Source organism: Prevotella pectinovora (assembly GCF_000834015.1).
GTDB classification, from domain to species: Bacteria; Bacteroidota; Bacteroidia; order Bacteroidales; family Bacteroidaceae; genus Prevotella; species Prevotella pectinovora.
In genome coordinates this window covers 1-50,419 of sequence record NZ_JXQI01000051.1, presented here as the reverse complement: position 1 = coordinate 50,419, position 50,419 = coordinate 1, and the positions used below count along the sequence as shown (strand labels likewise).

Here is a 50,419-nt window from a genome sequence, read left to right as displayed (position 1 = left end):
GTTCTTGTTTTCTTTTTGCAACACTAAGATAAGTGAAAATTCTGACATGGCAAAATCCTGGGCAACTTTTTGTTGCTCAGGAACTTATAAATAAAGTTAAATTATAGTGTTGCGGAATTAAGGTTTTTGAGTGATACTCCCAGATATGGATATTGGGATCATCCTTGAACTTGCCCACCTTACTCTGCATACCAATTAGTGGCACATAGATGCGCTGATGTTCACGTTGTGCCTCTTCGGGCGATTGGATTAGGCGTATTGTCTTCAACAAAGAGTCGAATTCCGCATAATGCGTATTGTCATAGAATCTTGTAATTTCAGAAAACGGGGCTATGACAAAGTCATTTGCCGGTAGGCTCTTGATATAACTTTTGAACAAATCTGCAAGTTGCGAATATGTTATCAACAAATCATCCTGTCCGTCCTTCATCCATTTTTCTATGCTTTGTACATATACGTCATGATCTTGGCATACTTGAACGAATTCACCAAAGTCACCGAAATTTTCGAACAACACAAAGCGTATTGGATAGCGGTTACGGAGAGAACTCTCCGCACCCGTCCAATTTTTGTCAATCTCTATCTCCTGATAAAGGTCTTCCAATGATTCGTACTCCTTATACATAGACTATTCGTTTATCTTGTCCAACAACCATTCATTTCCTTCATCACATAGTTTGTATAGCAATGCCTTGGCATCTTCGATAGACACAATATCAGCAATGTGCATCTTGGCTTGCTTGCGCTTCTGGTCAATTACGTCTGGGTCTACAGGCGGTATCGGCGGATACACAGGTGGGACTGGAGGCAATGGCGGATCCACGGGAGGTTGTGGTGGAGTTGGTGTCTTTGACGATTTCCACTGCAAAGCCTTTTTCTCCACTTCCTCTTCCGTCCAATATCCCACTGTAGACTGTAAGTTCTGCTCTATGAAAAGCTTCACTTCGTCCACTTCGCTCTCCTGTATATTGATGAAGTCAAGTTGCATCAAGAAGTTTTTAAAACCATCAGAGAAGGCTGCATCCACATTGAGGATGTTTTTCATCTCATAACGCAAATCCGAAATAAGGTCTATCGTTTCTTTCACCAATGCAGGATTACGCAAGTCGCGCTCCATGCAAATGGTTACGATGTTATCTATCAGCTTTTTCTCATCTTTCGTAATTGTTATAATCACAGGAAGATTTGCAAAAGCTGCCTCAGAGGCATACTTTACCGTCCAAAGCGGATAACCCTTCTTGCCAAGAAACTCTGCTGTAATGGCATAACGAGCGTCTTTCAGACTTGTAACATCAGAATAATCATTATTCTTATTGTTTAGCTTGAAGAGAGATACGAGGTCCTTACACAGTTTTCCCTCTTCTGGAGTCTGAAACTTGAAATTAAGCTTACTGCTCGATTTCTTATCGTCCCACACCTTGAACAACCACACGATATCGTCAATCAGGGCGTTCTTATCGCGTGGCTTACCCTGCATATCGAAAATCTTGTTGGCCCATGGTCTCAAGGCAAACGCCATCATAGCCATGGCAGCAAAACTTCCGTAAAGACCGTAGGGCGATTTTTGCAGAACAGAGAACTTGTCGTCGAAATTAAACGGAAGACTCTTGTCTGCATACTTAATGATATTCTGCACTTTATCATAGACCACCTTGAACGGATGATTCTCAGGCACGTCAATCTTCCACGCCAGATTATCATCGAGACACTCCTGAATGAGATATTGCACAGGGCGCATTTGTGCGGTAATGGTAGCGAGCTCTCCCTTTGAATTTGCGAAAAGGAACGTACGCACTATCTCCTTTGAGTTTTGCTGGCGCCAGAAAGTGGATGGCGTTTTTTGCCTCAACAACTCGCAAGCATCGGGGCCATACGGGAAGATGATCGGCGCAATCACACTATTGACAATGCTTGACAGGTGCTTCACCGACACTGGTTGTTTTTCCTCCCCATTGATATAAACAATAGCATTACTACGCAGAATGCTGTCCATCCATTCTTTAACCATAGATACAGCATGGTCGCGATGCACTTTTTGCTGGTCCATAAAGCCATGGCTACTAGCGCAGGCATAGTTTGCCTGATACTCAATAAACTGCTCATACTTAGCATCAGTGAGCACTTCGTCGAACACAAGGAAAACTATATTCTTCAAGTCCTTATCGCTCTCATCCTCTGCGCATTTTTCCGCAAAACTACGAAGCACCCCTAGCTCGGTGTTATTTCGCGCCATCAGCAGTGCAAAGAACAAGGCACTCGTTTTGGTTTCCTTACGGGCGTTTTTTATCTGACTTCGTAACACAGCTTCGTTCTGATGGTCTGAGAAAAACTTAAAGTCATAAGGCCGTATGACTCTTTGCATAAATTTTCCTCTAAAGCTATTCTCCGCTGCGTCCGAAAAAGCAAGAATTTGTTCCGTAAACTTAAATTGCACATTACGCATTTCGTTCTTCTTTTCTTCAATCTCTCCTGATGGCAAGGCGGAGAACTGAACGGAATACAAGCCACCAGGAGCACGCTGAATAATACCCTGCTCATTAAACCATTGCAGAACCACATCAAACTGATCGTCGTAACGCGTTCCTGCAAAAAGAGCATGAATATTATCCTCCGAGGGAGTAACCAAACCATTGTTGTTCTCTCCAGAAACATTATTGAAAGCGTTGAGCAACAATATTCCCTTAAATACAGCGAAGTAGGCAGCGCCCTCATTGCTAACCTGCAGCTTATAGGAGTTGTAACGCTCTGTTACGGCTCCATAGTTTGTGACATCGTCTTGGAACACCTTCAACACATAGTCCCACAAATAGTCTGCGGTGATAGTATCACGGTTCAGGAAATATTCCTCACTGTCAAGGAATTCTCGTATAGAGTCGTTCTGGCCTAAAAACTCGAAAACACTTCTGCTTGATGATCCAACCACCGTAGCATAATGGGTGGCAAGATTAGCGGTTCCTGGATGTAAGGGGAACAGGTTGAACAGATCCTCACGAGTAGATTGTTGATCATTGCTTGTTGCCGTGAAGATGTCAAGCAATTGCGGATTCATCGTGTAGAAATGCTGGCACAATTGCGTATGGCGCTCCTTGTCAAGGATATCAAACTTACGCGACATAATCTTAAACGCCGACACCGACTCCATATTGTATTTCATTCGGTGATAGCGACCATCTGTCTGCTTCAGCTGTTCAGAGTCTACTCCATTAAAGGCAGACGGATGTGAGATGAGGAAAATGTAAGAATTACTGTCCTCATTCATAAATTTCTGCGCCACTTCCTGCAACTGCTTAAGCACAGGAACTCCAATGGCATCGGTCATTACATCGGTAAACTCATCCCAAACGATGAGCAGACCATTGTAAGTCCCAAGTTCTGCAAGACGGTCTTGTATCTCAGTAAGCCATTGCTTTATATTGTCGTTATTAAGACGGATATCGAGCTGAGCCTCGCGCAGCGTGTCGCTTACGCGATGGAAAATGCCAAGATCTCCTGTCGACAAGCTTTCTACCAACTGATTGCTGTCGGCTACTACAGACGAAAGGGCAGTATGCGTTTCTATCAAATGATTCCATATCTCAGGATTCTGACGGATTTGCTCAATATAATTTTCATAATCCGTCGGCACGGCTATATTTATCTTGTGCTTGTGGAGCGTTTCCGTTACTGCTTTTTGAAGCACAAGAGCCAAGTCGCCAGGATGGGTCATTGCGCCCAAGCCATACACATTAACCGTTAATAAGCGCTTTGTTTCACGAAGCGAATATATGGCCTGGCGGATAGCAGCAAACTTAGCATCCTTGTACTCATAGTCAACCCAGTTGCGGATCTTGTCCACCTCGTCACCAAGCAAGTGGCTGATTACTGCTACGGCATGGCTCTTTCCTGTACCGTATGTGCCATTAATCCAAAAACTCTTGTGGTTATCGATGTCGTTTCCACGCACACTCTTTATAACAGTGCGCAACACATTGTTAAACTGCTCATTAGGGATAAATGAGATCCATTCACCCTCTTTCTCTTCAGCTATATCGTATGCAGCCTTGCCGCCACGAAGCTTTATGATGTCGTCATACTTAGTAGCCATAAGCGTATGATTGTCGTTTTATAGTTTTTCAGTTAGGTATCGTTCAATGATACTTCTTTTTAGGTATTCTCTATTTTCAGCATCTTGTAATAAATCCCACAGCTCATCATCCAACTTCGCATAAAGCAAATTCTCTCGGAGATATTTGGCTGAAGGGGTCACTGCTTTAACTGGAGGTTCTAATCCTTGTTTCCAAATCAGATGATAAAACATGGCACTGTCAAGATGAAAGAACGGTCAAACAAAAAAAGAAATCTCATATCCTTTTTTATTTCCGTTGACTTGTTCATATAATTGACCAAATCTCTTACGAACAAACACATTGAACAAGTCAATTTTGTTTTCATTCAACTCTTGAAATTCTATAGCCTCCATTATAGCTATCAAATAAAGAGGTTTTGACACTGCTATTTTCCCATTTACACATCCTGTGTGAACAGAAAGCACCATGTCATCATATGTTGACAGAAGCACATTTCTCATCTTATTTTGTTAGCTCTTTTAACACCTTCATAGGAGTCAAATCATTACGAAGAGTAATGTGGTCTAAACCCATAGTTAGTTCTGCAACCAAAACACGGTTACTTTCCGCACTAATTGTTCTGAGTTTTCTAAGAAGATCTTGCTTTGATGTTCCAAATTCCTTGAAAATGCCATGTTCCGCCTCATTATTATACATATCAGAAACCCTTAGCATTGAAAGCTCACGTTCTTTTGCAAATTTATATATAGAATAAGCTACAGCTTCAATACTCACATCATCATACTCGCTCCGTCTAAGTCCTTCTCTTCCCAAATCCATGCCTTGCAAGCATTCGTCGCCAACTGGAGTTTTCTTCATCATATCACATAATGCAATGGCTGCATTACCCACAGTTGTAATAGAACCTGAAAAACCTTCGTTGGAAATCTCCTCCTTAATCATTTTTCCATTGTAAACCTGATTAGGCTTTATATTATTACAAAACCATTTTACGATGTATGAATTGTAGGAAAGATTTATAAAAACTATCTCCCAAAACAAAGAAGGATTTTCCGCATAAATGGTTCGCATCAATGCGCCCAGCTCAGTTAAATTATTCTTCTGATCTGTAATTTCTGCATCTCTCATCCATGCTTTAAAAGAGTCCACCTGGGCTGTTCCCAAGGTATTATCTTTCCAAAACTCAACGGGATCAATAAAGTATTCATCTACCCATTCATCGCGAAGTCCAAATTTTTTATATCCTTGAATCTTCGTGTTTATTTTTCTTTCTGAATCTGTTATCATACGTATACAATCCGCAGCTACACATCCACGGTCATGTGTATTAAAACATTTATGACAGTGAATGCATTTTGTTTTGTCTATAGTTATTTGTGGCACAATTGAGAGAGCACCTGTTGGACAATCAACCTCGCACACCTCACACTGTACGCAATATGCCGTTTTATATGTTAAACGTCTTAAAAGATACACCAGTTCGTTAGGCAAGCTCCCTTTAACTTCAAGGGTTGACTTTCCGCCAGATTCTGCTATTACAAATGGGAAAACATTCTTCTTAAAATGTAATTCCCCCTCAAAACCTTTGCTTGTATTCTTAATAGAATAAGAGCAAAGAGCTGGCAACCACTTTAGAAAAGAATGCTTTGCATCTGTTATTTCAACCATGAAATTTAATGGTGAAACTCCCGTTTGGAATTGAACCTTAGAAATTTTTTGTTTTCTATCCCCTAACGGTTTTAATTTCCATTTTCTTTCCGAAAGGAAGTGACCGAAGTCTAAGATTTTCACTTGCGAAGCATATTTTTTAAGTCTTTCCACAAATGGCTGCAAATCATCGGGATATTTTTCTTGTATTATCATATCATCCCAAGATGTTGAGAATGGACATATCAAACACCCGACTCTAGCTTTACCACTACGATATGCAGGATTTACTGGCAAGCCTCGCTCAAAAAGGTATAAAAATATCTCTACCGAATTCCAACTTATAATCGGATGAGCATTATAGATATAGGTATGTTTACCTTTCCCTAATCGTTGATAATTTTCCCTTCTTACAGACTCCTCCGCTCTTACCCCATCGAAAGTGAGAACTCGCGCCTGCTTATTTCCTTCCACTTTCAGCATTCGATACAGCGGAGCCGTTTTCATCACCGAGCAGCACCATCTATGATTGTCACTTGGTGTGCCAATCTTGTCCCAATAGTTAAGTACCGACTCGTGGTTGCGAGCCGTAAGGAAACGTAGTGAAGGAAACTTCTGTTTATAGTGCGCCTCTACATCTTTGTAAAGGGCCAGAGAAGGAGGAAGCTCATAGCCTGTATCGCTATAGATGACCTCGAAATCGGTTGGCGGAATAGCGCGAGTACAAAGATCAAGTACCACCTGTGAATCCTTACCACCAGAAAAGCTTGCTATGAAACGGTCTATCTTGGTAGAGAGCAACACGCGTTTTCCCTCTTTCTCGGCCGTAGCAAGTGGCATAATATCAAACGAGTCACAGTCTTGCTTCACAACGGCCATCCGCTGCTTGCTTTTCTTTTCCACTCGCTCAGCCATAGCCTCAAAATCAAGCTTGTTGGCCTCAGCCTTATCATAGGTTTTATTGGCTTTAGCATAAGCCAAATAGGTGTCTCGAATGAACTCAATCGCTTCATTCTCCAATACAAACATCAAATCGGACGTGCGTCGAAGCATAGCCTTGACATCAACAGGTTCAAGATCCATAGGTTCTATTCCGGGTTGCATTTCCAGCGTAGGCTTTGCATAGATATTAGCACCCTTGGCATCAAAGAGTCGAACACCACGATACCAATACTGTTTATTGACGGCCCACATTATAGGCTCCTCTGCCTGAGGGTAGGTCCATCCCAACTTGTCAAGTCCCAACAAGTCAAGCTCCTCAAAGAACACAGGACGAGGAGAGATACCTAAGGTACCTTCCACAATTCGAGAGTGAAGCTGTACTCCTCCTGTTTCCTTATCCCATGTTATTTTGTACACTTGATTCTATCTCCTTATTTTCCCGATAGAATCTCCCAAATCTCGGAACGAAAAAAATCAGATATACCTATAAAAAAAGAAAAACGTGGGGATTCAGTCCTTGCCCATCCCACGTGTCCAGGCCTTCGCATTGCCCTATTCGCAGAGAAGGACAATGCAGAAAGCCCACGTATGGATATATTATTCCCATACGCGACCAATCGTACACATACAATGACTGTATATATACAACAAATCACGATAGGATAAAATACACCTACCGTGAACATCTATCATTGTCTCATCCTTTTGCGAATAAGTCTTAAGTTGCGAAGTTAGGACACGCAAAGAATAAGCGTCAGATAAACGCTCTTTTCAATAAGTAGCACCCACCCGCTTCTCCCCTTTCGGGCTTTCTGCGGATGTAATGCTTTGCAAAAGTAATAATAAATTCTTTATCAGGTAAATTTGTCCACTTGTTTTTTATTGCTGTATATAAAATAAAGTATGACGGAAGGAATTGATTAATGATAATTGTGTAAATTTGCGGTTGAATTATATAAAGTTACATATCTGCACTAAATATGACGACCTATGAATAATAAAATCATTCGTTTTTTCAATTATGAATCTGCTTTTGACTTCTATACAAAGAAAATAAAAGACATGAAGCAAGGCAGTATCAAACGAAGCGGCATAAAGAAAATCGCCAAACCAGTCCTCATCCTATCAATAATACGGGGCATTGAAAACGGGACTTTCCGATATAACAGATTTATTTTCGAGGACTTGGAAATAATTTACAACAACATATTCGAGCAATATACGATAATTGCCCAACAAAGTGAGAAAACAGATCTCACTTATCCGTTATATTATTTGCAAACAGACGAGTTTTGGCATCTCAATTTTTACAACGACTCCGAAACACGAACCACCTCTCCATCTACAGCTTGGGTAAGAAAGAATGTAGAATATGCATACATCGATGAAGAGTTATGGCTTCTGCTACACAATTCCGATTACAGGCTCCGCATAAAGAACTTCATAATTGAAACAAAAATCAGGAGCATAAAAGAGAATCACTCGCCGCTCATCAAACAATTTATCGGATGGCTATTAGCAATATAATATCTACGACCATACATCATAAATAAATTTCTGGCAAATCAAAACTCAGCAGCGTCTTTCGGAAACTCTCGGTAGGTTGTTGATTCCACCACAAAGTTGACGATTTTGCAGGGTGTATGGTAAATATATGACACTCTTGGTATGTCAGGAATTGCAGGAAGTAAAACATTTCAAAAAGCAAAAATACAGGCATGACCGTTGGATAATTATCAAAAATGCCGTAAATTTGCTGATTGAATAATAAATGCAGCATTATGGCAGAGAAATACATCAATCCACATACTGATTTCGACCGCGACATCGTGAATGCCATACGGACTGCGGAAAAGAAGAAATATGCAGAAGGACGTGCAGAAGGACGTGCAGAAGGTGAGAAAAAGGCAAAAGAAAGAATAGCCTCCAATCTTCTGGCTCTTGGAGTGCCTATAGAAACTATCATGCAGGCATCGGGTTTGTCTGAAGAAGAAATAAAGAATATCCAATAAGACATCTTTTGCCTGTCTATAATGAACAATAGCCCGTTATGGCGAATTAAAAAGCAAAATCCACTCTTCCAAAAAACGAAATCCAAGCAAGCACTTATGACCGATTTGGGGGCAGAATTGGGCACGCTGCTTGCCCAACTGGGGCAACGTGCTTGCCCATCATGGGCAACGTGCTTGCCCCAGTTGGGCAGATTTGCTGTCAGACGTCTGCCCAATAAGTTAATGTTGCAACACCCATATTCCTGTTTTCAGGATTCCGCCAACGAGTTAAGCATTACTATATTTTTTTGAGACTTCCATGATACTTCTGTGACACTTCTATGACACTTTTCTGTAAAGAAGAAAGAAAAGTATCATTGAAGTATTATTCTGGCTTTCAAGAGATTAGGTATGGAAAAAGTCTCGAAAATGATACTATGACACTTTCCTCCGGAAAAAAGTATACGTGTTACGTATTACAAGATGTAATGACCGATTTGAGATTATTGGAAAACAATAATGTAAGGAACCACCCTTTGGCTGCAATATGGTTTTCCCCATTCTATTTTAGGGATATCCCCTCAGTGGAGTTGGAGGGAAAACTATACTTTTGCCAGCGGAAAGAAAAAATTATTGTAGAACGTATTAAGAAAGGACCACTATTATGAAGAAGTTTATATTGGCAGCTCTGGCGATAATGACTATTGGCTGCACGGCTCAGGCTCAGGCTTATAAGAACAGCAGATATTACAACCAGCGAACTGGACATCTGGACTACTCCCGCCGACCGGGCACGGGACTATATCAGAGCGGCGAGAACTACTACGGACTGCGCATCGGACCGTCGTTTTCTACCGTGAGCTCCGACGACAAGACTCTTGATGGCGGCAACGCGCAGACGGGCCTCAACGTGGGTGCCGTGGTGGGCATAGCGTTGTCTGACCGTGCTCCGGTGTTTTTCGAGACGGGACTATACTATACCGAGAAGGGCGGCAAGAAGAAGCTCGACGACGGCAAGAAGATGACCTACGACCTGAACTATCTGGAGGTGCCGCTGACTGTGAAATATGCCTACCCTATCGACGACCACTTCTCCATCCAGCCTTTTGCCGGCGGATACCTGGCATGTGGTGTAGGCGGAAAGATAAAGAACTATCGCGAGAGAGAAGCAGACCCGTCGTTCTCGAGCGACCGCTTCAAGCGCTTCGACGGTGGACTGCGTTTGGGCTGTGGCGTTGCCTACGACATGTTTTATGCCGACCTGACCTATGACGTGGGTCTGGCGAATATCTGTCACGATGAATTCGACACGTCGCACAACGGATGTCTGACGCTGAACTTCGGAGTGAACTTCTGAGTTCCAAAATCTCAATATATATTTCCGGGCATGGCTTCTCGAAAGCGAGGGGTCATGCCTTTTTCGTTTGCCTATGCCAACGCCTAATAGAGTGATCATCTCTCTAATGATATTGACAAGCAGGGCTATAGTACCGAGTTCAGCTCCGCGATATTCTGTGATTAAGATGCTCGACAGGGAATAATAGGCGAAGCCGCTGTTGATGACCATGCAGTCGGCAATGCCACGATGCAGATTATCCAAGAATCCGATTAAGCGAGGGAAATGGGAATGAAAAGCCCCCAAAGGCTACATTCCTGATACGGAACAGCACTTTGGGGGCATGCCTATAGTCTATGGATTGCAAATACGCTACACGGTCTGCTTCTTCACCACCAGCGAGGCTCCGATGCTCACCACCAGCACGCTGACAATGAACACGAGCGACGATATGGCATCAATCTCAAAGAACTCATGGATGAGCATCTTCACACCGATGAACACCAGGAGAACGCAGACACCGAGCTTAAGATAGCGGAATCTGTCGGCTATCGCTGCCAGGAGGAAGAACATGGCTCTCAGTCCCAATATGGCAAAGATGTTGGAAAAGAACACCACATAGGGGTCGAGCGACACGGAGAATACCGCCGGTATGCTGTCGAAGGCAAAGATAAGGTCGCTGAACTCTATCACGAGCACCGTGACAAAGAGCGGAGTGAACAGCAGGCGTCCGGCACGGCGGATGAAGAACTTATCGCCCTCAAACTGAGGGTGAATACGTCCCGTCTTTGACAGCAGTCTCACGAGCGGATGCTTCTCCACATCCATCTCCTCTTTCTTGTTGCGGTTGAGATACATCTTCACGCCGCTATATACAAGCACCGCACCGAAGACGAGCAATACCCAGTCGAAACGGCTTATTATGGCAGCGCCAAGGAATATGAACACGAAACGCAAGACGATGGCACCGAGTATTCCCCAGTTCAACACATGCTGATATTCATTCTTCCCCACTCCGAAGGATGTGAAAATCATCATCATCACGAAGAGGTTGTCTACAGAGAGCGTCTTCTCTATCAGATAACCTGAGATGTATGACACCGTCATGTAATGGCGGTATTGCTGCAGACTCGACTCGAAATCGTCGGGATTGAGTTTCAGATGCGAGGCATAGCGCGAAGCCACTGCCTGGAGATCGCTGAAATTCTCTATTCCATGTACCATATCACCATGAAACCACAAGAAGACGGAAAACAGGAGCGCCAAGGCTATCCATACGGCAGTCCAGGTGCCAGCCTCACGGATGGACACCTCGTGAGCCTTCTTGTCGATTACAAACATGTCAAGCAAAAGGATTGCGGCGATGAAAACCACAAAACCTCCTAAAAACAGCATTTCTGATAATTCCATATTTAAATATTTATAGTTGACGAGTTGACAAAGGCGGGAGGAATATCCTCAAGCCTGTCTTCTCAAGCGGATGCAAAAGTAATTATCATTTGTTACAAAGTTGTTACAAAAACACTGATATTTAGACTTTTTAAGCTTGTCTGAAGAGTTTTAAGCCCTAAACAACCTATTAGAGATGCCGGAATTAGGATTTTTACACTAACTTTGCAGTCAGAATTAGCTTCACAATAAATGTATTACGTAAAAAAGAAGATGGAAATAGCAGGCTGCCACAAACTCAGTCTGCCCTACGAGAGCAAATGCACCAACCTGCACGGTCACAACTGGATCGTTACCGTATACTGCAAGGCCAGAGAACTGAACGAGGTGGGGATGGTGATTGATTTCAAGCATATCAAGAACAAGATACACGACTATCTTGACCACGGCAACTTCAACGAGCTGCTGCCTTTCAACCCTACGGCGGAGAACATAGCCAAATGGGTGTGCGACCAGATTCCGGAATGCTACAAGGTGGACGTGGAGGAGAGTTCCAACAATATGGTGACATACGTTAAGGACGAGGAGGAATGATGCGGATAAACGAGATATTCTATAGTCTGCAGGGAGAAGGACGCCACACGGGAACGCCAGCCGTTTTCGTGCGCTTTGCCGGCTGCAACCTCAAGTGTTCGTTCTGCGACACCGACCACTCCAGATACGTGGAGATGACAGAGGAGGAGATTGTTGAGGAAGTGAGGCAATTTCCGGCACGCTTCGTTGTCATCACCGGCGGAGAGCCTTCGATGCAGGTCACGGCATCGCTGATAGAGAAGCTACATGCGGAGGGATGCTATGTGGCAATGGAGACCAACGGCACATACGAACTGCCAGAAGACTGCCAGATAGACTGGATAACATGTTCGCCGAAAGGGAAACCGCTGAAGCTGCACAGGATAGACGAGCTGAAGGTGGTGTATGAGGGCAACGACGAAGGAGTGGACAGATATGCCAATGTAGAAGCAAAGGAATACCGCCTGCAACCATGCGACGTGAAAGACGAGACGCAGAACAAGGCAAACCTGCGGGGAACGATAGACTATTGTCTGAAGCACCCCAAATGGAAACTGTCGTTGCAGACACACAAGATAATCAACGTGAGATAAGTTTCAATACGCATCAACAAATATATTTCTGTTTGTTTTTTGGAGTAAATAAAAAAAATGTATCTTTGCATTATCTTATATACAAGTTTGTAATTAACTTATTTTGAACAACAGACAGAAGAACATGACACTATATCCGCTATTATTCGAACCCAACCTGCACACCGTGGTATGGGGAGGCGACAGGCTCTGCCCATATAAGGGACTCAAGCCGCAAGATACCCCCATCGGTGAAAGCTGGGAGGTGAGCGCCGTACCGTCGAGCACAAGCATCGTGAGCAACGGCGAATGGGCAGGCAAAGAACTGACAACCGTTATCGACGCACATCCGAAGGAAATCCTGGGCGAATCGGTGAACAAGCTGTATGATGGCAAGATGCCACTGCTCGTGAAACTCATCGATGCCAAAGGAGACCTCAGCATTCAGGTGCATCCCAACGACGAGATGGCAAAGAGAGTACACGGCAAATCGGGAAAGACAGAGATGTGGTATGTCATCGACGCCAATCCCGGCAGTTATCTGTATGCCGGATTCAAATCGAAAATCTCTGAATACGAATACAAGAAGCGTATCGCCGACGGCACCATAACCGACGTGCTTGCCCGCCATGAGGTGAAGGCCGGAGACGTGTTCTATCTGCCGGCAGGCAGAGTACACGCCATCTGCAGCGGCATCCTGCTTGCCGAAGTGCAGCAGTCGTCAGACGTCACCTACCGCATCTTCGACTACAACAGACCCGGCCTGGACGGGAAACCGCGTGAGCTGCACACCGAACTGGCTGCCGAAGCTCTCGACTTCAATGTGGAGGACGAATATCGCACTATATATAAAGAGGATGACAACCGTGCCAACCTCATCATGGATTCACAGTTCTTCAGCGTAAGAGTGGCTGAACTGACGGAGCCGTTCCACCGCAACCTGCTGAAATACGACAGTTTCATCATAACGATGTGTATCAAGGGCGACTTCAAGATAAGGATAAGAGAGACAGGCGAAGAGACGACGGTGAGAGAGGGATACAGCTGTCTTATCCCTGCCGCCATCGCCGACTACGACGTGGTGCCGCTAAACGGGACCACAAGGATTCTCGACGCATTCATCGACAACAAGAAACGCGATCTGGGACACCGCATAACGCGTTTTCTCCACCTGTCGAGCAAATAAACCGACCACAACAAACCCTAATGACAGATTGGGCTTGAAACAATATCTTATGGTCATGATGACCGTTTGACCAAAACCGGTCATTAGGGCTTGAAGGAGCCGGCATACCGCTTGCGATATGCCGCAAGTGCAGTTCATGGAGTGAATTAATGCTAATTGTTATTAATACACTTCATGAATTCTTTTTTATATATAATATAAAATGTATCTTTGCATACATCTTTACCAAAGAAACAGACATACAAAAACATTTCAAAAATACAATTATGGTTAGCAACAACATTCCTCAGGTCAAGCTGGGCATCATCGCCGTCAGCCGTGACTGTTTCCCTATCGCGCTGTCAACACAGCGTCGCGAGAACATTGTAAAAGAATACACAGGTGAGATTTTCAACTGCCAGACCACCGTAGAGAATGAGCAGGACATGCTCAAGGCCGTTGCCGAAGTGAAGGCAGAAGGCTGCAACGCCCTCGTGGTGTTCCTCGGCAACTTCGGTCCGGAAACACCGGAGACACTTATTGCAAAGGAGTTTGACGGTCCGGTGATGTTTGTGGCAGCTGCCGAAGGCGACGGCGACATGATAAACGGCCGTGGAGACGCATACTGCGGTATGCTCAACTGCTCATACAATCTGGGCATGCGCCATCTGAAGGGATATATCCCTGAGTATCCGGTTGGAACGGCAGAAGAAGTGGCAAAGATGATCAAAGACTTCGTGCCGGTGGCACGCACCATCATAGGTCTGAAGGGTCTGAAAATCATCACCTTCGGTCCTCGTCCACAGGATTTCTTCGCTTGCAACGCTCCTATCAAGGGACTCTATGAACTGGGCGTGGAGATAGAAGAAAATTCAGAGCTCGACCTGCTCGTGGCTTACAAGGAGCACGAGAACGACCCTCGCATCGACGCCGTATGCAAGGAAATGGCAGAAGAGATGGGCGAAGGCAAATATTACCCGGACCTGAGCCGCCGCATGGCACAGTTTGAGCTTACTCTCCTTGACTGGGCAGAGCAACACAAGGGTTCCCGCCAGTATGTGGCATTCGCCGACAAATGCTGGCCTGCATTCCCAAGCCAGTTCGGATTTGAGCCATGCTACGTGAACAGCCGTCTGGCAAGCCGTGGCATCCCTGTGGCCTGCGAGGTGGACATCTACGGTGCTCTCTCAGAGTTCATCGGCATCTGTGCTTCTGACGACACGGTGACTCTGCTCGACATCAACAACTCCGTGCCTAAATATATCTACGACGAGGACATCACCGGCAAATACGACTACCAGCTCACAGACACCTTCATGGGCTTCCACTGCGGCAACACTCCTCAGTGCAAGATGTGTTCTGCCCGTGCCATCAAATATCAGCTCATCCAGAACCGTCTGCTCGAGAACGGCGGCACTCCCGACTTCACCCGTGGCACTCTGGAGGGAGACATCGCTGCCAGCCCAATCACATTCTATCGTCTGCAGTGTGACTCTGAGGGCAATCTGCGCTCTTATATCGCTGAGGGCGAGGTGCTCGACGTGCCTACACGCTCGTTCGGCGGCATCGGAATCTTCGCCATCCGCGAGATGGGTCGTTTCTATCGCCACGTGCTCATCCAGAAAGGATATCCTCATCATGGTGCCGTTGCCTTCTCACATGTCGGCAAGACGCTCTTCGAGGTATTCAAATATCTCGGCATCAAGGATATCGCTTACAACCAGCCTAAGTCTCTCCCCTACCCAACGGAGAATCCATGGGCATAAGCCCAAACGGCCATCAGGGCTTAAGAACAAGGCCCAGACTGCAAGACTACGTTATCCAGACTGCAAGACTACGTTATCGTGACTTGCAGTAAAACTGATACAGACTGCCTGTTATAACATTCTGATTTGCGAGATGACAGTTCATACTGCAAGTCAGCTGAAAGACACAGACAGAAAAGATAAACCCAAGATACGGAAAATCCCGTTTTCTGCAAAACTCAAGCTTAGCTTCGTTTGCCGGAAACGGGATTTTTAGTTTATCCCCATCGGTCATTAGGGATTGCCAGGTTATTGACTCCATAGGTCATTAGGGATTGCCAGAAGTTTGCCCCCAATCGTTCGTTAGGGCTTTCCGGGATATTAAAAAGCGGACAATGGAATCCGCTGAAACCATTGTCCGCCCTGACGATAACTAAATAAACATTTATTGATTTTTACAAATCAGAACATGAGAATTTTCATTTGATACATCATGTCAGTTCGCTTTCACGAACATGAACTGGTGTGTGATGTCGTTGAAGTAGATGTCGTATGTTCCGGCAGGAATAACGATATTGTCACCATTGGCCTCTGCTGTATATATCATACCGGCGAGAGAAGTAGTCTTTCCACCCCAGCTGATAGTCCATTCGTGGTTAGAACGGAACTTCAACTCTGTCTCTGAAGAGAAGGTGTGGTTGATATACCAGTTGTGTGGTGCAGTCTGCTCCATGTCTACATCACCCTTCCATTCGTTGAAGCCTCCGATAAGGCTGACGGTATTGAATGCTTCAGGAGACTGGTTGTCGAGCTTTGTCCATGAATAGGTCTTTGCCGCCATATCGATTGTCAGCGTGTAGTAAGCACCCTTTTCAGGACAAACGAAAGCATTGGCGCCACTGTTAATGAGAGCACCCTCCATGCTTTTATCTCCGTCGGAAACGCTACCCCATGCAACATCCCAGTTGCCGATGCCGGCACGGTTCCATATCTTCAGGTTGGCGTCGCCGGTCCACTGCGTTGTGATAGAAGCCTTAGAACCGCTCTCGTTGTAGAAAGCAACCTTAGAAGCAGACTCTGCGTTCCATCCATACACACCGCCTACCATATAATAAGAGTCTGCTCTTACCACACTGTAGCTGTAGTCAATCATGTTCAGCGTAATGACGTATGTGCCAGCCTCGGCAATCTTGCCGGCCTGTGGGTTATCAGTAACGAGAGTACCCTCGGCATCGGTAGAACCGTCCTTGACTGTACCGACCACACCCTGCTGCCAGATGTTGTTGGCATCAAGATTCTCCTGTGGGATAATCTTCCAGTACGTGTCGTTCTTTGTCGTTGTCACGGTGAATGTGAAGAAAGGATCCTCATAAACGTCCTTGTCAGAACGAGAGAACTTATACCCGGCAAGTTTGTTCACATCCGTAGTCCAGTCGTTGAAGTCGCCGATAAGATAATAAGCCTTAGAGATGAACGGAGCCTTTGGAGCCACGTTGATATTGATTTCTCCTGCATCCACGAGCAGAGCCTGTCCGTTTGCCATCACGTCAGAATATACGTGAACCTTGAAAGGACGAAATGCCGGACGCTTTCCGTAAGCCTTCACCACAGCGGTCTGCAATGCCGTGCTGTCCACTGTACCATCGTTGTTTGCCTCCAGAATCTGTGGCAGGTCGTATGTTGCAGCCTCATCAGTAGGAGTGATTATCATGCGGGTCTTGTTGAGCTCTGTTCCCTCTGGCAGAGCAGCCTCAGAGAGGTTGAAAACCTTCACGTTCTCACCAGGGTTGGCAAGGTTGACGTCGCCGGCAGCTGTCGCTGTGAAACCAGGAATGGTGATGGCGTTCTCCTGTCCAAATCCCTGAGGATTGGTCCAGTCGTCATAGTCGCCGTTGCAGCTTGCGAAGGAGAGTCCCACCAAAGCTGCCAAGCTATATAATAATGTCTTTTTCATTGTTGTTTGTTTTTTGTCGTTTGAAGGAGAGAGACAGGACTCAAGCGAAAGAGTCCCATCCACTCTCTTTCTGATTATAAGTTTATCAAACATGTCGGATATATAAGATTTTCAAGTCTTATAAAGATCCGGCAATTCCACCTTATTTCATCTCACCGGTGTTCTTGTCGAAGTTGACATAGAGTTTCTGACCAGCAGAGCATTTCACTGAATAATCATCGCCTACGTTTGTAGCCCAGTTGTCAACGATGTTGTCCTTGCGGAAGAACAGGCTGCCGTTGTAGAGAGTGAACTCTGTGCGCCACCACTCCAGTCCAGGGATGCGGATGTAAGCACGAAGCTCTCCGCTGGCTGTACAAGCAGGAGATACCCATTCGCCTGAATTGTCGGCAGGAGCCTGCATAGCGAGAGCATCGTTTGCCTCGTCCCAATTTCCGAAGGCTGCACCTATTACGTAAGCCTTGCCAGGATAGATGTGCAGAGTGTAGTTGATGCTCTTCTTGTCAGAAGACATAACACCATCGAAGTGCAGAACATACCATCCGCCCTTTGCAAGCACGATATTGTCGTCGTCGTTGCCTGAAACGCCTGCTTCAGCCTGGTCGTCGATGGTGATCTTTCCGAATCCGCGCCAGTCTTCCACGAAAGTGCCCCACTTGAATGAACCACCATCCGGTACGTAGACCATAGTGTAATACTGTCCTTCCAAACCATATACCGGAGCCACCTGTTTCCAGCTTTTCCAAGCGTCCTGGATAGAAGAGCCAACGACATAGAGACAAGCAGGATATTCAACGTCAGGTGCCTGATATTCGGCACGTACAGAAGAGAGAGTGATGACATTAGAATATGTCTCACCGAGATTCTCTATCATCGATCCGTCGATGATGGCACGCAGTCTGATATAAACAGGCATTGAAGAAGGAACGTCGGCATCAGGGTTAGCCTCCTGATAGAGGTCTACCAATGCGTTGTTCATCTCCACGGCGTTGGCTGCCATCTTTGCAGTTGTGAAAGAAGTGGACAGCTCCTTGAACTTGGCATCCTTGTTTCCTTCAGCGAATGTAGGGTCGATGGATACCTGTACGAAATAGCGCACTACGTATGGCACTCCGTCGCCATAGTTAGGCTGGGTGCATGTCAGCTCCACTCCGTCAGAATTGGCGAGGTCGTATGTGTTGCCAGCGTAAGCCGGTGTGTTGAGAACGAAGCCCTCTGCCACATGGCTCAAATCGAGCGTAGGGTTGCAGTCGTCGTCTTTGTCGCAGGATGCGAACAAGAACGGCAGGACGAGCAACGGAAGCATCATTATTTTATTTATATATTTCATGATACGTTTTCTTTTATGATTATAAAACATGTTTTCTATTCTCTCTCCCCCTGATTAATAACCAGGGTTCTGATGCAAGTTGGCGTTACCGGCTATCTCGTTGGCTGGTACTGGATAAACGTTGTAATGTGAATCAACACCTACTCCATTTTCCTGACCGCCCTTGAAGCTCCATACATACTGGCTGCTGGTGAAGAGACCGAAACGAACGAGGTCGCTGCGGCGGCGTCCTTCGAGATAGAACTCACGACACCACTCGTCGAGGATGTAGTTGAGGTCGACAGACTGTGCGATGTTTATTCTGTGGGCACGATCCTGCAGCTTCTGGATATCCTTCAGCGCACCTTGCTTGTCGCCGAGACGATAGAGAGCCTCAGCACGTGTGAGGTAGATTTCGCCAAGACGGAAGAGAGGAATGTCTGTATCACAGAAGTTCTCTCCATGAGCGGCAGCACCGTCGGTACGCACGTTAGACCATTTCACGATAGAGAGTCCGTCGAAGAAGTTCTTGATTGTCTTGTCTGGCGACAGGCGGCGCACACCACCTGCGAATCCTCCGTAGAGAAGTGCACGGTCGTCACCAGCCTTGCGGACCATCTCCTTAGTGCTTGCACCGAGTGCCTCGTCCATCTTCAGGATGTCTGCCTCTGTGAGTTTGGATGCGTCGAGGTTGTTGTCCTTCAGATATTTGTCGTATGACTTACTGCAAGCGTCGTTGTCGGCATTCACCACGTCGAGGCTTGGAATGAACTTGCCAACCATGTCTTTGCGTGCAAAGATACACTGCCATGGGTTTGACTGATAGTAGTAAGGCATTCCGCTGCAGCGTGTTCCGTTGATAAGCATTGTGGAACCACCATGACTACGTGCCTTTGCTCCATCCTGGCGGATAGGGAGGATAATCTCCTTCATAGCCTCCGGATTCTCGTCGTTGTCAGCCATGAAGAGCTGCTGATAACCGGTGTATCCGTTCTTTGGCTCCTTGGCGAGTTCGTAGACGTTTGCCGAGATGATCTTGTCGCAATAGTCCTTTGCCTTCTGGTAGTCGTTCACCTGTCCGTCGGTGTATACCATGGCGTTGAGTGCGAGACGGGCATGCAGAGCGTAGGCTGCACCGCGGTCGGCACGGCCGAAGTCTTTGCTGTTGCAGTATGCTCCCACTTCTTTCATCATTGGCTCTATGGCTGTCAGCTCCTGGTCAATCCAGTTGTAGAGGTCGATGCCTACCTTCTCGTCAGGCAGTTCTCCGTTGAACTCGAGTTTGAACGGTGCTCTACGGAAGAGGTCGAGGAACTCGAAGTAGTTGAGAGCACGCAGGAAACGAATCTCTGCAATCTCGTCGTCAGGAAGTTTGCCTGTCTGCTCAGAGATAAACTGGTTGTGAAGCGTGACATCATAGGCAAGGCGTTGGTAGCACCAGTTCACACGTGGAGAAGCTGATGTCCATGCCATGTTTGTAATCGGTGACATGTCTTCATTGTCCTGCCATGCCCATAGGATCTCGTCGGTGTTGAGTTCGTTGAGGTTGAACACCGTGCGGTAGAAACCGCTCTCACCCTCATCACCACTCATGTCACCGTTACCGTCAGGACCCTTCTGACCGGTGAGTCCCAATGAGGCATATTGCTTGGCAAGGAGCTGCTTTACATCATACGATGATGAAGTCTGTGGGTCTATTGGTGATATATTCAAGTCGTCGGCACATGACATTGTCCCTAATGTCAGGAAAGCCAAAGCCGCACTCTTTAAAATTATATGTTTCATAATTGTAGTTGTTTATTTTGTTAGTTGACGAGTTGACAAGGAGACGAGTTGACAAGGAGATTTGCCCTCCTCTGCCATATGATGCTTAGTAATTTCCAGTCCTTCCCTTTTGAGGGAGAATGTTGGTTTTCCAGCATCTTGTCTACTTGTATCTTGTCTACTTGTCTACTTAAAAATTAAAGTTAACACCGAGCTGGAAGCTGATTGGACGTGGATACGGATCGGTATCTACACCATTTGCAACCTCAGGATCGAGTCCCTTATACTTGGTGATGATAAATGGATTCTGCACAGTGAAGTATACACGGCCAGAGAAATAATCCTCTCCCGCATACTTGAGGAGTGCAGGGAATGAGTATCCAAGTGTGATGTTAGAACACTTCAGGAAGGAAGCATTGCGGATGAAGTAGTCGCTGATGCTGTTCATGGCAACTGTCTGTCCTGTGAATCCGAGTGATACGGCATCGCTGAGCACATTCTGGAAGGCTCCAGCCTGTCTCTTCAGACCCTGTTCACAAACTATAGCACAGTTAGCAAGATTGTGATAATATACATAGTTGCCGAGAGATGCTCTGAGCGAGAAGCTGAGGTCCCATCTCTTGTAAAGGAACTTGGATGTGAGACCCATTATCACGTCAGCTGCCGGACTCTTATAGTAGTAGCGGTCGCCATCGTCGATAGAACCGTTACCGTCGCGGTCTACGTAAACGCCCTCGATAGGTTTGCCGTTCTCGTCGTAAACCTGCTGATAAACGAAGAATGAGTTGATAGGATAACCCACCTTGTTGCGCTGCAACCTGTTGTTGTTACCACGGGCAGCCTTTGTGCTGTTGACCCAAACCCAGTCACTGTCTCCTGCTCTGAGGGATGTTATCTTGTTCTTGTTCCAACCCACATTGTAGGTAAGATCCCATGTGAAATCTTTTGTTACCACTGGTTTCACATCGAATGAGAGTTCAAGTCCGTAGTTGCGCAGCGAACCTACATTCTGCAAAAGTTCGTCACCGAGTGTCACTCCGGCATTTGTTGAAACATTAGCTAGAAGGTCTTTGGTGTTACGGATATATCCGTCGAGAGTGAATGTGAATCGGTTGTTGAGAGCCGCGAAGTCCAAACCTACGTTCCATGTCTCTGTCTTCTCCCAAGTAAGGTCTGAGTTATACTTGTTAGGACGCATGGTGTAATAGTAGTCGTTTCCGAAAGGATACTGTGCGAACTGGTCGCTCGTCACGTATACAGGAGCGTATACGAAGTCGTCGATACCGTTCTGCTGACCTGTCTTACCCCAGTCGAAACGTAGCTTCAAGTCGTTGAGCCATGTGGCATTCTTCATGAACGGCTCACTGCTGATCTTCCATGCTACGGCAGCTGATGGGAAGTATCCCCATTTCTTGCCCTTTGCGAAGCGTGAAGAACCATCGGCACGGAACGTTGCGGTAATGAGGTAGCGGTCGAGGAAGTTGTAGTTCAGACGTCCGAAGTAAGACACGAGCGAGTTGTGTGTTGCCCACTCCTTTTCACTTCTGAATGACTCATCGAAAGCCTCACCTGTCAATGGGTTGGTTCCCTTACCGTATTCGTTGAATCCTGAACGATGGTAGTGTGCCTGCTCTGCACCAGCCATGATGTCAACTCCATGGTTTCCGAATTCATGCATATACTGTGCGTATGCACTGCCTACTACATTATATTTATAGTATGCCATAAGGCCCTTGTAGCCATAGTAGTTGTTGCTGTATGAAGTGCGGCGTATGTCATTGGTCTGTTCTGTCTCTGTATACTGTGCACCGATACTTGCATGCAGACGGAGGTCTTCGAATCCGTGAATCTTGTAGTCCACCTCTGCATTGCCGCTGAAGTCGTTGGCATTTGCCAGACAATACTTGTTGTTAAGCATAGCCAATGGGTTCTGCGGAGTCTGAGAGTATGATGTCTTTGTCCAGTTAGGGTCGTTATACGAAGCGTTTACCAAAGTCTGGTAGTATCCTCCCACAACGCTGTATTCTGGGTCTGACATGCGCACCGGACGTGTCGGGTCCATAGCGATGGCTGCTCCTACGGCACCGGTGTCGGCATAGCGGTCTTTCTCATACATATACTTGGCTGTGATGTTGAAGTTCAAGTGGTTGTTGAGGAAGGTAGGTGCGATGTTAACGCTTGAATTGAAACGGCGCATCCAGCTTGTCTTCAGGATACCGTTGCCGATGTTGTATCCGGCGCTCACACGATATGGCATGTTCTTCAGACCGCCCTGCATGCTAATGCTGTGGTTTGTAGAAAGCGTGGTGCGCAGTATCTCGTCCTGCCAGTCGGTGTTGGCGGTGCCGAGGAGGTCACGGCTCATACCCAATGATTCGATGAGGTTTCTATACTCGTCTCCGCTGAGCACATCATATTTCTTAAGAGCCGTCGAAATGGTGAAGTCACCGTTGTAAGTGAATGTCGGCTTCTGTCCGCTGCGGCCCTTCTTTGTGGTGATGATTACGACACCGTTGCTGGCGCGCGAACCGTAGATTGCCGTTGCCGAAGCACTCTTGAGCACCGTGAAGTTCTCGATATCGTTAGGGTTGATATTGGCAAGGATGTTACTCATACCAGTCGCCGTGTTGTTGTCGATAACGAGTCCGTCGATAACATACAGAGGATCGTTGCTGGCTGAGAGAGAGGCACCACCACGGATACGGATCTGTGCTCCTGCACCTGGCATACCGCCTGTGGTCTGCACATCAACACCGGCCACCTTACCTACGAGCATGTCCGAGGCGTTGTTTGTGATACCCTTCGACAGCTCGTCTGGCTTCAAGGCTGAGATAGAACCGGTGAGGTCGGTCTTCTTCGCACGACCGTAACCGATCACCACCACGTCGTCGAGCTTCGTGGCGGCATCTTCCTTCAGGATGACGTTGATGTTCTGTCCTGCTGCCACGGATACCGTCTCGTATCCGATGTAGGAGATTTTCAATGTAGACTTGGCGTCTGCGTTGATAGAGAAATTACCGTCAATGTCGGTAATGGTACCGCCATCGGTACCGTCAACTCGGATGGTCGCTCCGATGATTGGCTCGCCGGTGGCATCCTTCACATGTCCCTTCACGACAACCTGTTGTCCGAAGGCACTTGCCGTCAAGAACAAGCCTCCCGTCAGGGCTGCAGCTCTCATGGCATTACTGAATCTTACCTGCTTCATTGTTAATAGTTTTTTTTATGTTACTAAATATATGTCCAATATATCCATACAAGCCCTAACGTTCTATAGGGCTTTGATGTTCATTTGTAGATTGCATTAAGGCATAATTTTCTCTCATGTTTGATAGTTGCTTGCAAATATAGGAGGTATTACAATACGTTAAAACTATTTTAACAAGGAAAAGGCATTTTTGTTAGTGCAAACGTTTGCACAATAGTATTGCATACAATTATTAAAACAGGCATCTGTAATGCTGCAAACAACTCTATCTAATTTATAAATATAAGAAGAAAATAATATAAGCCTATAAAAATGAGGATAACTTATATTGTCATATAAATTAAAACGATTATTTAAAATGGCATTTATGCGTAAACACTTGCATCTTCCTTCACCATAAAAGAATTACGAAATTTATGAAAATCTTCAATATGGTTTATCAGATTATCATAATCTTCAAGATTCTCTATTTCCTCACGTCTTGCCTTACTCAACTTACAAAATTCTTCCTCTTGTTCAAGTCCAGCAAATCGTCGCCCACATAGGTTAGCAGCTATACCTGTCGTGGAACTGCCACTGAATGGGTCAAGAATCCAATCGCCCTGATTGGTTGAGGCAAGAATCATACGTACGAGAAGACGCAATGGCTTTTGGGTCGGATGTTTGCCACACGTCTTTTCCCAACGGCCGATAGCAGGCATACGCCATACATCAGTCATTTGTTTGCCGTCATTCAGTTCTTTCATCAGTTCGTAGTTGAACTTGTGAGGTATTTTCTGCATTTTTCTTGCCCAAATTACAAACTCTGTAGAATATGTAAAGAAACGACAAGAGATATTAGCAGGAGGATTTGTCTTCTGCCAAGTGATTACATTCAATATCTTATAGCCAAGTTCCGTCAAGCACTTTCCATTTCTTTTGAAAGTATGGCAAACTTGCACTATATCACCATTTTCCTACACATAATCCACTTTTTGCAATCGTTTGCAAAAATGCATGGAAGAAAGAGTGCCGAGTGAGATGCGACATTGGAAAGTTTGACGTATATTTGCAGCAAAGATTATCTTTACAATATCTATGAACGACTGTCAAGCTACAACAATGAAAGATATCGCCGAGAAATTCGGCGTGTCGGTGTCTACCGTTTCCCGCGCCCTCAACGGAAGTACGAGGGTGAGGAAGGATAAGCGTGACGCCATCTGTGAATATGCCAAGCAGCACGACTTCTATCCAAACAACATCGCGAAATCACTGAGGAACTCAAAGCGCGAACCAATAAAGCTGATAGGCGTCATAGTGCCGGAATTCACCCACTATTATTTCTCGTCCGTGCTCACTGGTATAGAGGAGGCTGCGGCAGCACGCGGCTACCGGATAATAATAACGATGAGCAAAGAGAGCTACGAACGGGAAGTGCAGATATGCCAGATGTTCGAAGCTCATCAGGTGTGTGGCGTCATAGTGTCGCAGGCAAAGGAAACGATGCAGTACGACCACTTCAAGTCGCTTCAGAACAAGGGGATAGCGCTCGTTTTCTTCGACCGCATCTGCACGGGTATCAATGCAAGCCTCGTTGTGGTGGACGACTACATGGGGGCTTTCAAGGCCGTGACGCATCTCATTGAGACTGGATGCAAGCGTATAGCCTTCTACGGTATGAAGGGCCGGGCAGAGATAGGCAAGAACAGATACAACGGATACCGTGACGCCCTGCTGAAAGCCGGTATCACACCAGACGACAATCTCATCATTGCCTGCGACAACAGGGAGGACGCCGAGAAGCTGACACCGGAGATGCTGGAGCGCAATGACAGGCCCGACGGATTTTTCTGCGTGAACGACGACACGGCAATCGGAGTGATGTATACGGCGAAGAGGATGGGATTCAATATTCCCGACGACATATCGGTGTGCGGATTCACCAACGGCAACCGTGCCGTGGCGTGCGACCCGATGCTCACCACCGTGGAACAGCGCGGAGTGGAGGTGGGAAAAGAGGCTGCCACGATTCTCATGGACCAAGTGGAGCGGCTGACAGACCCTGACAAGATAGAGAAGCGGGTGGTGAGGACACGACTCGTGGTGAGGGGAAGCAGCAGATAAAAGAAACAGGAAACTGATAAGGAAACAAATAACATAATCATAATGAAACAGAAACAGGATTTAAGTTTTTGGAAGCTATGGAACTTAAGCTTCGGATTTTTCGGCGTACAGATAGCCTACGCCCTGCAAAGTGCCAACATATCAAGAATTTTCGCCACACTCGGCGCTGATCCACACTCTCTGAGCTATTTCTGGATTCTACCGCCTCTGATGGGTATATTGGTGCAGCCGATAGTGGGAACGCTGAGCGACCGCACATGGTGCAGGTTCGGCAGACGAATTCCTTATCTCTTCATCGGATCGGCAGTTGCCGTTGCCGTGATGTGTCTGCTGCCAAACGCCGGTTCTTTCGGTATGGCGGTGAGCACGGCGATGGTGTTCGGACTGATATCGCTGATGTTCCTCGACACGAGCATCAACATGGCGATGCAACCGTTCAAGATGCTCGTGGGCGACATGGTGAACGAGAAGCAGAAGTCGCTCGCCTACTCTATCCAGAGCTTTCTCTGCAACAGCGGTTCACTGATCGGCTACGTGTTCCCGTTCTTCTTCACCGCAATCGGTATTGCCAACGAGGCACCGAAGGGCGTAGTGCCCGACTCCGTGATTTATTCTTTCTATATCGGTGCGGCTATCCTCATACTCTGCGTGCTCTACACCACACTAACCGTGAAGGAGTGGAACCCGAAGGAATATGCTGAATACAACGAGCGCAAGCCTGAGGCGGAGGAGCAGAAAGCCGGTTGGCTGACACTGCTGAAGAACGCTCCGTCGATGTTCTGGAAGGTAGGACTGGTACAGTTCTTCTGTTGGGCGGCATTCATGTATATGTGGACATATACCAACGGCACCATCGCCGACACCGTATGGCACACCACCGACGTTTCGTCGAAGGCTTATCAGGAGGCCGGCAACTGGGTTGGAGTGCTCTTCTTCTGGCAGGCGCTGGGCAGTGTGGCATGGGCTATGGTATTGCCAAGGATAAAGAACGATAAATTCGCCTATGCCGTGAGTCTGCTCATCGGTGCAGCCGGATTTGCCATGCTGCCGTTCATCGACGACCAGAACATCCTCGTTATCCCATTCCTGCTCATCGGATGTGCATGGGCTGCAATGCTCGCCATGCCGTTTGCCTTCGTGACAAACGCCTTGGAGGGATATGGCCACAAGGGAGCTTACCTCGGACTGTTCAACGGCACCATCTGTCTGCCACAGATAGTAGCGGCTGCCGTGGGCGGAACGCTGCTGTCGCTCGTTGGCTCGCATCAATACAACATGATGATCATGGCTGCCGTACTGCTGGCGCTCGGAGCATTGAGCGTGGGCATCATCAACAAGAAAGAACAGCCTATACAATAAAAACATAACAGAAATAACTTTAAAATATCCTGCACAATGAAGATATTTTTCAATATACAATACGCCACGACGTTCGGTGAGATTCTCAGACTCAACGTCGTAGGCAAAGGGAAAGACATCGAGAAGGTGTATTCAATGAATACCTATGACGGAAAGTCATGGCACTGTGAGATTACTGCCGAAAACGGAATGTCACAGATGGAATATTACTACAGTGTGGAGAACGGCGACAGCGAAGTGCGCCACGAATGGACCACAGTGTCTCACAGATTGGAGCTGAACGCCAAGAGGGCCATGACATACTTCGTGAACGACAGATGGAATGACATCCCTTACGACTCCTATCTCTACAGTTCGGCATTCACCGACTGCGTGAACCGCCGCCACAGGGAACCGGCGAAAGGCTCTGACTACAACCAGACTCTGAGACTCATTGTGCGCGCTCCACAACTGAGGAGCGGCAGCCGTCTGGCTCTCGTAGGCGAAGACAAGGCACTGGGCAGATGGAACCCAGATGATGCCATCTCAATGGTGGAACACAACTACAACGAATGGGTGGCTGACATCAATGTGAAGGAAATGAAGAAGGAGAAAACGGAATTCAAGTTCATCGCCTTCAACGAGAAAGGCGGAGTGGACTGGGAGACTGGCATGAACCGCCAACTGCATGCACCAACGATAAACGACGGTGAGGTTGTAGTGACGGAGTTGGACCAGGCCTTCTTCGAGTTATGCGACGAGAAACTTGCCGGCACTCTCATCCCCGTGTTCTCACTACGGTCGAAGGGCAGCTTCGGAGTAGGCGACTTCGGCGACCTGAAGATGATGATAGACTGGGTGGCCGAGACCAACCAGCGTGTATTGCAGGTGTTGCCGATAAACGACACTACATCAACTCACACCTGGACTGACTCTTACCCCTACTCTGCCATCAGCATCTTCGCCCTGCACCCTCAGTTTGCCGACTTCAGACAGTTGCCTGAGATAAAGGACAAGAAGAAGGCTCGCGAGATGGAGGCTCTGCGCAAGGAACTTAACGAGCTGAAACAGATTGACTATGAGAGGGTTAACAATACCAAGACAGACTATCTGAGAATAATATTCAAGCAGGAAGGCGAGGCTGTGATGAAGGGCGAAGACTTCAAGATGTTCGTAAAAGAAAACGAACACTGGCTAGTGCCCTACGCTCAGTATTGTCATCTGAGAGACTCTTTCGGAAACGTGGACTTCTCTTCATGGAAGGGACACGAACAATGGCATGAGGCTGACCGCAAGAAACTCACCGATCCGAAATCGAAGGAATATGGCGATGTGGCGTTCTACTACTATGTGCAGTTTGTGCTCGACAGACAGATGCGTGCGGCTCATGAGTATGCCATGGCGCGTGGTGTGATTCTCAAGGGCGACATACCTATCGGAGTGAACCGCAACGGATGTGACGTATGGCATGAGCCTCAATACTTCAACCTCAACTCACAGGCGGGCGCTCCACCTGACGCTTTCTCCATAAACGGACAGAACTGGGGATTCCCTACCTACAACTGGCAGAGGATGATAGATGACGGATGTGAATGGTGGATAAGAAGATTCCAGAACATGGCGAAATACTTTGATGCCTACCGCATTGACCACGTGCTCGGTTTCTTCCGTATATGGGCTATACCTACCACCTGTGTTCACGGACTGCTCGGACAATTCGCCCCGTCGCTCGGAATGACGAGAGAGGAAATTGAAGGCTATGGCCTGCACTTCCAGGAGGAACTGTTCACCACTCCGTTCATTGCCCGTTGGGTCGTAGACCGTGTGTTCGGCATCCATGCCGACGAGGTGGTGGAGAAATACCTCGACCACAAACACGACGACATCTTCGCCCTGAAACCGGAATACGACACGGAGCGCAAGATTGAGGCCGTCTTCAAAGGCAAAGACAGCATGGACGATGTGTGGGTAAGAGACGGTCTGTATGCTTTGGTGAGCGATGTGCTCTTCGTCCGCGACGACAACGACCCTAACAAGTTCCATCCAAGAATCACGGCACAGCTCAACTTCATGTATGAAGCGCTCTACGACAGCGACAAGGAGAAGTTCAACCGTCTATACAACGACTATTACTACCGCCGCAACAACAATTTCTGGTATAACGAGGCAATGAAGAAACTGCCTGTTCTCGTGCAGGCAACCCGAATGCTGGTGTGTGCCGAAGACCTCGGTATGGTGCCAGACTGCGTGGCATGGGTGATGGATCAGCTGCGCATCCTCAGTCTGGAACTGCAGCAGATGCCGAAAGACCCGAAGGTGAAGTTCGGCATTCTCTCGCGCAACCCTTATCGCAGCGTCTGCACACTCTCTACTCACGACATGCCGACACTGCGCCAATGGTGGGACGAGGATTACGAGCGCACACAGGTTTACTATTCTTCTATGCTCTACCGTGGCGGTGCTGCTCCTCATCCACTGCCGGGATGGCTGGCACGCGACATAATAGCAAACCAGCTGACTTGTCCGTCGATGCTCTGCATCCTGTCGCTGCAAGACTGGTTTGCCTTAGACGAGAAACTGCGTCTGCCCGACGCTGACGCCGAGAGAATAAACATCCCTGCCAACCCCCGCCACTACTGGCGCTACCGCATGCACATCAACATCGAAGACCTGATCGCTGACAAGGAATACAACGATGCGATTAAGGAACTGGTGAAGCTGAGATAAATATCTGAAAGAAAAGAATAACGACAATAACGAAACAATGGAAAAGAAAAAGTCAACATATAGTCCGCTGGATTTCTTTCCGGCGGCATCAAACTACAGCGGTCTGAGAAGCGCGCTGCTGTCCATCGCATTATTGCCGATGATTGGAATGGCACAGACGGTGAGTTCACCGAACGGTAACGTGACGGTGAAATTCTCGCTTACCAACGACGGACAGCCTACTTACGAGATGGAATACAAGGGAAAGACGGTGTGCAAGCCGTCGCATCTCGGACTGGAACTCGCCAAAGACAAACATGCCTCAAAGGGAATGCAGGAGACCGACCTCATGAAGGGTTTCAAGGAGACCGGACACAAGACTTCCACCTTCGACGAAACATGGAAACCGGTGTGGGGAGAAACGGCAACGATACGCAACCACTACAACGAGATGGAGGTGAGCCTCAACCAGCCTTCATCGAAACGCAACATAAAAATACGCTTCCGCGTGTATGACTACGGTATGGGACTCAGATATGAGTTCCCGCAGCAGGAGGAACTGAACTATTTCGTGATAAAGGAGGAGCACACACAGTTTGCTATGGCAGACAACCACACGGCATACTGGATTCCCGGCGACTACGACACACAGGAATATGAATACCAGATCACTCCGCTCACCGGCATCAAGGACATCATACGCCGCGACCGCGAGAAATACAAGAGCAACTCATCGACCACGGTGTTCTCTGATACAGGCGTGCAGACATCGCTGCAGATGAAGACCAAGGACGGATTGTATATCAACATCCACGAGGCGGCTTGCCTCGACTATCCTACTATGCACCTCAACCTCGACGAGAAGACGCTGACATTCGAGTCATGGCTCACTCCTGACGCCGTGGGCATGAAGGGATTCATACAGACGCCTTTCAACACGCCGTGGAGAACGGTGCTCGTGAGCGACGACGCCCGTGACATGCTGTCATGCAAACTAACGCTCAACCTGAACGAACCTTGCAAGATTGAGGACACGTCGTGGATTCATCCTACGAAATACTGCGGTGTGTGGTGGGACATGATAGTCGGCAGAAAGAGCTGGAGCTACACCAACGACTATCCTTCAGTGCGCCTTGGCGAAACCGACTACTCCAAATGCAAGCCGAACGGCACTCATGGAGCTACCACAGCTGAAGTGAAGAGGTATATAGACTTTGCTGCAAAGAACGGACTGCAGGAGGTTCTCGTTGAGGGATGGAACATCGGCTGGGAGGACTGGTTCGGCCATCAGAAGCTCGACGTCTTTGACTTCGTGACGCCATACCCTGACTTCGACATCAAGGAACTCAACGAATATGCCCATTCTAAAGGAGTGAAGCTGATGATGCACCATGAGACTTCGGCTTCTGCAATCAACTATGAACGTCATCTTGAGGATGCCTTCAAGCTGATGAACAAATATGGCTACGACGCCGTGAAGACGGGATATGTGGGCGACATCATTCCGAGAGGCGAATACCACTACAGTCAGATTATGAACAACCACTACCAGCGCGTGGTGGAAGAGGCTGCCAAGCATCATATCATGGTGAACGCACATGAGGCGACACGTCCTACGGGTATATGCCGCACATGGCCTAACCTCGTGGGCAACGAGAGTGCGAGGGGCACTGAATACGAAGCTTTCGGCGGAAGCGTGCCTTACCACACGGTGATGCTGCCATTCACCCGTCTGCAGGGTGGACCGATGGACTATACTCCTGGCATCTTCGAGACGAAGCTCTCTGAATGGAGCCAGAACCAGAGTTTCGTACATTCCACGCTCTGCGGACAGCTGTCGCTGTATCTCGTGATGTACAGTCCGCTGCAGATGGCTGCCGACCTGCCTGAACACTACGAGAAATACGATGATGCCTTCCAGTTCATCCGCGACGTGGCATGCGACTGGGATGACTCTAAATACATTGAGGCTGAACCTGCAAAATACATCACCGTGGCCCGCAAGGCAAAAGGTACCGACAACTGGTTTGTCGGCGGCAAGACTGGCGAAGAGGCGCGCAACGCCGTGGTGAAGCTCGACTTCCTGGACAAAGGAAAGAAATACGAATGCACCATCTATCAGGATGCTGCCGACGCTGACTATGAGAAGAATCCGAAGGCTTACCGCATCACCAAGCGCACGGTAAAACGTGGCGACGTGTTGAAGATCAGGGAAGCCAGAGGTGGCGGATTCGCCGTGTCTATTATGGCTAAGAAATAACTAAAGAACGAGAAGTATGGTTAATATAAGAACTGCTATGACGGGCTGCATTATGGGAGTCCTCTCTCTGCCGATGTCGGCTCAGGGGATATTCAACGAGATGTCGTTCTCAGCCGACAAGACAGTGTTCAGACTCAACTCGCCCTATAAGACCACTCTGCGCATCTACAAGGATGGAGAAGGCGGAAAACCCATGAAGACTGTGAAGATGAAGAGCAATGGCGATGGCGTCTGGGAGGCTGTAGTGAAAGGCAACCTGAACGGATTGTTCTATACCTTCGACACCGGCAACGGTGAGTGTCCCGGACTCTTCGCCAAGGCTGTAGGAGTGAACGGAAACCGTGGTGCCGTGGTAAACATGCCGTCTACCGACCCTGAAGGATGGAACGAAGACAGACGACCGGCATTGGCATCGCCGGCAGACCTCGTGATTTACGAGCTGCACCACAGGGACTTCTCCATCGACCCGTCGTCGGGACTCGGCAACAAGGGTAAGTTCTTGGCGCTAACCGACCCTAAAGCAATAGAATATCTGAAGAGACTCGGTGTGAACGCCATCCATATCCTGCCATCGTTCGATTATGCCTCGGTGGACGAGACAAGACTCGACACGCCGCAATACAACTGGGGCTACGACCCGAAGAACTACAACGTGCCTGAGGGCAGCTATTCCACCGACCCGTATTCACCGACGGTGAGAATAAAGGAGTTCAAACAGATGGTGCAGGCATTACACAGGGCTGGCATCAGAGTGATACTCGACGTGGTATACAACCACACGTTCGACATCAAGAACAGCAACTTCCAGCGCGTCAATCCAGACTACTACTATCGCAAGACGGCTGACGGTAAGTATTCCGACGGTTCGGGCTGCGGCAACGAGACGGCATCTGAAAAGGCGCTGATGAGGGAGTATATGCTGGAGAGCGTGAAATATTGGGTGAACGAATACCATATCGACGGTTTCAGATTCGACCTCATGGGTGTACACGACATCGTGACGATGAACGATATCCGTGCTGCCGTAGACCAGATAGACCCAAGCATATATATATATGGTGAGGGATGGAGCGCCGGCAGCTGTGCCTACCCTACCGACAAACTGGCGATGAAGGCGAACACACGTCAGCTGAACGGCATCGGTGCTTTCTGCGACGATATGAGGGACGCACTGCGCGGTCCGTTCAGCGACGACCATAAGGGTGGATTCCTTGCCGGAATGCCTGATATGGAGGAGAGCCTCAAGTTTGGCATCGTGGGAGCAATCAGTCATCCGCAGATTGACATGACGCGTGTGAACTACAGCAAGGAGGCATGGACAAACTCCCCCACTCAGATGGTAAGCTACGTGAGCTGCCACGACGACCTGTGTCTCACCGACCGACTGAGATCGAGCATACCGGGAATAACGGAAGATGAGCTTATCCGTCTGGACCTCTTGGCTCAGACTGCGGTGCTCACCTCTCAGGGTGTGCCGTTCATTCTTTGCGGTGAAGAAATGCTGCGCGACAAGAAAGGGGTACACAACAGTTTCAAGTCGCCTGACAGCATCAACCACCTCGACTGGAACAATCTGAAGCGATACCCACAGGTGTTCGACTATTACAGCGGTTTGATAGCTCTACGCAAGAGTCATCCGGCTTTCAGACTTGCCAATGCCGATCTCGTGAGAAAGCATCTGTCGTTTCTCGATGCTCCCAAGGGAGTGGTGGCTTTCAGCCTCAACGATAATGCCGGTGGCGACTCATGGCGCGACATCATAGTGATTCTGAACGCCAACAAGCAGCCGACAGACATCAACGTGCCTGAAGGGGAATATACCGTGGTAGTAGACAACGGAAAGGTGGACGTCAACGGACTTGGCAGCATAACCGGTCAGAAAGCTACCGTGGGTGGACAACAGGCAATGGTGATTTACAGAAAGTAGAATGCCTGTAAATCCGTTTACTCATCGACTCGTTTACTTGTCAACTCGTCAACTAAAAATAACAAACTAATGAAAAAGATAATAGCAGCCCTATTGCTGGGCACAACATTAACAATGAGTGCGGCTTCAAAAATAGACAGAATTGAACCGACAAACTGGTTCGTGGGAATGAAAAACCCACAGGTGCAACTGATGGTATACGGCAAGGACGTGAGATCTGCCAACGTATCCACCGACTACCCCGGTGTACGCATCGACAGTCTGGTGCGCCTCGACAGCCCTAACTATCTCCTCATATATATGAACGTGAAGGATGCCAAGGCGGGAGTGATGAACCTGAAGTTCCAGACTGCCAAAGGCAAGGCGCAGACCGTGAAATATTCGCTCAACGAGAGGATGCAGAAGGGTGAAGACCACAAGGGTTTCTCTAATGCCGACGTGCTCTATATGCTCATGCCAGACCGTTTCGCAAACAGCGGTAAAGACAACAGCAAGATCAAGGGGATGAATCCCTACTCAATCAACCGCAACGAACCGAGCCTCCGTCATGGCGGCGACCTGGAGGGCATTCGCCAGCATCTGGACTATTTCAACCAGCTGGGAGTAACGGCACTGTGGTTTACTCCGGTGCTTGAGAACAACTCTCCCGACCACGGCAAACAGAGCACATACCACGGATATGCCACGACAGACTACTATAAGGTGGACCCACGGTTCGGAACCAACGAAGACTACCGCAGGCTCGTTGCCGACGCTCATAAAAAGGGACTGAAGGTGGTGATGGACATGATTTTCAACCACTGCGGATTCGAGCATCCCTGGGTGATGGACATGCCTTCTGCCGACTGGTTCAACTATCCTGAATGGCTGAGTCCTGAGAATCAGGCAAACAACAAGAAAACGAAGACTATAGACGGTGCGGCTCAGGTGAACGACAAATACCTGCAGACCAGCTATAAGCTGACTCCGGTGCTCGACCCATACGCCAGCCAGGTGGACATGAAGGAGACCGTTGACGGATGGTTCGTGCCTTCGATGCCCGACCTCAACCAACGCAACAGCCACGTAATAACTTACCTCATCCAGAACAGCGAATGGTGGATAGAGACAGTGGGCATCGACGGTATCAGAATGGACACCTACCCATATGCCGACCGCAAGGCAATGGCAAAATGGATGGAGGTGCTCAACGAGGAATATCCTAACTTCAACACCGTGGGAGAGACATGGGTGACAGAACCGGCATACACAGCGGCATGGCAGAAGGACTCGAAACTCAGCGACATCAACTCTAATCTGAAGACGGTGATGGACTTCAGCTTCTTCGACAGACTGAATCTTGCCAAAAACGAAGAGACCGACGGATGGTGGAACGGTTTCAACCGCATCTACAACTCGCTCTGCTACGACTATCTCTACAATGACCCGTCACACGTGATGGCATTCATCGAGAACCACGACACTGACAGATTCCTCGGAGAGGGTCAGGACACTCTGAAACTGAAACAGGCTCTCGCCCTGCTGCTCACCATCAACCGCATTCCACAGCTATACTACGGTACGGAGGTGCTGATGAACGGCTCGAAGAAGGTGACCGACGGCAATGTGCGCCGCGACTTCCCTGGCGGTTTTGCCGGCGACAAGCGCAATGCTTTCACCAAAGAGGGACTCACGAAGGAGGAGAACGCAATGTTCAACTGGACAAGTCGTCTGCTACACTGGCGCAACGGCAACGACGTGATAACAAAAGGCAAACAGACTCAGTTCATCCCTTACGACGGCATCTATGTCATTGCCCGCACATTGGGCAACAAGGTGGTGATGACCGTGTTAAACGGCACAAGCCATGAAAAGAAACTCCATGTGGAGCGTTATGCCGAAGTGATAAACGAAGCACAAACAGCCACAAACATTCTGACAAACAGAAAGATAGACATCACGAAGGATGTAACGCTCTCACCTCGTGGCACAATGATTCTGGAGTTTGAAAATAAATAAACACAATTCCCCATGAACAAGAAACTAATTACTGCCATCGCTGCAATAGCATGCCCATCCATGCTCATGGCACAGGGATGGCCTACAAATCATCAAGGCGTGATGCTCCAGGGATTCTACTGGAACAGCTACGACGCCTCAAACTGGAAAAAACTCGAGACACAGGCCGACGAACTGTCTAAGTATTTCAACCTGATATGGATTCCGCAAAGCGGCAACTGCGGAGGTGAATCCATGGGATACGACGATCTCTATTGGTTTGACAACTACAAGAGCGCATTCGGTTCTGAAGAGGAACTGCGCTCTATGATATCCACCTTCAAACAGAAAGGACTGGGCACCATTGCCGATGTGGTGATAAACCACAGGAAGACGCTAACAAACTGGGTTGACTTCCCGAAGGAAACCTACAAGGGAGTGACATACCAGCTGCTGCCTACCGACATCTGCAAGGATGACTGCAGCGGAAAGACCGCTACATGGGCTAAGGAGAACGGCTACAATCTGAGTGACAACAACGACACGGGAGAGGGTGTCGACTTTGCCAGAGACCTCGACCACAACAGCAGCAACGTGCAGAACAACGTCAAGGCTTATCTCGACTTCCTACTCAACGACCTGGGGTATTCCGGAGTGCGCTACGATATGGTTAAGGGCTACGACGCCAAATTCACCGGTATCTACAACACTGCGGCAAAGCCTGCATTCTCGGTAGGCGAATATTTCGACGGCAACAAGCAAAATGTGGAAAACTGGATAAATGGTACCACCCAGAATGGTGAGATACAGAGTGCGGCATTCGACTTCCCCACCCGATATGCCGTTCGCGACGCCACGGCATACAGCAACTGGACAAAGCTCGACAACGGTGGACTTGCCACGGATGGCGACTACTGCCGTTATGCCGTGACATTTGTTGAAAACCACGACACGGAGAAGCGGTCTGAATCGGAGCAGCAGGATCCTATCAAGAAGGACACCCTCGCTGCCAACGCCTATATCCTCGCCATGCCGGGAACGCCGTGTGTGTTCATGAAACACTGGATTGACCACAAACGGGAGATAAAGAACATGATTCTGCTGCGCAACCTCACAGGCATCACGAACCAGAGCGCATGGAACCGCAACGTAAGCACCGTGGCACGCTATGTGTTCACGACCACGGGTACTAACGGACGACTTCATGTTGCCGTGGGTACATCGGCAAACAGCTATACTGCCGACAACACTACATGGGCGCTCGCCACAGAGGGATACCACTATCGCTACTTTCTGGAGAGAAACAGAGAGACGGCATGGATAGACCTGCCATCGGGGGAATATCATGACACACCGAAGGCTTTGCTGCGCGCCATTTCTACAAACGACAACGCCAAGATTGTATACACTCTCGACGGTACTGCTCCGACAGCCAACAGCAGCGTGGCTGAAAGCGGATATGAGGTGGCACTGCCTGAGGGCGACGTAACTCTCAAGGCTGGACTGCTCGTTGACGGCAACGTGACGGGCATCACGGAGCGCCACTACTCCATCAAGGCTTTCTCGCCTTATGCCATAACGGTGAACGTGAATGCCGACCAAGTGGGCTGGACCGCAATGAACGTATGGTCGTGGGGCGGCGACGGAAGCCACAACCCAACGATACAAAAATGGCCTGGCGACAATGTGACGACAACGGTGACGGAGAATGGAAAGACATGGTATTCACTGGGCTATACCATGAACAGCATAGACGACTACGTGAACTTCGTGTTCAGCACCGACAACGGCAAGTCTCAGACTGAGAACATCCAGAACGTCAATGCCACCACTTATCTCGAAATAACGCCAGAGAAAGACAGCAACGGCCACTACAAGGTTGCCAACGTGACATCTCAGTATTCCGGAATCGCGGTTCCGTCAACCGCCATCATGCCTATAGCAAAGTCTACCACCGTAGTCTCTCTCGACGGTCGCACGCTGCGCTCCTTCTCCGGTCATGTTTCTGCCGGCGAGGCAACCCAAGGTCTTCCATCTGGAATATACATCGTGAACGGCAAGAAGGTAGTGAAGTGATTTTGGCTACTGTAGCAATTATTGCCGCCTTTTTTCACAAGCGGCTTCCTATTACCCCAAATCAGCTGCAACAGTTGGTTTGGGGTATTTTATGCCCAAACGGTCATTAGGCCGTTCAACCCCAATCGGTCATTAGGGCTTGCTTGGATTTTGCTTTTTAGAAAGATGGATTTTGTTTGGTTTTTAATGAGTAATAGCGAGCTATTGCGAATTAAAAACAAGCAAAAGGCGCCTTATAAAAAACAAAAGACTGCAAGCAGTTATTATAATTATACATTAAACGGCCTAATGACCGATTTGGGTTCAATGTAATTTTTATTATTGCACTTTGGAGTTTCACCGGACAGCAATAATATGATATAAAATGCCAAAATATTGCTTAAAACTTTGGTGTGGGATTGCCAAAGGATAGAGAAATGTCATTACCTTTGTATAAAATAAACTGCACCTCAGCAAAAGAAATAAAATCATTTATTTCATTTTGCATTCGGTTTGCATTATCTTTGTATAAGATAAGCGGCACCTCAGCAAAAGAAATAAATCCATTTATTTCATTTTGCATTCGGTTTGCATTATCTTTGTATAAGATAAGCGGCACCTCAGCAAAAGAAATAAATCCATTTATTTCATTTTGCATTCGGTTTGCATTATCTTTGTAGACAACTTTTCTGAACCTGATGGAGATATGAACGGATTACGAAACATTGAGTCAGAACACGGCATGGCGGTGGCGAGATGGATAACGACCTTATGGATGCTGACCATCGTTTGTCATGCCTCGGCACAACGGAAGGGTATCGTAATAGATGCCTCAACGAAACAACCGCTGAGAAACGTGTTCGTGAAATGCGACAACGACAGTACCATAAAGACTCCATGGGACGGTACATTCCAACTGCCGGAGAAATTCCAGACTGTGGCATTCTATCATCCGAACTTCGAAAAGAGGGTGTTGAACCACAAGGAGTTGACCGACACGGTGTTCATGCTGCCATCGGCAAGGATGCTCAACGAAGTGGTGGTATACGGCAAGAGGGGAAAAATAAGAGATTTCACAAGAATGACAACAATCGACAAACAATTGCTTGGCATAAAGCCGACGAATGGTTTCGACATTCTCGGACTGCTGAAACTCATCACCAACCCTATACAGCGAAGCATAGAACACAAAAAGGAGGTGAAGAAACAGAAGCGCAAACAGATATTGGATAATTATTAACCCATATATAACAGGAAAAAAACATCATTGCATGAACAACCTATACCTGCCCGCTGAATGGGAAAGACAAAGGGCACTGCAACTGACGTGGCCTCATAAGGACACGGACTGGAACTATTGTCTCGACGAGATAAACAACACGTATGTGGAGATGGCGGATGCCATAACAAGATATGAACCGCTGATTATCGTGGCACCCGACACGAAGGAGGTAGAGAGGATGCTATGCGGCAGACTTTCTGAAGAGCAGATGAAAAGGGTGACGCTACACCAGTGTCCTACCAACGACACATGGGCAAGAGACCACGCCTTCATCTCGCTGAAAGAGAGGAATGCTGAAGACGGCCCTCTCACGCTGCTCGACTTCCGCTTCAACGGATGGGGCGAGAAATTCGAAGCGTCCCTCGACAATTCCATCAACCGCAGTCTGTATGAAAACGGCATCGTGGAAGGACGGTATGAAGACCACAACGACTTCGTGCTCGAAGGCGGATCGATAGAGAGCGACGGCAAGGGAACGGTGTTCACCACAAGCTGCTGTCTGCTTGCCCCCCACCGCAACCAACCTCTCTCGCGACAGGAAATAGAGAAGCGGCTGAAGGAGTCGCTACGTGCCGACCGCATAGTATGGATAGACTACGGACATCTAACAGGCGACGACACCGACGGACATATCGACACGCTGGTGCGCACTGCACCCGACGACACGCTGGTGTATGTGGGATGCGACGACAAGGAGGATGAGCAATACGACGAGCTGCACCGCATGGAAGAACAACTCACCACGCTGCGCACCGACGACGGCAGACCATACCGTCTGCTGAAGCTGCCGATGCCGGAGGCGATGTATGAGGACGGTGAACGACTGCCTGCCACATACGCCAACTTCATCATCATAAACGATGCCGTGATTTATCCTACATACAACCAACCTGAAAACGACGAGGAGGCACGACGCGTCATAGCAGAGGCTTTCCCCTACAGGGAACTGATTGGCATAGACAGCAGCGTGGTGGTGAGACAGCATGGTTCGCTGCACTGCTGCTCAATGCAGTATTTCAAATAGACAGGGAAAGAGTCTCTGACGGGCGAAACCAAGTCATGTTATTCTGCTGACAGCAGCCCCCACCTGTCCTCCCCCGTAGGGGAGGGACAGATAGTAATGACCGGTGAAGGCAGCTGATGAAAATGACAAGCAGAGTAACCTCAGAGGAAAACAGCAACGGAGTAACTTGCATCTCCCCTACGGGGGAGAACGAGAGGGGGCTGATAATGATTGCCAGGCAATGAATACCTATGACAGCAGCCCCCACCTGTCCTCCCCCGTAGGGGAGGGAATGGTATGCATGCCTCTGAAAGCACTTGGATATGCAAGGTAACAAAATGGAATGTCATCTAAGCCCTTGAAATCTAAGCAAGGCAACAAAAAAGATAACTAAATACAAAATAACAATATGAGCCAACTAAGAATAGGAATTCTGCAGCAGAAGAAGACTGCAGACATCATTGAAAATATGAAAGCCATAGAGGAGAACGTGACAGACCTCGCCAGACGTGGCGCCGAACTGATCATCCTCTCTGAGCTGCACAACTCCCTGTATTTCTGTCAGGTGGAAGATGTGAACAACTTCGACCTCGCGGAGACAATACCCGGACCGTCTACCGACTTCTTCGGTGAACTGGCACGCCGCCTGGGAGTGGTGATGGTGATATCGCTCTTCGAAAAGAGAGCTGCAGGACTCTACCACAACACCGCCGTGGTGATAGAGAAAGACGGAACGATAGCGGGCAAATACCGCAAGATGCACATCCCTGACGATCCGGCATACTACGAGAAATTCTATTTCACTCCCGGCGACCTGGGATTCCATCCGATACAGACTTCAGTGGGAAAACTCGGAGTGCTCGTATGCTGGGACCAGTGGTATCCTGAGGCAGCACGCCTGATGGCGCTCCAGGGAGCTGATCTGCTCATCTACCCTACCGCCATCGGATATGAAACAAGCGACACACCAGAGGAGCAACAGCGCCAGCGCACGGCGTGGACAACGGTGCAGCGAGGACATGCCGTGGCCAACGGACTGCCGGTAGTGACAGTAAACCGCGTTGGCTTTGAGCCAGACCCATCGGGACAGACAAAGGGAATACAGTTCTGGGGCAGTTCGTTCGTTGCCGGTCCACAGGGCGAACTCTTCTATCAGGCTTCTGACGACGATGAGGAGAGTCTCGTTCTCGACATCGACCTCGGCCACAGTGAGCAGGTACGCCGTTGGTGGCCATTCCTGCGCGACCGCCGCATTGATGAATATGGCGACATAACAAAGAGGTTTATTGATTAGACAAGTGGATTACAACCAAGCAGTCATAAAAAAATAAAGTAAACGTCCTAATGACCGATTTGGGTTAAAGATATCGCAAAATAAAAGACGGGCAGACAAGGATTCATTTCCTGTCTGCCCGTCATTTATTTTGCCATTATTCTAAACTGCCTTATTTCTTGCTAAGTCCTATTTTGCTGCCGAAGTTGCAGAACCAGAACACGTATACATAATAGATGAACATCATTGCCACAGCATAGCCAACGCCGAGTGCCGGGTTGTCAACAATCCATCCCATAAGCAACGGGAGAGTGGCGCCACCGACAACACCAAGGTTGATGATACCGGATGCCTTCTTCGTATGCGGACCGAGTTCCTGCAGACCGAGGTTGAACACCAACGGCCACATCACAGAATGGAAGAGTCCTGCGGCAAGCATTGCCCATACAGAAGCGATGCCGGTGAGGAAGAACGAAGCTGCCACACACAAGGCTCCGCAGCAAAGACAAATGGAGAGGATACGACGCGGTTTGAACTTATTGAGAATAGCAGCTCCCACGAACCTGCCGACCATCATTCCGCCCCAATAATAAGGAAGGAAGTCTGTCGCTGTGCCATAGGCTGCCAATTCCGGATTGCTCTTGAAATAAGCAGGCAACATGGATGGCACTCCGAGCTCGATACCCAAATAGAAGAAAATGCCGAGCATACCGAACCACACGTGAGCATAGCTGAACACGCTGCTCTTATACTCCTTGCGCTCACCGCCCTCCTCTTCTGCCTGCTGCTCCTCGTTGATGTTCGGCAACTTCATGAAGAAAAGCACGACACACAGGATAAGAGTGAATATGCCGAGTCCGAGATATGGTCCGGGCACTGCATCGGGGGTCTTGGCCTTGCCGGCGATGATGACGTAGGTGATGAATACCGGTGCCACAGTAGTGGCAGCGGAGTTGAGGGCATTAGACAATGTCATGCGGAAAGCTCCCTTTTCCGGCGAACCGAGCACCATGACGTATGGATTTGCCACGAGCTGAAGCATCACGATACCGAGAGCCACGATGAACATGCTGCCGAGGAACACGGAATATATCACCGATGTCTCCATACCGAGCAGCGACGAAATGCCAAAGTAGTTGATTACGAATCCGATGCCCACAACGGCGAGTCCGAGCAGCAGGGTCTTCTTGTAGCCTATCTTGTTCATCATCATTCCAAGAGGAATAGAGAGAGCATAGGCTCCATAGAATGCTGTATTTACCAACTGTCCCTGAGAGTCTTTCAGTCCGAAAGCCTCTTTGCAGAACTCAATCATCGAATTGTTCATTGTTGTGATGAAGCCGATAAGAAACATCACGGCAAACATCACGATAAGCGCAAACGTATAGTTAGGCGCCTGCTTCTTTTGAATATTGTCCATAAGTTAGTAATATGTTTATATATTTATGTTTGTTGAGTACAAATTGACGAGTTGGCAAGCAAACGAGCTGACGAGCCACAGGTCAATAATAAATAGTCAATAGTTGATGATATGAACTGACGGGCTGACAAATTCATGAACCTCCGGGATTTCTCCTCTTCAATCCATAGATTTGTCAACCCGTCAACCGATATCTTTACGACAGTCTGTCCTCTGGCACACCGATCATTTCCTTCTTCACCACTGTGCGCTTGCGGATAGTGCGCTTGCGCTTCGGCTTATCCTCCTCTGCCACAGTCTTCACTCCGGCAAGTTCCGGGTCTATCATGATACGTCCGCAGTATTCGCAAACGATAATCTTCTTGTGCATCTTGATGTCGAGCTGTCTCTGAGGCGGAATCTTGTTGAAGCAACCACCACAGGCGTCACGCTGCACGTAAACGATGCCGAGGCCGTTGCGGGCGTTCTTGCGGATACGCTTGAAGCTTGTGAGCAGACGTGGCTCCACCTTCATCTCCAGATCCTTGGCTTTGTCTCTGAGGCGTTCCTCTTCGGCACGTGTCTCCTCGATAATCTCGTCGAGCTCGTTCTTCTTCTCTTCGAGAGCCTGCTTGCGGTCGTCGATCTGCTCCTCAGCACGCTTCAGGTCGCTCTTGCGCTCCTCCACCTTGGTGGCAGCCTCGCGGATCTTCTTGTTGCAAAGCTCTATCTCAAGTGTCTGGAACTCAATCTCCTTCTTCAGCGTGTCATACTCACGATTGTTCTGCACGTCGTCAAGCTGTTCGTTGTATTTCTTCACGCTTATCTGTGCAGCGGCGATCTCAGCCTTCTTCTGGGTGACAGCCTGCTGGAAGTCTTCTATCTCGTCCTTGATCTTCTCCACACGGGTGGTAAGACCGGCAATCTCGTCCTCAAGGTCTTGCACCTCGAGAGGCAGCTCTCCTCTGAGGGCTCTTTTCTCGTCGATGGCCGACAATGTGGTCTGCAACTTGTAAAGAGTCTCCAACTTCTCTTCTACTGTCAAATCTGTAGGATCTTTTTTAGCCATATTGCTTTTACAAATAAATTATAGGATTGGTGTTCTGGCTTGTGACAACGCATCTCACTCCTTCACACTGCTCCTCGATTATTGATTTAAATATTTCGTATGTATATTGTTCGCTCTGATAGTGGCCGATTACGGCAATCTGTATTTCCTGCTCATGAGCGAAATAATCATGATAGTGCATCTCTCCCGTCACGAAGGCGTCGGCACCGGCGGCTATCGCTTCCGGCAGGAGGAACGACCCTGCTCCTCCGCAGATGGCTACCGTGCGGATAGGGCGTCGCAGCAGCTGGTTGCACTGCACGCACTCCACATCGAACTCCCGTTTGAGCATCATGATGAAATCGTCTGCCGCCATTGCACCTGGCAACTCTCCCATCACTCCGCTGCCGCATGTGATGCCATCCACCTGTTTCTCGGTGAAGAACTTCACACCGGTGAGCTGCATCTTCTCTGCCATCTTGAAGTTTACGCCACCCTGGGCATTGTCCATGTTGGTGTGCATGGAGAGGATCGTGATGTCATGCTTGATAGCCTTTGCCACTGCCCTCTGTACGTCGTCAGCCCCCACCACTCTTTTCAGCGGACGGAAGATGAGCGGATGGTGTGAGACAATGAGGTTGCACCCCTTTTCTATCGCCTCGTCAACGATGCTGCTCGTCACGTCAAGACACAATAATGCCCCTGAAACTTCCGCCTCTGTCAATCCAACCTGCAAGCCGGCATTATCAAAGCTCTCCTGCAAGGGCAGAGGCGCGAAACGCTCAAGGGCACGAACCACTTCTATTATTTTCACGCTTTACAGCCTTTAAAATGTTCATTCCGCTTTTACCTGTTGCACACCGCTGACATGCGGAATATACCTATTATAATATTTTAGAGTGCAAAATTAGCAAAACTATCTGATTTCTTGAAGAAATTACGCTATATATTAATATGTTTTAACCCAAATCAGCCAACAACAAGGTGAAAACAAGTAATTTCCACGGTTTTGATGACCAATTTGGGTTACAAAAACACGCTATGCAATGATGTATATCGGCTACCACATCAGATTCCCCAATCTTCGGGACTTGCGGTTTTCTCCACTTTCTTCTCCACATCGTCGGGAAGCGACGGGAAGAAGTCGATGCCTGTGATGCGCTCCACTTCATCTACGCTGTTCACATAGTCGCCTTTCGGACGGTTGCCATCCTCGTTCTTGTATATGAAACCGATTGCCTTCGGAGTGCCTTCCATACAGAGCACCACCTTGAAGAACGCTTCCGGCACCACGACCTTGTTCTTGCCGATGGTCTTGTGCTTGCCTTTATATAGAACCGGACCGCACACCACGTACACCTTGCCGTATTGCTGTGCCCAACGGCGGCAGGCATTCTCCATCTCGTTCCAGTCGCCACGGTTCAGACTGGGATTCTGCGGACAGATATTGGTGAACAGAAACGACTCCCACATCGCCTCTTTGTCCCATTTGTTGTCGCCTGCCGGACACATGTGCCCGCGGTCGTAGCCTGAACTGTAGTAGTCCCAGTCTGTGGCTCTCGGTTCTGCCACGTCTTCGTCTTCATGAAATGCCTTGCGCGGACGCTTCACATCTCCTTCCAGCCTGCTGGCATCGAGACGCCATGCCACCCAGTTGGGGAGTTTCGTGTCTGCGTTATACGACACGGCATACCCTCTTCGAGTGAGTATCTGCTCTTTCACGCCCTTCAGCGGAGCCGGTATCTCCAACCCGTCCGGATCAGCAGCCGCAATATCTACAGTCGACGCCCCCGCTTTATCCTGCGCCACACCGCTCTTCGTGGCAACGTCAATCAACCCCTTGACAATGTCTTTCGAACCGCCGTTGGCGGTGCATCCGAAGAAGACGGCAAGTACTGTGAGCAGAAGTATCTGCTTCCTGAATAGTTTTCTCATTTCGAAATATATCTTTAACTGTATTATTTAAGTTGCTTTAATGTCTGGTCAAAGGCTATTCTCCCGTGGCATAGCCACACCATTTTCACAGGATGAAGGAAAAACATCCATCATTCTATTCGTTTGCAACTGCGAAGGTAATGATAATAATCGGAAAATCGTCATACACCAATGACGGAAGTGCAAAAAAAAGCAGAATTGTCACACTCTGTAAACCATAAAAAAAGATGATCCCCCAGCAAGCTCTCTATGCTAAGGGACCATCCAAAGAAATTGGTCTTGATTTGTTTACTACCTATTGAAAATTAACCTTTTTACCAATCTTCTGATGATTATCACATCATCAACACTAAACTAAACCTATTATATATCTTTGTCGCCGACCGCATTAATGCCTTCCTTCCATTATCATCGTTGCGGATAGCTGTGTTACCATCTTGAAAAAGACTCACTGGCGGTCGTTTTTTTCTTCATCAAATTGGATTGAGAATAAAAGCGATATGGCTTTCATCATATAGAATATGATTGCCAATGAGTCTTTTCTGAGCGTCGCGTCTTCTCAGATTGCCGCTCTCAATATCTACAATATTTATTTCCGCTTGCAAAGTTATCGTAAGAGCGCGCCAAGCGGTATAAAATTTGTTTCATATAATAATAAAAATCGTTCACGGTATCAAAAATAGCGCAAAATGAACATTTTATAACTATAAAAAGTAATTATCCGAAGCTTTTTTATGATGAAATATTCAGAAATATAGTTTTTCACTTATAAAACATCACGACACAATTACTATCAATAACCGATGCAAATATAGAGAGAAATGAGACAAGCTGCAGCGTTTTGTGACACCGCAATCCAAAACATCACAATAAGAAGACAACAAATAAGACGCGATAAGACAAGAATCAGGACGGAGAGCCAGCATTAAATCATCTGCCGCTCCTTATATCGCTCGGCTGCATGCCATACTCGTCCTTGAAACATTTGGTGAAGTATGACGGTGAGGAGAACCCCACCTCGTATGCTATTTCGGCTATACCCTTGTCGGTATGCTCCAGCTGCGACTTCGCTCTCTGCAGACGCGATTTGCGCAGCAGGTCTACTACAGATATTCCCATTACTGCCTTCACCTTGCGATAGAGCTGCACTCTGCTGAGTCCCATTTCTCTGCCTATAGCCTCAACGCCAAACTCGCTGTAGCCCATATTATGCTGTATGATGAGACGCAGACGTTCCACAAACTCCTGGTCGGAGCTTGACATGCCTACTGGGTCTTCTGCCACATCCTGCATGCCCATGATTGAATCCTTGAGCTTCCGGCGGCTGCTCAGCAGGTTTTCTATTCGCGTTCTCAGAAGTTTCGAACTGAATGGTTTCGTGATATACGAGTCGGCACCGTTCTCATAGCCTTCTATCTTCTGTTCGTCGAGAGCCTTTGCCGAAACGATGATTACGGGTGTCTGACTGGTGGCGGAGTTTCGTTTCAGTTCCGCACAGAGTTCCAGTCCGTCGATTCCCGGCATCATGACATCGCTGATGACGAGGTCTGGATGGAATGTCCTCGCCATCTTGAGAGCCTCGTTGCCGTCGGCAGCCTCTATGATGACATAGTAGTCTGACAGTAGCGCCTTCATATAATCCCTTATCTCCTTGTTGTCGTCGGCGATGAGCAGCGTCGGTTTGTTGTCATCGCCTATCACTTTCTGCACCAGACTGTGTTTCACGCCAGCATCTTCATCTGCCGGTATTGCCGTATAATTATTGCCGGCGCCGGCGTCTTCGTCATCGACCGTGTAACAACAACTCTCCACAGCCATGTCTTCCAACTGCTCGCCACCGTGTTCTCTCGGTATCACCACAATGAAATTGGAGCCCTGTCCCTCATGACTGCTCACCATCACTTGGCCTCCGTGCAGTTCGGCGTATGCCTTCACGATGGCGAGTCCTATGCCTGTGCCTCCCTCCGTGCCTTCGGTCTGGAAGAATCGTTCAAATACCTTTTCGCGGTCTTCCTCCGGTATTCCCTTGCCGGTATCGCTCACGCTGATAAGCACCTTACGGTCGGGCATGTCGCTCAGCGTCACCATAACGGTTCCTCCGGCAGGAGTGAACTTTACGGCATTGCTGACGAGGTTGAAGACGATGCGGTTTATCTTCTCCTCATCGCCAACAAAGTCGCTGTCGGTATACTTGTCTGTGTTTATCTCGAGGTTCACGTTTTTCTTCTCCACAGTAGGATAGAAGTCGCTCACCCATTGTCTCACCTTTTCTGCCAGACTGAAATTGCACAGATGCAATTTCACGTTGCCGTCCTGTATTTTCCTGAAGTCCATGATGTCGTCAACGAGCCGCCGCAGGGCATTGGCATTGCGGCGCACGATGACAAGGAGGTTTCTGCCGTGTTTGCTCAGTTTTTCGTCTTTGAAGAGTTGTTCCACGGGGTCTACGATGAGCGTGAGCGGAGTGCGCAGCTCATGGCTCACGTTGGTAAAGAATCTGAGACGCGACTGTGTGAGCGCTATCACTTCGGTATTGAGCTTGTTCAGCTCTTCGTTGCGTTTGGTGAGCTGCTGCGCGAGCTTGCCTTTTGCCATACTGCTCTTCCGCATCATCACTACGGCTGCAATGAGGAGCACAAGTAATACTCCCAGCAGACTGATGAACAGTTCCTGTCCGCTGTTGTATCTCTGGTATTTGTTCACCTGATTATGCAACCGTTCGAGCATATTTCTCTGTTGCTCGGCGTTCAGGTCGGTCATCAGTGTCAGTTCGGCATTGTTTTTCGTGATGATGGTGGTAGAGAGGCTGTTACTGCGGTTGAAGTCCTTGCCTGTGAGTATCTTCATTGCGAGGTCTACCACTTCCTGTCCTCCTGTCGGGTTCAGATACGATGCGTCGAGAATACCTTCGTTCACCATCTCCACTCCTCCGCCTTTGCCGAGCAGTCCGTCCACACCCACGAATTTTACCTTTCCCGAGAGGTTGTGGCGGCGCATGGTGAGGTATGCGGCATACGCCATACGGTCGTTATGGGCATAGACATAGTCGAAATCGGTGGTCTTTGCCAGTATCTTCTCCATTGCCTTTTCTGCCCCTGTCTGTTCCCAGTCGGCGCCTTCGCTCGCCACGATTTTCACATCGGGGTAGTTCTTCAGGGCATCCACGAATCCCTCGTGTCTGCCTTTGGCCGGCGAGGAGTTGTCGAGACCGCGTATCTCCACCACCCTACCGCTGCCGTTGAGCTGGTTGGCGATGTATGTGCCGAGATCGAAACCGATGCGATAATTGTCGCAACCGATAAAGGCGGTGTATTTATTGGAGTTCGTCGTTCTGTCAAAGAATATCACGGGAATGCCTTTGTCGTAGGCGCGTTCAATGGCTTTGGTCACTCCGTCGAGCTGGTTGGGACACACAACAAGGAGGTCGATGCCTTCGTCCACCAGACTGTCTATCTGTGCTGCCTGCTGTGCGTTGTTGTCTTTGGCCGACTTGATGTCTACTTCCACGGAATCGTTGATATAACTCATGAAGCGGAACTCACTGTTCTGCTTTTGGCGCCAGCTGTCGTCGGAGCATTGGGAGATGCCGATTCTATATTTATGTGTTTTTTCGGAACAGCAAACCAGAGACATTGCAGCCACTGATGCCAGCATTACTGCCGCCACCATAGTGGATAACTTCCGACCAAAGTTTGTTTTATTCTGAATCATAATATCAAAAATACTTTTACGCATCAAATTACATACCTATATCAATTATATACCTATTATATATAGCACAGGAAGTCTGTCATTGGATTTCCGTCTGCGTCTTATTACAAAGCTCTGCGCTTATCGCCCTGACAGAACAAAAGCATGTTTCGCCCCGTCAATCCGGTTTACCTAAAACGTCCCCTTAACAGCACATGGGGATATCCCATTGCGCCCATCACAATGTAATTGCATTTTCCGATTCATGACAGTCGTCACAACGACCTCCTCTTATGCTTCGTAGATAATTGTAGATATCCTTATACTTTCAATACATTCACTCTGCAAATATACGACATTCTTTTCACATTAAGTCCATTTGCCGATAAAATTTCTTCTTTTCAGACAGACCACAGGCCGGCCACAAGGCTACTGAAAATCCTTCATGCGGATGAGTGTCATTGCTTTAACCCAAATCGACCATTAGGGCTTGCTTGGATTTTGTTTTTTAGAAGAGCGGATTTTGTTTGTCTTTTAATGAGTAATAGCGGGCTATTACGAATTAAAAACAAGCAAAAGACGCCTTATAAAAAGCAAAAGACTGCAAGCAGTTATAAAATATGACATAGAACGGCCTAATGACCTCTAAGTTTGCAGAAGATTGCGACGAAGTCGCATAAACTCCAAAATAATCAAGGTAAAACTATGATTGCTAAAGACAGTTTCGTACCTTTGTTGTAAAAAGGTAGAATCGGTCTGTC

At 48.1% G+C, this 50,419-nt stretch carries 32 protein-coding genes and 2 pseudogenes; 17 read left to right on the top strand and 17 right to left on the bottom strand.

Annotated features, from left to right (window positions below; translation table 11 throughout):
- Window positions 1–76 precede the first annotated feature (76 nt).
- The 4 genes from ST42_RS06095 to ST42_RS06075 form a co-directional block, all read right to left on the bottom strand.
- Window positions 77–625: a hypothetical protein gene (locus tag ST42_RS06095; protein ID WP_044072856.1), complete on the bottom strand. Its 549-nt coding sequence runs from the start codon at window positions 623–625 to the stop codon at window positions 77–79.
- Window positions 626–628: 3 nt separating this feature from the next.
- Complete coding sequence (locus tag ST42_RS06090) at window positions 629–4,084, bottom strand: hypothetical protein (protein ID WP_044072855.1); 3,456 nt, start codon at window positions 4,082–4,084, stop codon at window positions 629–631.
- Between the two features lie 237 nt (window positions 4,085–4,321).
- Window positions 4,322–4,567, bottom strand: coding sequence for a hypothetical protein (locus tag ST42_RS06080; protein WP_044072854.1), 246 nt, complete (start codon window positions 4,565–4,567; stop codon window positions 4,322–4,324).
- 1 nt (window position 4,568) lies between these two features.
- Window positions 4,569–7,073, bottom strand: a complete 2,505-nt coding sequence (locus ST42_RS06075; RefSeq protein ID WP_044072852.1) for a phosphoadenosine phosphosulfate reductase domain-containing protein — start codon at window positions 7,071–7,073, stop codon at window positions 4,569–4,571.
- Between the two features lie 573 nt (window positions 7,074–7,646).
- Here ST42_RS06075 and ST42_RS06070 point away from each other — a divergent pair.
- From ST42_RS06070 to ST42_RS06055, 3 genes are all read left to right on the top strand, one after another.
- A complete protein-coding gene (locus ST42_RS06070) occupies window positions 7,647–8,183 on the top strand; it encodes a hypothetical protein (RefSeq protein ID WP_044072850.1) in 537 nt (178 codons plus the stop codon).
- Window positions 8,184–8,437: 254 nt separating this feature from the next.
- Complete coding sequence (locus tag ST42_RS06065; protein WP_044065871.1) at window positions 8,438–8,668, top strand: RpnC/YadD family protein; 231 nt, start codon at window positions 8,438–8,440, stop codon at window positions 8,666–8,668.
- A gap of 643 nt (window positions 8,669–9,311) precedes the next feature.
- The gene (locus ST42_RS06055) at window positions 9,312–10,004 is read left to right on the top strand and encodes a porin family protein (protein WP_022315649.1); all 693 of its coding nucleotides are present in this window, start codon (window positions 9,312–9,314) and stop codon (window positions 10,002–10,004) included.
- Between the two features lie 84 nt (window positions 10,005–10,088).
- Here the strand turns inward: ST42_RS06055 and ST42_RS13515 are convergent.
- Together ST42_RS13515 and ST42_RS06050 are read right to left on the bottom strand one after the other, a co-directional pair.
- Window positions 10,089–10,235: pseudogene (locus ST42_RS13515) on the bottom strand (LysO family transporter); the annotation flags it as partial.
- Window positions 10,236–10,355: 120 nt separating this feature from the next.
- Entirely contained in the window at window positions 10,356–11,393 is a 1,038-nt protein-coding gene (locus ST42_RS06050; protein ID WP_022315648.1) for a TerC/Alx family metal homeostasis membrane protein, read from the bottom strand.
- Between the two features lie 231 nt (window positions 11,394–11,624).
- Between ST42_RS06050 and ST42_RS06045 the strand changes: the two genes are divergently transcribed.
- The 4 genes from ST42_RS06045 to ST42_RS06030 all read left to right on the top strand — a co-directional run bounded on the left by ST42_RS06045 (window position 11,625) and on the right by ST42_RS06030 (window position 15,448).
- Window positions 11,625–11,966 (top strand): 6-pyruvoyl trahydropterin synthase family protein, encoded by a 342-nt coding sequence (locus ST42_RS06045; RefSeq protein WP_042518701.1) that lies wholly within the window; start codon window positions 11,625–11,627, stop codon window positions 11,964–11,966.
- A complete protein-coding gene (locus tag ST42_RS06040) occupies window positions 11,963–12,538 on the top strand; it encodes a 7-carboxy-7-deazaguanine synthase QueE (protein ID WP_044072845.1) in 576 nt (191 codons plus the stop codon). The genes ST42_RS06045 and ST42_RS06040 overlap by 4 nt, the downstream gene beginning before the upstream one ends.
- 124 nt (window positions 12,539–12,662) lie before the next feature.
- Window positions 12,663–13,703 (top strand): type I phosphomannose isomerase catalytic subunit, encoded by a 1,041-nt coding sequence (locus ST42_RS06035; protein WP_022315645.1) that lies wholly within the window; start codon window positions 12,663–12,665, stop codon window positions 13,701–13,703.
- 266 nt (window positions 13,704–13,969) lie between these two features.
- Window positions 13,970–15,448, top strand: coding sequence for an L-fucose/L-arabinose isomerase family protein (locus tag ST42_RS06030; RefSeq protein ID WP_042518705.1), 1,479 nt, complete (start codon window positions 13,970–13,972; stop codon window positions 15,446–15,448).
- Between the two features lie 475 nt (window positions 15,449–15,923).
- Here the strand turns inward: ST42_RS06030 and ST42_RS06025 are convergent, their stop codons facing one another.
- From ST42_RS06025 to ST42_RS06005, 5 genes and pseudogenes are all read right to left on the bottom strand, one after another.
- Entirely contained in the window at window positions 15,924–17,381 is a 1,458-nt protein-coding gene (locus ST42_RS06025; protein ID WP_044072844.1) for an Outer membrane protein SusF domain-containing protein, read from the bottom strand.
- A gap of 142 nt (window positions 17,382–17,523) precedes the next feature.
- Window positions 17,524–18,711 (bottom strand): SusF/SusE family outer membrane protein, encoded by a 1,188-nt coding sequence (locus ST42_RS06020; RefSeq protein WP_042518708.1) that lies wholly within the window; start codon window positions 18,709–18,711, stop codon window positions 17,524–17,526.
- 54 nt (window positions 18,712–18,765) lie between these two features.
- Window positions 18,766–20,475 carry a starch-binding outer membrane lipoprotein SusD gene (susD, locus tag ST42_RS06015; protein WP_044072843.1) on the bottom strand — a complete coding sequence of 570 codons (1,710 nt, stop codon included), beginning with the start codon at window positions 20,473–20,475 and terminating at the stop codon, window positions 18,766–18,768.
- A gap of 169 nt (window positions 20,476–20,644) precedes the next feature.
- Window positions 20,645–23,662 carry a SusC/RagA family TonB-linked outer membrane protein gene (locus ST42_RS06010; RefSeq protein WP_044072842.1) on the bottom strand — a complete coding sequence of 1,006 codons (3,018 nt, stop codon included), beginning with the start codon at window positions 23,660–23,662 and terminating at the stop codon, window positions 20,645–20,647.
- 365 nt (window positions 23,663–24,027) lie between these two features.
- Window positions 24,028–24,567 (bottom strand): annotated as a pseudogene (locus tag ST42_RS06005) (DNA-methyltransferase); the annotation flags it as partial.
- 172 nt (window positions 24,568–24,739) lie between these two features.
- Between ST42_RS06005 and ST42_RS06000 the strand changes: the two are divergent.
- The 7 genes from ST42_RS06000 (at window position 24,740) to ST42_RS05970 (ending at window position 38,049) form a co-directional block, all read left to right on the top strand.
- Window positions 24,740–25,765 carry a LacI family DNA-binding transcriptional regulator gene (locus tag ST42_RS06000; RefSeq protein WP_022317142.1) on the top strand — a complete coding sequence of 342 codons (1,026 nt, stop codon included), beginning with the start codon at window positions 24,740–24,742 and terminating at the stop codon, window positions 25,763–25,765.
- Between the two features lie 42 nt (window positions 25,766–25,807).
- Window positions 25,808–27,124, top strand: coding sequence for an MFS transporter (locus tag ST42_RS05995; protein WP_044072840.1), 1,317 nt, complete (start codon window positions 25,808–25,810; stop codon window positions 27,122–27,124).
- Between the two features lie 36 nt (window positions 27,125–27,160).
- Complete coding sequence (locus tag ST42_RS05990) at window positions 27,161–29,830, top strand: 4-alpha-glucanotransferase (RefSeq protein WP_044072839.1); 2,670 nt, start codon at window positions 27,161–27,163, stop codon at window positions 29,828–29,830.
- Window positions 29,831–29,969: 139 nt separating this feature from the next.
- On the top strand, window positions 29,970–32,069 hold the full coding sequence (locus ST42_RS05985; protein ID WP_042518766.1) for a glycoside hydrolase family 97 protein: 2,100 nt from the start codon (window positions 29,970–29,972) through the stop codon (window positions 32,067–32,069).
- 37 nt (window positions 32,070–32,106) lie between these two features.
- The gene (gene pulA / locus ST42_RS05980; protein WP_197068918.1) at window positions 32,107–33,996 is read left to right on the top strand and encodes a type I pullulanase; all 1,890 of its coding nucleotides are present in this window, start codon (window positions 32,107–32,109) and stop codon (window positions 33,994–33,996) included.
- Between the two features lie 69 nt (window positions 33,997–34,065).
- On the top strand, window positions 34,066–35,994 hold the full coding sequence (locus tag ST42_RS05975; protein WP_042518725.1) for a glycoside hydrolase family 13 protein: 1,929 nt from the start codon (window positions 34,066–34,068) through the stop codon (window positions 35,992–35,994).
- 12 nt (window positions 35,995–36,006) lie between these two features.
- A complete protein-coding gene (locus tag ST42_RS05970) occupies window positions 36,007–38,049 on the top strand; it encodes an alpha-amylase family glycosyl hydrolase (protein WP_156139309.1) in 2,043 nt (680 codons plus the stop codon).
- A gap of 379 nt (window positions 38,050–38,428) precedes the next feature.
- Here the strand turns inward: ST42_RS05970 and ST42_RS05965 are convergent, their stop codons facing one another.
- Complete coding sequence (locus ST42_RS05965; protein ID WP_044064769.1) at window positions 38,429–38,686, bottom strand: hypothetical protein; 258 nt, start codon at window positions 38,684–38,686, stop codon at window positions 38,429–38,431.
- 48 nt (window positions 38,687–38,734) lie between these two features.
- On the opposite strand from ST42_RS05965, the gene ST42_RS13160 reads away from it, so the two are divergent.
- From ST42_RS13160 to ST42_RS05950, 3 genes are all read left to right on the top strand, one after another.
- The gene (locus tag ST42_RS13160; RefSeq protein WP_156136968.1) at window positions 38,735–39,268 is read left to right on the top strand and encodes a peptidase associated/transthyretin-like domain-containing protein; all 534 of its coding nucleotides are present in this window, start codon (window positions 38,735–38,737) and stop codon (window positions 39,266–39,268) included.
- Between the two features lie 31 nt (window positions 39,269–39,299).
- Window positions 39,300–40,334: an agmatine deiminase family protein gene (locus tag ST42_RS05955; RefSeq protein ID WP_044072835.1), complete on the top strand. Its 1,035-nt coding sequence runs from the start codon at window positions 39,300–39,302 to the stop codon at window positions 40,332–40,334.
- Between the two features lie 388 nt (window positions 40,335–40,722).
- A complete protein-coding gene (locus ST42_RS05950; RefSeq protein WP_022317661.1) occupies window positions 40,723–41,607 on the top strand; it encodes a carbon-nitrogen hydrolase in 885 nt (294 codons plus the stop codon).
- Between the two features lie 151 nt (window positions 41,608–41,758).
- Here ST42_RS05950 and gluP read toward each other — a convergent pair whose 3' ends face one another.
- The 5 genes from gluP to ST42_RS05925 all read right to left on the bottom strand — a co-directional run bounded on the left by gluP (window position 41,759) and on the right by ST42_RS05925 (window position 49,679).
- Window positions 41,759–43,006, bottom strand: coding sequence for a glucose/galactose MFS transporter (gluP, locus tag ST42_RS05945; protein ID WP_022317660.1), 1,248 nt, complete (start codon window positions 43,004–43,006; stop codon window positions 41,759–41,761).
- Between the two features lie 196 nt (window positions 43,007–43,202).
- Window positions 43,203–44,054: a zinc ribbon domain-containing protein gene (locus ST42_RS05940; protein ID WP_022317659.1), complete on the bottom strand. Its 852-nt coding sequence runs from the start codon at window positions 44,052–44,054 to the stop codon at window positions 43,203–43,205.
- A 7-nt stretch (window positions 44,055–44,061) separates the two neighbouring features.
- Window positions 44,062–44,847 carry a Nif3-like dinuclear metal center hexameric protein gene (locus ST42_RS05935; protein WP_044072833.1) on the bottom strand — a complete coding sequence of 262 codons (786 nt, stop codon included), beginning with the start codon at window positions 44,845–44,847 and terminating at the stop codon, window positions 44,062–44,064.
- A 254-nt stretch (window positions 44,848–45,101) separates the two neighbouring features.
- Entirely contained in the window at window positions 45,102–45,968 is an 867-nt protein-coding gene (locus ST42_RS05930) for a DNA/RNA non-specific endonuclease (RefSeq protein ID WP_044072832.1), read from the bottom strand.
- 930 nt (window positions 45,969–46,898) lie between these two features.
- A complete protein-coding gene (locus tag ST42_RS05925) occupies window positions 46,899–49,679 on the bottom strand; it encodes a substrate-binding domain-containing protein (RefSeq protein WP_082028595.1) in 2,781 nt (926 codons plus the stop codon).
- Window positions 49,680–50,419: the final 740 nt, after the last annotated feature.

Bases quoted from the DNA above. Each gene is read 5' to 3' on its own strand.
- ST42_RS06070 (WP_044072850.1), top strand. From the start codon at position 7,647: ATGAATAATAAAATCATTCGTTTTTTCAATTATGAATCTGCTTTTGAC.
- ST42_RS05925 (WP_082028595.1), bottom strand. From the start codon at position 49,679: ATGATTCAGAATAAAACAAACTTTGGTCGGAAGTTATCCACTATGGTG.
- ST42_RS05985 (WP_042518766.1), top strand. From the start codon at position 29,970: ATGATTGGAATGGCACAGACGGTGAGTTCACCGAACGGTAACGTGACG.
- ST42_RS06095 (WP_044072856.1), bottom strand. From the start codon at position 625: ATGTATAAGGAGTACGAATCATTGGAAGACCTTTATCAGGAGATAGAG.
- ST42_RS05990 (WP_044072839.1), top strand. From the start codon at position 27,161: ATGAAGATATTTTTCAATATACAATACGCCACGACGTTCGGTGAGATT.
- ST42_RS13160 (WP_156136968.1), top strand. From the start codon at position 38,735: ATGAACGGATTACGAAACATTGAGTCAGAACACGGCATGGCGGTGGCG.
- ST42_RS06090 (WP_044072855.1), bottom strand. From the start codon at position 4,084: ATGGCTACTAAGTATGACGACATCATAAAGCTTCGTGGCGGCAAGGCT.
- ST42_RS05930 (WP_044072832.1), bottom strand. From the start codon at position 45,968: ATGAGAAAACTATTCAGGAAGCAGATACTTCTGCTCACAGTACTTGCC.
- ST42_RS06045 (WP_042518701.1), top strand. From the start codon at position 11,625: ATGTATTACGTAAAAAAGAAGATGGAAATAGCAGGCTGCCACAAACTC.
- ST42_RS05965 (WP_044064769.1), bottom strand. From the start codon at position 38,686: ATGCAAAATGAAATAAATGGATTTATTTCTTTTGCTGAGGTGCCGCTT.
- ST42_RS05995 (WP_044072840.1), top strand. From the start codon at position 25,808: ATGAAACAGAAACAGGATTTAAGTTTTTGGAAGCTATGGAACTTAAGC.
- gluP (WP_022317660.1), bottom strand. From the start codon at position 43,006: ATGGACAATATTCAAAAGAAGCAGGCGCCTAACTATACGTTTGCGCTT.
- ST42_RS06040 (WP_044072845.1), top strand. From the start codon at position 11,963: ATGATGCGGATAAACGAGATATTCTATAGTCTGCAGGGAGAAGGACGC.
- ST42_RS05975 (WP_042518725.1), top strand. From the start codon at position 34,066: ATGAAAAAGATAATAGCAGCCCTATTGCTGGGCACAACATTAACAATG.
- ST42_RS06030 (WP_042518705.1), top strand. From the start codon at position 13,970: ATGGTTAGCAACAACATTCCTCAGGTCAAGCTGGGCATCATCGCCGTC.
- ST42_RS05970 (WP_156139309.1), top strand. From the start codon at position 36,007: ATGAACAAGAAACTAATTACTGCCATCGCTGCAATAGCATGCCCATCC.
- ST42_RS06055 (WP_022315649.1), top strand. From the start codon at position 9,312: ATGAAGAAGTTTATATTGGCAGCTCTGGCGATAATGACTATTGGCTGC.
- ST42_RS05955 (WP_044072835.1), top strand. From the start codon at position 39,300: ATGAACAACCTATACCTGCCCGCTGAATGGGAAAGACAAAGGGCACTG.
- ST42_RS06010 (WP_044072842.1), bottom strand. From the start codon at position 23,662: ATGAAGCAGGTAAGATTCAGTAATGCCATGAGAGCTGCAGCCCTGACG.
- ST42_RS06080 (WP_044072854.1), bottom strand. From the start codon at position 4,567: ATGAGAAATGTGCTTCTGTCAACATATGATGACATGGTGCTTTCTGTT.
- ST42_RS06000 (WP_022317142.1), top strand. From the start codon at position 24,740: ATGAACGACTGTCAAGCTACAACAATGAAAGATATCGCCGAGAAATTC.
- ST42_RS06025 (WP_044072844.1), bottom strand. From the start codon at position 17,381: ATGAAAAAGACATTATTATATAGCTTGGCAGCTTTGGTGGGACTCTCC.
- ST42_RS05950 (WP_022317661.1), top strand. From the start codon at position 40,723: ATGAGCCAACTAAGAATAGGAATTCTGCAGCAGAAGAAGACTGCAGAC.
- ST42_RS06020 (WP_042518708.1), bottom strand. From the start codon at position 18,711: ATGAAATATATAAATAAAATAATGATGCTTCCGTTGCTCGTCCTGCCG.
- ST42_RS06050 (WP_022315648.1), bottom strand. From the start codon at position 11,393: ATGGAATTATCAGAAATGCTGTTTTTAGGAGGTTTTGTGGTTTTCATC.
- ST42_RS06065 (WP_044065871.1), top strand. From the start codon at position 8,438: ATGGCAGAGAAATACATCAATCCACATACTGATTTCGACCGCGACATC.
- pulA (WP_197068918.1), top strand. From the start codon at position 32,107: ATGACGGGCTGCATTATGGGAGTCCTCTCTCTGCCGATGTCGGCTCAG.
- ST42_RS05940 (WP_022317659.1), bottom strand. From the start codon at position 44,054: ATGGCTAAAAAAGATCCTACAGATTTGACAGTAGAAGAGAAGTTGGAG.
- susD (WP_044072843.1), bottom strand. From the start codon at position 20,475: ATGAAACATATAATTTTAAAGAGTGCGGCTTTGGCTTTCCTGACATTA.
- ST42_RS06035 (WP_022315645.1), top strand. From the start codon at position 12,663: ATGACACTATATCCGCTATTATTCGAACCCAACCTGCACACCGTGGTA.